Source organism: Pseudomonas sp. PME37.24/006, from assembly GCF_055556635.1.
Map to the genome: position 1 here is coordinate 1 of NZ_JBVHNL010000004.1, position 56,678 is coordinate 56,678.

General features: G+C 61.9%; 52 protein-coding genes (1 of these 52 running past the window's edge). 19 read left to right on the top strand and 33 right to left on the bottom strand.

Annotated elements, in window-relative coordinates; translation table 11 throughout:
• Positions 1–92 precede the first annotated feature (92 nt).
• Positions 93–1,292 carry a tyrosine--tRNA ligase gene (gene tyrS / locus ACZ3GY_RS16150; protein WP_463562385.1) on the bottom strand — a complete coding sequence of 400 codons (1,200 nt, stop codon included), beginning with the start codon at positions 1,290–1,292 and terminating at the stop codon, positions 93–95.
• A gap of 209 nt (positions 1,293–1,501) precedes the next feature.
• On the opposite strand from tyrS, the gene ACZ3GY_RS16155 reads away from it, so the two are divergent.
• Together ACZ3GY_RS16155 and ACZ3GY_RS16160 are read left to right on the top strand one after the other, a co-directional pair.
• On the top strand, positions 1,502–2,920 hold the full coding sequence (locus ACZ3GY_RS16155; protein WP_463562386.1) for a peptidoglycan DD-metalloendopeptidase family protein: 1,419 nt from the start codon (positions 1,502–1,504) through the stop codon (positions 2,918–2,920).
• A 4-nt stretch (positions 2,921–2,924) separates the two neighbouring features.
• Positions 2,925–4,013 carry an anhydro-N-acetylmuramic acid kinase gene (locus ACZ3GY_RS16160; protein ID WP_465911063.1) on the top strand — a complete coding sequence of 363 codons (1,089 nt, stop codon included), beginning with the start codon at positions 2,925–2,927 and terminating at the stop codon, positions 4,011–4,013.
• A gap of 60 nt (positions 4,014–4,073) precedes the next feature.
• Here ACZ3GY_RS16160 and erpA read toward each other — a convergent pair whose 3' ends face one another.
• From erpA to ACZ3GY_RS16175, 3 genes are all read right to left on the bottom strand, one after another.
• Positions 4,074–4,427 (bottom strand): iron-sulfur cluster insertion protein ErpA, encoded by a 354-nt coding sequence (erpA, locus tag ACZ3GY_RS16165; protein ID WP_463562388.1) that lies wholly within the window; start codon positions 4,425–4,427, stop codon positions 4,074–4,076.
• A 74-nt stretch (positions 4,428–4,501) separates the two neighbouring features.
• Entirely contained in the window at positions 4,502–4,912 is a 411-nt protein-coding gene (locus tag ACZ3GY_RS16170; RefSeq protein ID WP_465911064.1) for a bactofilin family protein, read from the bottom strand.
• A gap of 16 nt (positions 4,913–4,928) precedes the next feature.
• The gene (locus tag ACZ3GY_RS16175; protein ID WP_463562390.1) at positions 4,929–5,654 is read right to left on the bottom strand and encodes a DUF6776 family protein; all 726 of its coding nucleotides are present in this window, start codon (positions 5,652–5,654) and stop codon (positions 4,929–4,931) included.
• Positions 5,655–5,850: 196 nt separating this feature from the next.
• Between ACZ3GY_RS16175 and hemJ the strand changes: the two genes are divergently transcribed.
• From hemJ to ACZ3GY_RS16195, 4 genes are all read left to right on the top strand, one after another.
• Positions 5,851–6,276 (top strand): protoporphyrinogen oxidase HemJ, encoded by a 426-nt coding sequence (hemJ, locus tag ACZ3GY_RS16180; RefSeq protein ID WP_225838127.1) that lies wholly within the window; start codon positions 5,851–5,853, stop codon positions 6,274–6,276.
• 24 nt (positions 6,277–6,300) lie between these two features.
• On the top strand, positions 6,301–7,239 hold the full coding sequence (locus ACZ3GY_RS16185) for an NAD(P)H-dependent flavin oxidoreductase (protein WP_465911066.1): 939 nt from the start codon (positions 6,301–6,303) through the stop codon (positions 7,237–7,239).
• Positions 7,240–7,345: 106 nt separating this feature from the next.
• Entirely contained in the window at positions 7,346–8,335 is a 990-nt protein-coding gene (locus ACZ3GY_RS16190) for a DUF805 domain-containing protein (RefSeq protein ID WP_465911067.1), read from the top strand.
• Between the two features lie 106 nt (positions 8,336–8,441).
• Positions 8,442–9,230 carry an SDR family NAD(P)-dependent oxidoreductase gene (locus tag ACZ3GY_RS16195; RefSeq protein ID WP_465911068.1) on the top strand — a complete coding sequence of 263 codons (789 nt, stop codon included), beginning with the start codon at positions 8,442–8,444 and terminating at the stop codon, positions 9,228–9,230.
• A gap of 9 nt (positions 9,231–9,239) precedes the next feature.
• Here ACZ3GY_RS16195 and ACZ3GY_RS16200 read toward each other — a convergent pair whose 3' ends face one another.
• Positions 9,240–10,721: an AAA family ATPase gene (locus tag ACZ3GY_RS16200; RefSeq protein WP_465911070.1), complete on the bottom strand. Its 1,482-nt coding sequence runs from the start codon at positions 10,719–10,721 to the stop codon at positions 9,240–9,242.
• A 180-nt stretch (positions 10,722–10,901) separates the two neighbouring features.
• On the opposite strand from ACZ3GY_RS16200, the gene coq7 reads away from it, so the two are divergent.
• Positions 10,902–11,549 carry a 2-polyprenyl-3-methyl-6-methoxy-1,4-benzoquinone monooxygenase gene (gene coq7 / locus ACZ3GY_RS16205; protein WP_465911071.1) on the top strand — a complete coding sequence of 216 codons (648 nt, stop codon included), beginning with the start codon at positions 10,902–10,904 and terminating at the stop codon, positions 11,547–11,549.
• A 39-nt stretch (positions 11,550–11,588) separates the two neighbouring features.
• Here the strand turns inward: coq7 and ACZ3GY_RS16210 are convergent, their stop codons facing one another.
• Positions 11,589–12,014 (bottom strand): OsmC family protein, encoded by a 426-nt coding sequence (locus ACZ3GY_RS16210; protein ID WP_465911072.1) that lies wholly within the window; start codon positions 12,012–12,014, stop codon positions 11,589–11,591.
• A gap of 427 nt (positions 12,015–12,441) precedes the next feature.
• On the opposite strand from ACZ3GY_RS16210, the gene crp reads away from it, so the two are divergent.
• The gene (crp, locus tag ACZ3GY_RS16215) at positions 12,442–13,086 is read left to right on the top strand and encodes a cAMP-activated global transcriptional regulator CRP (protein ID WP_225838111.1); all 645 of its coding nucleotides are present in this window, start codon (positions 12,442–12,444) and stop codon (positions 13,084–13,086) included.
• Between the two features lie 38 nt (positions 13,087–13,124).
• Here the strand turns inward: crp and ACZ3GY_RS16220 are convergent, their stop codons facing one another.
• From ACZ3GY_RS16220 to ptsP, 3 genes are read right to left on the bottom strand one after another with little or no spacing between them, the layout of a single operon-like run.
• Positions 13,125–14,864 carry a PTS fructose-like transporter subunit IIB gene (locus ACZ3GY_RS16220; RefSeq protein WP_465911073.1) on the bottom strand — a complete coding sequence of 580 codons (1,740 nt, stop codon included), beginning with the start codon at positions 14,862–14,864 and terminating at the stop codon, positions 13,125–13,127.
• 15 nt (positions 14,865–14,879) lie between these two features.
• Entirely contained in the window at positions 14,880–15,815 is a 936-nt protein-coding gene (gene pfkB, locus ACZ3GY_RS16225) for a 1-phosphofructokinase (protein ID WP_465911074.1), read from the bottom strand.
• Positions 15,815–18,691, bottom strand: coding sequence for a phosphoenolpyruvate--protein phosphotransferase (gene ptsP, locus ACZ3GY_RS16230; RefSeq protein ID WP_465911076.1), 2,877 nt, complete (start codon positions 18,689–18,691; stop codon positions 15,815–15,817). The genes pfkB and ptsP overlap by 1 nt, the downstream gene beginning before the upstream one ends.
• A 151-nt stretch (positions 18,692–18,842) precedes the next feature.
• Between ptsP and cra the strand changes: the two genes are divergently transcribed.
• Positions 18,843–19,832, top strand: a complete 990-nt coding sequence (gene cra / locus ACZ3GY_RS16235) for a catabolite repressor/activator (protein ID WP_465911077.1) — start codon at positions 18,843–18,845, stop codon at positions 19,830–19,832.
• Here the strand turns inward: cra and ACZ3GY_RS16240 are convergent.
• Positions 19,822–21,879 (bottom strand): AsmA family protein, encoded by a 2,058-nt coding sequence (locus ACZ3GY_RS16240; RefSeq protein WP_465911079.1) that lies wholly within the window; start codon positions 21,877–21,879, stop codon positions 19,822–19,824. The two genes, cra and ACZ3GY_RS16240, sit on opposite strands and share 11 nt — an antisense overlap.
• Positions 21,880–22,026: 147 nt before the next feature.
• On the opposite strand from ACZ3GY_RS16240, the gene ACZ3GY_RS16245 reads away from it, so the two are divergent.
• Positions 22,027–22,809, top strand: a complete 783-nt coding sequence (locus tag ACZ3GY_RS16245) for a TatD family hydrolase (protein ID WP_465911081.1) — start codon at positions 22,027–22,029, stop codon at positions 22,807–22,809.
• Here the strand turns inward: ACZ3GY_RS16245 and ampE are convergent.
• From ampE to ACZ3GY_RS16260, 3 genes are all read right to left on the bottom strand, one after another.
• Positions 22,806–23,642 (bottom strand): regulatory signaling modulator protein AmpE, encoded by an 837-nt coding sequence (ampE, locus tag ACZ3GY_RS16250; RefSeq protein WP_225838092.1) that lies wholly within the window; start codon positions 23,640–23,642, stop codon positions 22,806–22,808. The two genes, ACZ3GY_RS16245 and ampE, sit on opposite strands and share 4 nt — an antisense overlap.
• Positions 23,639–24,202 (bottom strand): 1,6-anhydro-N-acetylmuramyl-L-alanine amidase AmpD, encoded by a 564-nt coding sequence (gene ampD / locus ACZ3GY_RS16255; protein WP_465911083.1) that lies wholly within the window; start codon positions 24,200–24,202, stop codon positions 23,639–23,641. The genes ampE and ampD overlap by 4 nt, the downstream gene beginning before the upstream one ends.
• A gap of 146 nt (positions 24,203–24,348) precedes the next feature.
• Positions 24,349–26,646 (bottom strand): DUF1631 domain-containing protein, encoded by a 2,298-nt coding sequence (locus ACZ3GY_RS16260; RefSeq protein ID WP_465911085.1) that lies wholly within the window; start codon positions 26,644–26,646, stop codon positions 24,349–24,351.
• Between the two features lie 292 nt (positions 26,647–26,938).
• Between ACZ3GY_RS16260 and nadC the strand changes: the two genes are divergently transcribed.
• Positions 26,939–27,787: a carboxylating nicotinate-nucleotide diphosphorylase gene (nadC, locus tag ACZ3GY_RS16265; RefSeq protein WP_225838087.1), complete on the top strand. Its 849-nt coding sequence runs from the start codon at positions 26,939–26,941 to the stop codon at positions 27,785–27,787.
• Positions 27,788–27,838: 51 nt separating this feature from the next.
• Here nadC and trpC read toward each other — a convergent pair whose 3' ends face one another.
• Genes trpC through ACZ3GY_RS16280 form a run of 3 tightly spaced genes read right to left on the bottom strand, consistent with a single transcriptional unit; the run spans position 27,839 to position 30,311 of the window.
• Positions 27,839–28,675 carry an indole-3-glycerol phosphate synthase TrpC gene (gene trpC, locus ACZ3GY_RS16270; RefSeq protein ID WP_465911087.1) on the bottom strand — a complete coding sequence of 279 codons (837 nt, stop codon included), beginning with the start codon at positions 28,673–28,675 and terminating at the stop codon, positions 27,839–27,841.
• Positions 28,672–29,718, bottom strand: a complete 1,047-nt coding sequence (gene trpD / locus ACZ3GY_RS16275; protein WP_463562404.1) for an anthranilate phosphoribosyltransferase — start codon at positions 29,716–29,718, stop codon at positions 28,672–28,674. Before trpD ends, trpC begins: the two co-directional genes overlap by 4 nt.
• Positions 29,715–30,311, bottom strand: coding sequence for an aminodeoxychorismate/anthranilate synthase component II (locus ACZ3GY_RS16280; protein WP_465911088.1), 597 nt, complete (start codon positions 30,309–30,311; stop codon positions 29,715–29,717). Before ACZ3GY_RS16280 ends, trpD begins: the two co-directional genes overlap by 4 nt.
• A gap of 384 nt (positions 30,312–30,695) precedes the next feature.
• Between ACZ3GY_RS16280 and ACZ3GY_RS16285 the strand changes: the two genes are divergently transcribed.
• Entirely contained in the window at positions 30,696–31,937 is a 1,242-nt protein-coding gene (locus ACZ3GY_RS16285; RefSeq protein ID WP_465911089.1) for a GAF domain-containing sensor histidine kinase, read from the top strand.
• Positions 31,938–31,953: 16 nt separating this feature from the next.
• Here the strand turns inward: ACZ3GY_RS16285 and ACZ3GY_RS16290 are convergent, their stop codons facing one another.
• From ACZ3GY_RS16290 to ACZ3GY_RS16315, 6 genes are all read right to left on the bottom strand, one after another.
• Positions 31,954–32,535 (bottom strand): lysis protein, encoded by a 582-nt coding sequence (locus ACZ3GY_RS16290; RefSeq protein ID WP_465911090.1) that lies wholly within the window; start codon positions 32,533–32,535, stop codon positions 31,954–31,956.
• The gene (locus tag ACZ3GY_RS16295; protein ID WP_465911091.1) at positions 32,532–33,071 is read right to left on the bottom strand and encodes a glycoside hydrolase family 24 protein; all 540 of its coding nucleotides are present in this window, start codon (positions 33,069–33,071) and stop codon (positions 32,532–32,534) included. Before ACZ3GY_RS16295 ends, ACZ3GY_RS16290 begins: the two co-directional genes overlap by 4 nt.
• A gap of 51 nt (positions 33,072–33,122) precedes the next feature.
• Complete coding sequence (locus ACZ3GY_RS16300) at positions 33,123–34,259, bottom strand: glycoside hydrolase family 5 protein (protein WP_465911093.1); 1,137 nt, start codon at positions 34,257–34,259, stop codon at positions 33,123–33,125.
• Between the two features lie 177 nt (positions 34,260–34,436).
• Positions 34,437–34,754: a phage holin family protein gene (locus ACZ3GY_RS16305; protein WP_463562410.1), complete on the bottom strand. Its 318-nt coding sequence runs from the start codon at positions 34,752–34,754 to the stop codon at positions 34,437–34,439.
• On the bottom strand, positions 34,747–35,106 hold the full coding sequence (locus ACZ3GY_RS16310) for a putative holin (protein ID WP_463562411.1): 360 nt from the start codon (positions 35,104–35,106) through the stop codon (positions 34,747–34,749). Before ACZ3GY_RS16310 ends, ACZ3GY_RS16305 begins: the two co-directional genes overlap by 8 nt.
• Positions 35,107–35,615: 509 nt before the next feature.
• Positions 35,616–35,978 (bottom strand): PA0613 family protein, encoded by a 363-nt coding sequence (locus tag ACZ3GY_RS16315; RefSeq protein ID WP_463562412.1) that lies wholly within the window; start codon positions 35,976–35,978, stop codon positions 35,616–35,618.
• A gap of 187 nt (positions 35,979–36,165) precedes the next feature.
• Between ACZ3GY_RS16315 and ACZ3GY_RS16320 the strand changes: the two genes are divergently transcribed.
• Together ACZ3GY_RS16320 and ACZ3GY_RS16325 are read left to right on the top strand one after the other, a co-directional pair.
• Positions 36,166–36,828, top strand: a complete 663-nt coding sequence (locus ACZ3GY_RS16320) for an XRE family transcriptional regulator (protein WP_463562413.1) — start codon at positions 36,166–36,168, stop codon at positions 36,826–36,828.
• Positions 36,829–36,871: 43 nt separating this feature from the next.
• A complete protein-coding gene (locus ACZ3GY_RS16325; protein WP_463562414.1) occupies positions 36,872–37,204 on the top strand; it encodes a pyocin activator PrtN family protein in 333 nt (110 codons plus the stop codon).
• On the opposite strand, the gene ACZ3GY_RS16330 is transcribed toward ACZ3GY_RS16325, so the two are convergent.
• A complete protein-coding gene (locus ACZ3GY_RS16330) occupies positions 37,186–37,845 on the bottom strand; it encodes a GntR family transcriptional regulator (protein WP_465911096.1) in 660 nt (219 codons plus the stop codon). The genes ACZ3GY_RS16325 and ACZ3GY_RS16330 overlap by 19 nt on opposite strands.
• Before the next feature lie 293 nt (positions 37,846–38,138).
• On the opposite strand from ACZ3GY_RS16330, the gene ACZ3GY_RS16335 reads away from it, so the two are divergent.
• The 5 genes from ACZ3GY_RS16335 to ACZ3GY_RS16355 are packed head-to-tail and all read left to right on the top strand — an operon-like array spanning position 38,139 to position 44,316.
• Positions 38,139–39,374: an NRAMP family divalent metal transporter gene (locus tag ACZ3GY_RS16335; RefSeq protein ID WP_463562416.1), complete on the top strand. Its 1,236-nt coding sequence runs from the start codon at positions 38,139–38,141 to the stop codon at positions 39,372–39,374.
• Between the two features lie 15 nt (positions 39,375–39,389).
• On the top strand, positions 39,390–40,160 hold the full coding sequence (locus ACZ3GY_RS16340) for a LamB/YcsF family protein (RefSeq protein ID WP_465911098.1): 771 nt from the start codon (positions 39,390–39,392) through the stop codon (positions 40,158–40,160).
• Positions 40,157–40,963: a putative hydro-lyase gene (locus ACZ3GY_RS16345; RefSeq protein ID WP_463562418.1), complete on the top strand. Its 807-nt coding sequence runs from the start codon at positions 40,157–40,159 to the stop codon at positions 40,961–40,963. The genes ACZ3GY_RS16340 and ACZ3GY_RS16345 overlap by 4 nt, the downstream gene beginning before the upstream one ends.
• Positions 40,964–40,972: 9 nt before the next feature.
• The gene (locus ACZ3GY_RS16350; protein WP_465911099.1) at positions 40,973–42,586 is read left to right on the top strand and encodes a 5-oxoprolinase subunit B/C family protein; all 1,614 of its coding nucleotides are present in this window, start codon (positions 40,973–40,975) and stop codon (positions 42,584–42,586) included.
• A complete protein-coding gene (locus ACZ3GY_RS16355) occupies positions 42,583–44,316 on the top strand; it encodes an acetyl/propionyl/methylcrotonyl-CoA carboxylase subunit alpha (RefSeq protein WP_463562420.1) in 1,734 nt (577 codons plus the stop codon). The genes ACZ3GY_RS16350 and ACZ3GY_RS16355 overlap by 4 nt, the downstream gene beginning before the upstream one ends.
• Positions 44,317–44,463: 147 nt before the next feature.
• Here ACZ3GY_RS16355 and trpE read toward each other — a convergent pair whose 3' ends face one another.
• The 10 genes from trpE to ACZ3GY_RS16405 all read right to left on the bottom strand — a co-directional run.
• The gene (trpE, locus tag ACZ3GY_RS16360; protein ID WP_465911100.1) at positions 44,464–45,942 is read right to left on the bottom strand and encodes an anthranilate synthase component I; all 1,479 of its coding nucleotides are present in this window, start codon (positions 45,940–45,942) and stop codon (positions 44,464–44,466) included.
• A 207-nt stretch (positions 45,943–46,149) separates the two neighbouring features.
• A complete protein-coding gene (locus ACZ3GY_RS16365) occupies positions 46,150–46,830 on the bottom strand; it encodes a phosphoglycolate phosphatase (protein WP_465911101.1) in 681 nt (226 codons plus the stop codon).
• Positions 46,827–47,501 carry a ribulose-phosphate 3-epimerase gene (rpe, locus tag ACZ3GY_RS16370; protein ID WP_465911102.1) on the bottom strand — a complete coding sequence of 225 codons (675 nt, stop codon included), beginning with the start codon at positions 47,499–47,501 and terminating at the stop codon, positions 46,827–46,829. The genes ACZ3GY_RS16365 and rpe overlap by 4 nt, the downstream gene beginning before the upstream one ends.
• Before the next feature lie 195 nt (positions 47,502–47,696).
• Entirely contained in the window at positions 47,697–49,148 is a 1,452-nt protein-coding gene (gabD, locus tag ACZ3GY_RS16375; protein WP_465911103.1) for an NADP-dependent succinate-semialdehyde dehydrogenase, read from the bottom strand.
• A gap of 47 nt (positions 49,149–49,195) precedes the next feature.
• Positions 49,196–50,602 (bottom strand): hypothetical protein, encoded by a 1,407-nt coding sequence (locus ACZ3GY_RS16380; protein WP_465911104.1) that lies wholly within the window; start codon positions 50,600–50,602, stop codon positions 49,196–49,198.
• A 79-nt stretch (positions 50,603–50,681) separates the two neighbouring features.
• Complete coding sequence (locus ACZ3GY_RS16385; RefSeq protein ID WP_465911105.1) at positions 50,682–51,830, bottom strand: iron-containing alcohol dehydrogenase; 1,149 nt, start codon at positions 51,828–51,830, stop codon at positions 50,682–50,684.
• A gap of 177 nt (positions 51,831–52,007) precedes the next feature.
• On the bottom strand, positions 52,008–53,378 hold the full coding sequence (locus ACZ3GY_RS16390) for a sigma-54 interaction domain-containing protein (RefSeq protein ID WP_465911107.1): 1,371 nt from the start codon (positions 53,376–53,378) through the stop codon (positions 52,008–52,010).
• A gap of 159 nt (positions 53,379–53,537) precedes the next feature.
• Positions 53,538–54,362, bottom strand: coding sequence for an ABC transporter permease (locus ACZ3GY_RS16395; protein ID WP_463562427.1), 825 nt, complete (start codon positions 54,360–54,362; stop codon positions 53,538–53,540).
• Positions 54,363–54,521: 159 nt separating this feature from the next.
• On the bottom strand, positions 54,522–55,769 hold the full coding sequence (locus tag ACZ3GY_RS16400) for an ABC transporter permease (RefSeq protein ID WP_463562428.1): 1,248 nt from the start codon (positions 55,767–55,769) through the stop codon (positions 54,522–54,524).
• A gap of 104 nt (positions 55,770–55,873) precedes the next feature.
• A protein-coding gene (locus ACZ3GY_RS16405) for an ABC transporter substrate-binding protein (RefSeq protein ID WP_465911108.1) crosses the window boundary here: on the bottom strand, positions 55,874–56,678 show its 3' portion. The gene runs 230 nt beyond the window's last position; 805 of the gene's 1,035 nt are visible here — the last part of the coding sequence; its start codon lies off the right edge, out of view; the stop codon is at positions 55,874–55,876.

Genomic DNA, 56,678 nt, shown 5'->3' on the forward strand with positions numbered 1-56,678 from the left:
CCTGATTAACAAGGAGTTTTCAGATCAGGCTGCGCCGGAAGTGGTGCGCATTATAGGCAGCCAGAATCTCAGGTCAATGGTTTATTTCAGATTTATTCGGATTTTAGTGAAACCCGAGCAAAGGCCTTCTTCCCGGCCTGACAAACATGGGTCGCGCCCAGCTTGAATACGAAAGCACGGTCAACTACCTCGCCATCTACCCGCACACCGCCGGATCCCAGTAAATCGCGAGCGACTGCAGCATTCTTTACCAACCCTACCTTATTAAGAAGAGCTGCAATCGGCATGTCCTCGGCAGAGGCAAGCTCGAGCTCAGGCAGATCCTCCGGCAACTCACCATCCTTCATTCGGTTACCGGCAGAACGGTGCGCACTGGCAGCAGCCTCCTCACCATGGAAACGCGCCACGATCTCTTCGGCCAATTTGATCTTGATGTCGCGAGGGTTGGCGCCGCTCTCGACATCCTTCTTGAACTGCTCGATCTCATCCATGGAACGGAAGCTCAGCAATTCGAAGTAACGCCACATCAGCGCATCCGGCATAGACACCAGCTTGTTGTACATGACGCCGGGCGCTTCCTGGATACCTATATAGTTGCCCAGAGACTTGGACATCTTTTTCACACCATCCAGACCTTCGAGCAGCGGCATGGTGACCACGCACTGAGACGCCTGACCATAAGCGCGCTGCAGCTCACGCCCCATCAGCAGGTTGAATTTCTGATCGGTGCCGCCCAACTCGACATCGGCACGCAACGCAACGGAGTCATAGCCCTGCACCAGCGGGTAAAGGAACTCATGGATGGCGATAGGCTGATTGCCGGAGTAGCGTTTGTCGAAGTCATCGCGCTCGAGCATCCGCGCCACGGTGTACTGGGAAGCCAGGCGAATGAAGTCGGCAGGCGTCAGCTCATTGATCCAAGTGGAGTTGAAGGCAACCTCGGTCTTTGCAGGGTCGAGGATCTTGAACACCTGCTGCTTATAGGTTTCGGCGTTATCCAGAACCTGCTCGCGAGTAAGCGGCGGACGGGTAGCGCTCTTGCCGCTAGGATCGCCGATCATTCCGGTGAAGTCGCCAATCAGGAAGATCACCTGGTGCCCCAGCTCCTGAAACTGGCGCAGCTTATTAATAAGCACGGTATGGCCCAGATGCAGATCTGGCGCAGTCGGGTCGAAGCCAGCCTTGATACGCAGCGGCTCGCCACGCTTGAGCTTCTCAATCAGCTCTGCTTCAACCAGGACTTCTTCCGCACCGCGCTTGATCAGCGCGAGCTGCTCTTCAACCGACTTCATAGGGACTCACAATCACCGAATTCAAAAGGGAACCAACCATACAAGATCACGGACAAATGACAAGTTTTGCCCAGAGTAAAACCAGAGGCGTGCCAGCCATCACTTTCAGGGTTGCCTCAAGGTGGATTTGGTTATATTTTATACAGTTACTGCATATTCATCAGTTTCTTCTTTTTCCTCTTCATCTTTTCACTTCAAAAAGCAGCCCTATGACCTCGACAACTAAAGCGCCGCCGCTCTACCCCAAAACCCACATCATCGCAGCGAGCGGCGTAGCCGCGCTGCTCAGCCTAGCTCTCTTGGTCTTCCCTTCCCGGGAAGTAGAAGCGAAAAAGACCTTTCTCAATCTCGACATGGACAACGGCTCGGAGCAGGTTCAGCAAAACCTGCCGACGCCTCCGGCGGACGTGGCACAAGAGCAACCCGCCGATGAGTCGCCTTTCGCACAAATTGAAGGTAGCGAAGACACCCAGAACGCCGAGCTGGAGGCCGAGCCTCAGGTAGCCGAACAGCCACCCGAGGATCCGCTCAGCAAAACCGTTGCAGTGGCCAATGGCGATACGCTTTCCACGGTATTCAGCAAGGTCGGCTTGTCCGCAAACACCCTGCATGACGTGATCAACAGCAGCAAGGAAGCCAAGCAACTGAGCCGCCTTAAGGTCGGCCAGGAGTTGCAGTTCAAACTCACCGAAGACGGCCAGCTGGAAAGCCTGCACAGCAAGCTCAGCGACCTGGAAAGCGTCAGCCTGAGCAAGACGGAAAAGGGCTATGACTTCAAGCGCGAGCTGGTCAAGCCGGATGTTCGTGACGCTTACGCTCACGGCGTGATCAACAGTTCGCTGTTCGTATCCGCGAAGCGCGCCGGTCTGTCGCACAACCTGACCATGGATCTGGCCAACATCTTTGGCTATGACATCGACTTCGCTATGGATATTCGCCAAGGCGACGAGTTTGAAGTCATCTACCAAGATAAGGTCGTTGCCGACAAGTCGGTCGGTACAGGTAACATTCTCTCAGCACGCTTCACCAACCGGGGCAAGACCTATACCGCCGTGCGTTATACCGACAAGCAGGGCAACGTCAGCTATTACGATGCCGACGGCAACAGCATGCGCAAGGCCTTCATCCGTACCCCAGTAGACTTCGCCCGCATCAGCTCGCGTTTCTCCAACGGTCGCAAGCATCCGATCCTCAACAAGATTCGCGCCCATAAAGGTGTGGATTACGCGGCGCCACGCGGCACGCCTATCAAGGCGGCAGGTGATGGCAAGGTCATTCTGGCCGGGCGTAAAGGCGGTTATGGCAATACCATCGTGCTGCAACACGGCAGCCGCTATCGCACGCTCTACGCTCATATGCAGGGCTTCGCCAAAGGCGTACGCACAGGCGGTAGCGTCAAGCAGGGCCAAATCATCGGTTATATCGGGACTACCGGTTTGTCCACAGGGCCACACCTGCACTACGAGTTCCAGGTCAACGGCACTCACGTAGATCCGCTGAGCCAAAAACTCCCAATGTCCGATCCGATCGCCCGTCAGGACAAACAGCGCTTCCTGCAGATGAGCAAGCCACTGATGGCACGCATGGATCAGGAAAAAGCCACAACGCTCGCGCTGAACAAGCGTTAAGCCGATGCTCTACCTTGGCGTGATGTCCGGCACCAGTCTCGACGGGCTGGACATCGCCCTTATCGAGCAAGGCGAGCACACCAAGCTGCTCGCCCATCATTACCAGCCCCTCCCCGACTCGCTCCGTGAACAGTTGCTGGCACTCTGCAGCTCTGGCCCGGACGAGCTCGCGCGCGCGGCCATCGCCGAACAGCAATGGGCACAGCTGGTCGCCGAAGGCGTGCATAGCCTGCTGGCCAAACAGAACCTCCAACCACAGACCATCCGCGCCATTGGCAGCCATGGCCAGACCGTGCGCCACGAGCCAGCGCGGGGTTTCACCATCCAGATCAGCAATGCCGCCCTGCTTGCCGAACTCACTGGCATCAGCGTGGTTGCCGATTTCCGTCGCCGTGATGTCGCGGCGGGCGGCCAGGGTGCACCACTGGTGCCGGCATTTCACGAGGCACTGTTCGCCAGCCCCGATTCGGCACGGGCAATCCTGAATGTGGGCGGCTTCAGCAACCTGAGCCTACTCGAAGAAGGCAAGCCGGCACTGGGTTTCGATTGTGGCCCAGGCAACGTATTGATGGACGCCTGGATTCACCATCATCAAGGGCACGCCTACGACCGCGATGGGTCCTGGGCTGCGAGCGGACAGGTACAGGACGCGCTGCTCAGGGCACTTCTCAGCGATCCCTTCTTCCAGGCAACCGGCCCGAAAAGCACCGGTCGCGAATTGTTCAACCTGCCATGGCTGATGGAGCAGTTGGAAAAGCAGCCGGGGTACAAGGCGACAGATGTGCAGGCCACGCTGCTCGAGCTGACGGCAACCAGCATCGTCTTCTCGCTACAACAGGCCCAACCGCATTGCAGCGAATTGCTGGTCTGTGGCGGCGGTGCGCACAACAAGACATTGATCGCCCGCTTGCAGGTGCTACTACCTAGCGCGAAGGTCAGCAGCACGGACGATCATGGCGTACCGGCCGACTGGGTGGAGGCCATGGCATTTGCCTGGCTTGCCCACTGCTGCCTCAATGGCATTCCCGGTAACCGTCCGGAAGTTACCGGGGCACGCGGGTTACGAGTACTAGGTGCGATCTACCCAGCCTGATTACAGCAAACAGAACGAAAAACGCCGCGCAAATGCGCGGCGTTTTTATGAATGGCAAACTCAAATCGAGAACGATGAACCGCAACCACAGGTGGTGGTGGCGTTAGGGTTTTTGATCACGAAACGCGACCCCTCCAGGCCCTCCTGATAATCCACCTCGGAGCCCACCAGATACTGGAAACTCATCGGGTCGACCACCAGAGCGACACCTTCACGCTCAATGATGGTGTCATCATCGGCAACGTCTTCATCGAAGGTAAAACCGTATTGGAAACCGGAGCAGCCGCCGCCGGTGACGAACACGCGCAGCTTCAGACGCGGGTTGCCTTCTTCATCAACCAGGTTCTTAACCTTGCTTGCCGCCCCTTGCGTGAACTGCATCGCTGCGGTGGGGGTGAAGGTTTCGACGCTCATGTTTCTCTCCCGGCGCCAGGCGCCATACTGCGTTGTAGCGCTACATTATCCGCTTACCCGAGAAAAGCGGTCAACTATTCTACGTCGTCCACGCTCTCGGGTAGCTCCAACGGTCTGCCCTGCTCCTTGATAGGCCGCAAACCACCCTCGACCTGCGCACCCATGGCCATTTCCATCAGCCCGTAATAAAGGTTGCCGCGCACCCGAGCCCGCGGCCCTAGCTCAACGTGCTGGCTGGCGTAGACATCACCGATGATCTCGCCATCGATCACTATATGGGGGGCCCGCACCTCACCTTCAACCTGCCCGTCAACGCTGACCCGCACCAGCCCTTCCTCGGTGCGGATATCGCCGAGCACCTTGCCATCGATCTGCACGGCGCCCTGAAACTCTAGGTCACCGCGAAATGCCGCGCCCGCTGCAATCAGGCTGGTTTTACCAGTGAAGCGCTGCATGTCTGCCTTGCCTTTGCCTTTATTCCACATCGCGAACCATCACTTATCAGTCAGTCCATTCGATTTGACGTTCGACGGGCTTGCTACCCTCGACATCCGCCTTGATACGTATCTGCTGCGGTTCGAACCCTTCGGGGAGCTGCAGCTCCCCGAGGCGCCCGCCTTCCGGAATCGCTTGCAGGTGCTTGAAGGCGAACGGAATCGACTGTTCGGTCGAACCGTCCGGCAAATCACCACTCAATTGCGCCAGTTGCAGGCTTTTCGCCTTGCCGGCCTGGCGCCCCTCCACCTGCACATGCAAACGCCCCTGCATGGGTTTGTCATCCTTGCCTACCCGACTGAGCATGATCTTGAAACGGAACAGACCCGGCTGCTCGGTGGGGTGGATGTCAAAGCTGCGGATAAGCAGCCCATCGACCCGGCTATCTGGAGCCAAGACACCCTTATAGAAGGCTAGCTCCTGCTGCTGCTTGAAGTTCTGTTCTTCCAACAGCTTGATGGTCTGGCGACTCTGCTCGTTGGACTGCTGGGCCAATTGCTCGCCACTGCTGAGTACCGCCATGCGCTGACGCAGCTCGTCCAACTCCCGCACCTGCTCGTCGAGTCGAGCCTGCATTGCCTGTGATTCGACGCCCTGATCCTGCATAGCTCGGGTCTGCCACCAACTTCCCAGATAGAAAGCGCTGGGTACGGCCATCAACAGAAGGATCAGCGCAACACGAAGGCGCCGCTCATGGGCGCGATTGCTGGGGCGGACTTCCCAACCCGACATCAGACCAGCCACCCGCGCGCGCGGTGACAGCGAGCAGGCAGTGGTGACGACGTGACGGCGGATGCGGGCATCGGGTGCCTCAAGGCTGGTAAGAAACGACGATCATAAAGGCGCATCCGCCTGCGGCCAACCGTCTTGATGACTATTGAGACCATGGGCACTAGTATCGAGGCACATATCATCGAGAGGAATGGCAATGCTCTACCTGTGGATCAAAGCTCTGCATATCGTCGCCATGGTCTGCTGGTTTGCCGGGCTGTTCTATCTGCCACGCCTGTTCGTGTATCACGCAATGAGCGAGGACGCGCCAAGCCGCGAGCGCTTCAGCGTCATGCAGCGCAAGCTGTACCGCGGCATCATGACCCCGGCCATGATAGCCACTCTGGTATTCGGCATTGGCTTGTTGGTGATGGTACCGGGCTGGATGAGTCAGGGCTGGATGCACGCCAAGCTGACACTGGTGTTGCTGCTGGTGGGCTACCACCATGTCTGCGGCGCCATGTACAAGCGCCTGGCCCGAGGCGAGAACAAACGTAGCCACGTGTTCTATCGCTGGTTCAATGAAGTACCGGTATTGCTACTGATCGCCATCGTCATTCTGGTGGTGGTCAAACCGTTCTGACCAAGATCTGCCAAGGAGCCATCCATGTCCCTGCCTGCTCTGCTGGAAAACCGTCTGCGCCTTCCGCTGGTCGCCGCGCCGATGTTCCTGGTCTCCAACCCTGCACTGGTAACCGCCTGTTGCAACAACGGCATCGTTGGCAGTTTCCCCGCCCTGAACCAGCGTGACAGCACAGGCTTCGAGACCTGGCTCGATGAAATCGAAGCAGGCCTGCAAGAAGGCAGCGCGCCCTACGCCGTCAACCTGATCGTGCATGCCAGTAACCCGCGCCTGGAGCAGGATCTGGCCATCTGCGCAGCCCACCGGGTGCCGATCATCATCACCAGCCTTGGTGCAGTGAAGGAAGTCGTCGACGCCGTGCATGCCTACGGTGGCTTGGTGTTCCATGACGTCACCACTCGCCGGCATTCGGAAAAGGCCGCCGAGGCGGGTGTCGACGGGCTGATCGCCGTAGCAGCGGGCGCCGGGGGCCATGCGGGAACCTGGAGCCCGTTCGCGCTGATCGCGGAGATCCGCCAGTTCTTCGACAAGACCGTACTGCTGGCAGGTGCTCTCAACAGCGGCCATGAAATGCTTGCAGCACAAATACTTGGAGCCGACCTGGCGTACATGGGCACTCGTTTCGTCGCCACTCAGGAGAGTACTGCGGGCCAGGACTACAAGCAGATGATCATCGAGGCCCGTGCCAGCGACATCATCCACACACCAGCGGTCTCCGGCGTCCCTGCCAGCTTCATGCGCCAGAGCCTGGAACGAGCAGGTTTCGACATGCAGACCCTACAAGGCGCTCACCCTGGCGCCAAGCTCAAGCCACTCGATGAGGAAGCCAAGGCTTGGAAGAACGTCTGGTCGGCGGGTCAGGGCGTAGGCGGAATTGCTGATGTGCCCTCGGTCAGCGAGCTGATTACCCGCCTGGATCGCGAGTATCAGTTGGCCCTAACGTCGAAGCTGCCAGCAAGCTGAGAACCAACACTCAGCCGTGTTCGAAAGTCTCCCATGGTCACTTGTCGAAGGCATGATGGAACGATAGGGTCTGCCAACTCTCTCCCGTGCAGACAAGGACGCGCGCATGAGCCAGCTCCGCTACAAAATCGTCTTCGATGGCAGCCTGATGCCCGACACCTCGATGGACACAGTCAAGGCCAATCTGGCCAGCCTGTTCAAGAGTGACCGCGCGCGCATCGACACTCTGTTCGGTCGGGGGCCCATCGCCCTGAAGCGCGACCTGGCAGAAGACGAAGCCAACCAGTATCTGACCGTGCTGCAGCGTGCCGGCGCCCAAGCACGCAAGGAGCCCGACCTTTCAGCTGCGCTGAGTCTCGTGGAAACGGACGAGGAGAAGACCGTCAGCGCTGCGCCTACCGAACAATCTCAACAGACGATGGACTGCCCGAAATGCGGTCATCAGCAAACGATCGCGGCTGAATGCTCGGCCTGTGGCGTGATCATCGAGAAGTATCTGGCCCGTCAGGCGGTGCTCGCTGAAAGCCACCTGCCGCAGCCGGCTCCGACTGCCTCGCCAGTACAGCACACGCCCTACACCCCACCCCGTGCCAATATCGACACTCAGGCCGGCCAAGTCGGCGAACTGAAAGTCGCCTCGTTCAATGGCCGTATCGGCCGCATGCGCTACCTGGCGTGGTCGCTGGTACTGATGTTCGCCTTCGCCATGGTCGTTGCCGCACTGTCTGCCGTGGCGCTGCTCTCGGAAACCCTGAGCGGCATTCTCGTCATCGGCGCCAGTATCGGCATGCTGGTAATCAGTGTGCAGATCGGCGTGCAGCGGCTGCACGACATGGGCTGGACGGGCTGGCTGTGGCTGCTCAACCTGGTGCCGATCGTCAACAGTGTGTTCTGGATCATCATGCTGGTAGTACCAGGCACCGTCGGCAGCAATCGCTTCGGCCCGGAACCGCCGCCCAACAGCCTGGCAGTCAACCTGCTGGCCGGCCTGTTTATCGTTCTGATGGTCGGCGGGTTGCTGACGCTGTTCCTCAGCGGTTTTGCCATCCTGGCCGTGCTCAGCATGTTCTTCGACCAGATGGTGAGCGGATCCTGATCGATCCCGCTGCATTTATTTTCCCTATCGGCGTTGCCACTGCAGCGCTGACAGGCCTGTTGCGGATAGGCTATACGCCCGTCACGGACAGCATCAGGAGAACGCCATGCCCCGCTATGCCCTGGTCACCGGTGCTTCCAGTGGTATCGGCCTTGCCCTGGCCGAAGCATTGGCACGCCGCGGGCGTAACCTGATCCTCATCGCACGCCATCGTGACGCACTGGAAAGCATCGCCTACGAGCTGACGCAGCGCTTTTCCGTCGAAGTCCTGTTCCGTGTTTGCGACCTCAGTGAACCCCTGCAGTTATCCGGACTGATGCACGAGCTCGAGCAGAACGGTCTGGTCATCGAGCTGCTGGTAAACAATGCGGGGCTCGGCAGCGCCGGCGCATTCGTTGCCCAGGACTGGAGCCGTGAACAGGAGTTGCTGGAAGTCAACGTGCTGGCCCTGGCGCGCCTGTGCCACTCCATCGGCACGGTAATGGCCGGGCGTGGCAGCGGGCAGATCCTCAACGTGGCGTCGATAGCTGCTTTCCAGCCAGGGCCATGGATGAGCAATTACTACGCGAGCAAGGCTTACGTCCTGCATTTCTCCGAAGGCCTGCGCGAAGAGCTGCGACCTTACGGCGTCAAGGTGTCGGTGCTCTGCCCCGGGCCGACGCGCAGCGCGTTCTTCCGCAACGCCCAACTCGATGCCAGCGCGCTGGAGAAAGGCAAACTGATGCTCAGCGCCGAGGAAGTTGCACTGATCGCGGTGCGTGGTCTGGACAAGAACCGCGCGATCATCATTCCCGGCTGGCGTAATCGCCTGCTGAGCCTGGCGCCACGGTTCTTCCCACGGCTGTTGGTGCGCCGATTCGCGGCGCGGCTCAACCGGCGTTTTGGCCGGGCTTGATCGACCACTTCAATTTGCGCTGACCGTCCGCCCCCGCGCCCAATCCCGCAACTCGGCCAGTGGCTCAGCCATGATCACCGACAAAGGCGACGTGGCCTGGATACCACGCAGCAGCATGCCATGGTCGACGGACTGCTGCTGCGCCTGAGAGGCGTACAGCGCGCTGACCACCACCTGCTCGATCTCGGCACCGGAAAAACCGCTGCTTGCCGCCGCCAACTGCGGCAGGTCGTAGGCCGTGGCATCCAGCTCGCGGCGTTGCAGATGGATACGGAAGATCTCGGCGCGGGTTTCCACGTCCGGCAGGTCGACGAAGAACAACTCGTCGAAGCGACCCTTGCGCACCAGCTCGGGCGGCAGGCGACCAATGACGTTGGCCGTGGCGACCATGAACACCGATGATTTTCGCTCGGCCATCCAGGTCAGCAGCGTACCGAGCACGCGCTGGCTAACGCCGCCGTCCTGATCGCCGCTTGCCAGGCCCTTCTCGATCTCGTCGACCCACAGCACGCAGGGCGACATCTGCTCGGCCAGCTTCAGTGCCTCGCGCAGGTTGCGTTCGGTTTCCCCGAAGAACTTGTTGTACAGGCAGGCGAAATCCAGGCGCAGCAGCGGCAAGCCCCACAGCCCGGCTACCGCCTTGGCCGCCAAGCTCTTGCCCGAGCCTTGTACGCCGACCAGCAGCACGCCCTTTGGCAGGTCGACACCTGTGCCGTCGAAGAAGATTCGTTGGCGCTCGCCGAGCCAGCGCTTGAGGTTGCTCAGGCCACCGACATCGGCGAAACGCGCAGTGTCGTACTCGTAACTGAGTACGCCATCGAGGTCGAGCAGCTCGAACTTGGCCTTGTTGAGCTCAGGCAGATCTTCCTGGGTGATAGCACCGTCGTCGCAGATCAGGTTGCGCGCCAGCAGCCGTGCTTCTGCGTGGCTCATACCACGCAAGTTCTTCACCACCTGCTGCAAGGTGCGGTTGTCGGTGCGGACACGGCGATTGCGGTTGCGCTCGCTCCAGCGCGTGGCCTCATCGCGGACGATCCCCAGCAGTTCGTCCTCCCCAGGCAACGCCAGGTTGAAACGCGCCGCATAGCGCTGCACTTCAGGCGGTAACTTGCAGGCGTGGGACACCAGCACCACCGTAGGCGCCTGGCTGCCATCAGCCATGGCGATCTCCTTGAGCAGGCGCACCAGCTTAGGGTTATCGACCATAAAGGGATGCAGGTCGCACAACACGTAGAGGTTTGCCTGAGGGTCGGCCTTGATCAGCCGCAACGCAGCTTCCGGTTCGCTGCTGCCGCTTTCGGCAAACGCCTCTCCGGCAAAGCCGGCACGCTGCAGCCCTTCGGTGACCGACCAAGTGAGCAGACCCAGGCCACGGCGTACCGCCAAACCGGTAAGCGTCTCCAGTACCCGCCGTTCATCCCATGATTCGATGAGCACCAGCTTGACCTTGGAATCGAGTACCAATCCCAGGTCGTGAATATCGTTCTTCACAGCAACTCCTTATGCCCTAGAGGCAGCGCCATACTCCCGCCAACCGACAGCGCCGGGCAAGTGCCGAATGCACAACTGGAGAGGCAGCACACGTTTGCGGCTCAATGCCGCTGCCGCCCGCCGAACACGGCAGACCTTTTGCGGTAAACTGCCCGCTCATGTCCTCGCCGGAGAACCCTCATGGCCAACGACCGCCATTATTCGCCCGTCGACCGCCTGCTGCTGCAAGCCGACATGGCGCTGCGCACGCTGCTACCTTTCAGTGGCCAGCCGAGCCGTCCATCGCCAGCCATAGTCGAACCCGAGGCGCAGCTCGACGCGAAACAGACTCGCCACATCGCTGGTCTGATGCGCATCAATCACACTGGGGAAGTCTGCGCGCAGGCGCTGTATCAGGGTCAGGCACTGACCGCCAAGCTGCCACGCGTGCGTGCGGCGATGGAGCATGCGGCAGATGAAGAAATCGATCACCTGGCGTGGTGCGAACAACGCATTCGCCAGCTGGGCAGCCACCCGAGCGTGCTGAATCCGCTGTTCTATGGATTGTCGTTCGGTGTTGGCGCCGTAGCCGGCCTGGTCAGCGACCGAGTCAGCCTGGGTTTCGTCGCGGCAACGGAAGACCAGGTGGTCAAGCACCTGGATGAACACCTCGAACAGATTCCCGAAGAAGATGGCAAATCCAGAGCCATCCTCGAACAGATGCGCCGCGACGAGCAGGAACACGCCAACAGCGCGCTGGATGCCGGCGGTGCGCGCTTCCCGGCACCAGTCAAACTGGGCATGACGCTACTCTCGAAGTTCATGACCAAGACCACCTACCGGATCTGACCAATAGAAGAAGGGCGATCAATGGATCGCCCTTTTGCTTCAAGCACCCAGTTCGACGATTTCGTAATCGTGGGTGATTTCCACACCGGCACGGCCGAGCATGATCGAGGCGGAGCAGTATTTCTCGGCAGACAGCTCAACCGCACGCTTGACCTGGGCCTCTTTCAAACCACGGCCTTTCACCACGAAATGCAGATGGATCTTGGTGAAAACCTTGGGATCCTCAGTGGCGCGCTCGGCTTCAAGAAAGGCTTCGCAGCTTTCAACTGGCTGGCGGGATTTCTTGAGGATGCTCACCACATCGAAATTGCTGCAGCCACCCAGGCCGATCAGCAACATCTCCATCGGGCGCACGCCCAGATTGCGGCCGCCATTTTCCGGCGGGCCGTCCATCACCACCGCATGGCCACTACCCGACTCGCCTAGAAACAGCGCTTCGCCTGCCCATTGAACGCGAGCTTTCATCGTTGCGGCCCCTCCTTTTAAAAGACCAAAAGCTTATCACAGGGCGACTTTTACGACGGGTGCCACAGATGCTGCTAGAGTTCACAAGCGGAACGTGCAATACCTCACAAAACAGTTCCTCTGGAAGTATCACTGTTCATGATGATGCCGTTTTAGTGGCACAATCACTGATATCGAAGCGCGACACATCGTTATCAGTCGATAAGAACAAGATATCCGCCAGGGCGCTATCGATCACAACGCATTGCATGCAACGTCATATTCCGCTGCAAAAATGTGGGCATCTGCTGTGTTAAAGGCGCTTTCAGATATCGCTATACACACCAGAGAGCCGGCATCTGCCTTGCGAGATAGTCAAGCACTTGGGTCTAGGCGGCGTCACTTACCGCGTCTGTCAGGCTTATCTTTCTATATTCGGGACTCAGGCATGGTCGCAATCACCCTTACACCGAAAGTCAAAAACTTCGACAAACTCCTCGCGAATTGTCATCGCCGTCGCTATACAGCCAAAAGCACCATCATTTATGCAGGCGATCGCAGCGAAACGCTGTATTTCATCGTCAAGGGCTCAGTCACCATCCTGATCGAAGACGATGATGGCCGTGAGATGATCATTGCCTACCTCAATCCCGGGGATTTCTTCGGCGAGATGGGGCTATTTGGCAAGGAAGGTGTAGAGAAAGAGCGTAGCGCCTGGGTTCGTGCGAAGACTGAATGTGAAGTCGGCGAACTGAGCTACACCAAGTTCCGCGAACTGACTCAGCAAGATCCGGACATCCTCTTCGCGCTGGGCACACAGATGGCCGAGCGACTGCGCAACACGACTCGCAAGGTAGGCGACCTGGCGTTTCTCGACGTTACCGGTCGCGTTGCCCGCACCCTCCTCGACCTCTGCAAACAGCCGGATGCGATGACTCATCCGGATGGCATGCAGATCAAGATCACCCGTCAGGAAATCGGTCGTATTGTCGGTTGTTCTCGGGAGATGGTCGGGCGCGTACTCAAGGCTCTGGAAGAACAGGGCCTGGTGCACGTCAAAGGCAAGACCATGGTGGTCTTCGGCACTCGCTGAACCACTGGCAGGGCATCCGTGGATGCCCTGCCCTACTTTCAAGCCTTGGCAGCGACCGTCAGGGCTTCGACTTCAGGGCGCTTGATCAGCGCATAGACCACGCCGGTCACCAGACTGCCCGCCACGATTGCCAGCAGATACAGCAACGCATGGTTGATCGCGTTGGGGATCAGCAGCACGAACAAGCCACCGTGCGGCGCCATCAGCTTGCAGCCGAAGTACATCGACAGCGCACCCGTCAGCGCGCCACCGGCGATGCTGGCTGGAATGACCCGCAGCGGATCCTTCGCGGCGAAGGGAATCGCCCCTTCGGAAATGAAGCACAACCCCAGCACACCCGCCGCCTTGCCAGCTTCGCGCTCTGTCTGGCTGAACTTGCGGCGCGCCAGCACAGTGGCGATGGCCATGCCGATGGGCGGCACCATCCCGGCGGCCATGGTCGCGGCCATCGGTGCGTAACTCTGCGATGCCAGCAGGCCAACGGAAAACGCGTAGGCTGCCTTGTTGATCGGCCCACCGAGATCCACACACATCATGCCGCCGAGCAGCAGCCCGAGCAGAATTGCATTGGTAGTGCCCATGTTCTGCAGGAACACTTCCAGCGCCGCCATGATCCCGGCGACTGGCGTACCGATCACGTAGATCATCGCCAGGCCGGTGACCAGGCTGGCCAGCAGCGGTATCAGCAGGATCGGTTTCAACGCCTCAATGCTCTGCGGCAGGCGCAACCAGCGATTCAGCGCCAAGGCTAGATAACCCGCAAGGAAGCCGGCGATGATGCCCCCCAGGAAACCGGTACCCAGGGCACTGGCCAACATGCCACCAATCATCCCTGGCGCCAGCCCCGGGCGGTCCGCGATCGAATAGGCGATGTAACCTGCCAACACGGGAATCATCAGCGCGAAGGCTGCTTCGCCACCGATCTTCATCAGCGCGGCAGGCAACGTGCCCTCCTGCTTGAACGCCTCGATACCGAACACGAAGGACAGGGCGATCAACAGACCACCCGCCACCACCATCGGCAACATGAACGACACGCCGGTCAGCAGATGCTTGTATGGGCCGCTCTTGCTGCCCGACTTGCCGGCATCGGCGCTCTGCGACTGCCCAGCCCCCTGCTGCGCAACGCCCTCGGCCAGCGCCTTCTGCAGCGTTTGCTTGGGCTGTTTCAAGGCAACGCCGGTGCCGCAGCGATAGACTTTCTTGCCGGCAAAACGCTCGGTCTCGACCTCAATATCCGTGGCCAGCAGCACCACATCAGCGGCGGCGATGCTGGCGTCGTCGAGCAGATTGCGCGCACCAACCGAACCGCGGGTTTCAACTTTCAGCTCAAAGCCCAACTGTTCGGCAGCCTGTTGCAGCGCTTCGGCAGCCATGAAGGTGTGGGCGACACCGGTTGGGCAGGCGGTAATCGCCACCAGCTTCGGCTTGCCACCAGACGAGGCAGCCGCCACCGGCGCGGCCTTTTCAAGCACCTGCGCCTGCTCGGCAGCGACCAGCAGAAACTGCTTCGGGTCGGCCAGCGCTTCGGACGGCGTGGATTGCACCACGCGCTTGCCAACGAAGCGTTGCAGATCCAGCTCGCCGGTTTTCACCACCAGCACCAGTTCGGCCGCGGCGATATCGGTTTCGCTCAAGGGCGAGCCGATCGCCTTGGGATCATGCACTTCGACCTGAGTGAACCAACCCAGACGCTCGGCGGCGGCCTGCAACAGGCGCGAACACAGAACGCTGGTGACCTGGCCGTTGGGGCAGGCGGTAATGATCAGCACATTCATTGCAACGACCTCTTGTTATTGTTTCGACGTCACAGCCACCGCCGCTTCCAGGCGGGCCAGCTGTTGCCGATCGTGAATTCCGAATCCGATTTGCGTGACCGCCTGGGCGGCCACCGCCGTCGCCAGGCGCAGCGTGCGCTCGGCAGGCCAGTCACTGAGCAGGCCATGCAAGGTAGCGGCGAGCAGCGAGTCGCCAGCACCAACGGTGCTGACCACCTCGACCTGTGGCGGCTGCGCGTGGAGCACGCCATGGGGGCCGAACCAGTCAGCGCCCTGTGCACCGCGCGACAGCAGCACATGCTTGATGCCGGCTTGCTGCAACTGGCGGATGGCGTCATCCAGGCGCTCGGGAGATGCCGACGCCAGGTCGCAAGCCTCGGCCAGTTCCTCTTCATTGGGTTTGATCAGCCAGGGTTCCGCCGTCAAGCCGGCACGCAAGGCTGCACCACTGGTGTCCAGCGCCAGCGGCAAGCCGAGGCTAACCAGGCGACGCAGCAGTGCGCCGAACCACTCGATCGTCACACCGCGCGGCAGACTGCCGGCGACGACGACAGCATCATGCCCCACGGCGATCTGTTCCAGCTGATCCAGCAGTTGCTGTTGATGCGCCGCATCGACTTCCGGCCCGGGGCCGTTGAGATCGGTGACGCAGCCGTCACGCTCGGCGAGTTTGATGTTGCTGCGGGTCTCGCCTGGCACTCGGACGAACGCGTCGATAAAGCCACGACGCTGGAACAACTGCTCGAACGGCGCGGCATTGGCCTGGCCGAGAAAGCCGCTGACGGTGACTTTGTGGCCGAGATCGGCGAGCACCTGGGAGACGTTGAGACCCTTGCCCGCGGCATGACTGGTCATCCCCAGGCTGCGGTTGACCGCCCCGGGCTGCAGGGTATCGAGGCTGACGGTGAGATCCAGCGCCGGGTTCAAGGTCAGGGTGAGAATGCGCGCCATCAGTGTGTCTCCTCGACCAGCGCCCGCACCGCAGCGGCGCTGCCCAAGGTCAGCGCCTGCTGCGCCTGCACCTGGCTGTGATGAAGATCTAGCTCGCGGACTCGCGCCTTGACCAGCGGGATGCTGCGCGCGGCGACACTCAGTTCGTCGACACCCAGCCCGACCAACAGCGGGATGGCGAGCATGTCGGCCGCCAGCTCACCGCAGACGCCGACCCACTTACCTTCGGCATGGGCAGCCTCGACGGTCATGCCGATCAGGCGCAGCACCGATGGGTGCAAGCCGTCCGCCTGGGCCGACAGGGTGGGATGGCCGCGGTCGATGGCCAGGGTGTACTGGGTCAGGTCGTTGGTGCCGATACTGAAGAAGTCCACCTCGCGCGCCAGCACCGGCGCCATCAGGGCGGCGGATGGCACTTCGATCATGATCCCCAGTTGCAGGTCGTCCAGCGGAATTTCCTGACGCAGCTTCTCGACCATCGCGCGCGCTGCGCGCCATTCTTCGATCTGTCCGACCATCGGGAACATGATGCGCAAGGGACGACCATCGGCTGCCTGCAGCAAGGCACGCAGCTGGGTTTCCATGATGTCCGGGCGTTGCAGGGTCAGGCGTATGCCGCGCACACCGAGGAAGGGGTTTTCCTCCTCCGGCATCGGCCAGTAGGGCAAGGGCTTGTCGCCCCCCACATCCAGCGTGCGCACTACCAGCGGCCGGCCTTGCAGGGCATCGAGCACACGTCGGTACTCGGCCTCCTGAGTCGCTACGTCCGGCGCCTGGGAGTGATCCATGAACACCAGCTCGGTACGCAGCAGGCCCACAGCCTCGGCGCCCAGCTCGACCGCAGCGGCAGCTTCACCGCTGGCGCCAATGTTCACGGCGACTTCGACTGCATGCCCATCACGGGTACGCGCCGGATGCATGCGCTCGCCATGGGCACGTTCGCGACGCTGCTCGCTGGCCTGCCGTTCACGCTCGGCCTGAGCCAGGGTGGCATCGTCCGGCGCGACCCAGACCTGACCGCGGTCACCGTCGAGCAGCAGTCGAGTGCCCTGCTGCAAGGCCAGCAGGCCTTCGCCGGCGCCGACCACACTGGGAATCCCCAGAGCGCGGGCGATGATCGCGCTGTGCGCGGTGGCACCACCACGAGCGGTGACGATACCGGCGACCCGTTGACGGTCGAGGCTGGCGACGTCCGAAGGGCCGACCTCGCCCATCACCAGAATGTAGGGTTCTGCGGGTTCCTGAGGCGCCTCGACGCCACAGAGATGCGCCAGCACACGGCGACCGATATCACGCAGGTCGGCGGCGCGCTCGGCCAACAATGCATCGTGGAGCGATTCCTGCTGAGTCGCGGCAGCCTCGATCTCGCCGATCCACGCGGCCTGCGCACTGGCGCCCGCAGCCAGGCGCGCATCGACGTCTTCACGCAGGGCAGGATCGCGCAGCATCGCCTGGTGGGTGACGAAAATGTCGCGCACGCTGGCTTCCTGGCTACGCTCGACCAGCCGGTGAATCTCGCCATCGATATGCTGCAGAGCGGCATCCAGGCGCTCCCGTTCTACGCCGACGCCCTCACCCTCGGCGGGATAATCAAGGCGCGGCACACGGCGTACGAAGGCCGGGCCGCTGGCAATACCCGGCGATGCGGCGACTGCCTGCAAACGGGTGCCGGCAGATGGCGCGCTGGGCGCTGCGTCCACTTCAGGCGGGGGCGGCGAATCGACTACCTGCTCGGCTGACTCCGGCGGCAGCGGCTCGACCTCTTCACCCAGACCGGCACGAACAGCCGCTTCGATAGCCGGCAATGCGTCGTCAGCGATCGTGGGCTCGGCACTGAACTCCAGTACCTGACCACGTCGTGCGCCCAGCGCCAGCAGCTTGCTCAAGCTCTTCGCCGAAACGCCGGCCGCAGCCCCCTCGGCCAGACGCACGCGGATGTCACCACTGAAACTTTGCGCGAGCTCGCTCAGTGTTTTGGCCGGACGGGCGTGCAGCCCGTGAGCATTGGCCAGAGTGATGCGCAACGCTGGCCAATCAGGAGGCAGCTCGGCGCCCAGGGCTTCGAGCACGCCGCGGCTGGTGGTGGCGTGTGCCAGGGCGTCACCCTGCCCGGCGATCAGCAGATCGCAGAGACGCTCGAGCACTTTACGATGCCCTTCCCCCAGACAGGCGAGGCAGAACAGCCCGGCAACCGGCTGACCAGCCTGCTGCAGCGGCTGCGACGGGGTCACGAAAGCAAGGCCCGGGCGTTCGACGCCCTGCTCGCTGCTCAGCCACCACAGCCCGTTACCCAACGGCAACGGCTCGCCCTGAACCAGGCTGCCGGAAAAGCCGGAGGCTGTGCAGCCGGCCTTCTTCAGCAGGCGGGCGCCTTGCCAGGCCAGTTCGTCCAGATCCTCAGCGTTGACGCTCAGCCCCACCAGTTGGCTATCCAGAGCCAACTCCTGAGGTGCGCCCTGCAGCAGAGCAAGAATGGCATCTGCATCCTGAGCCTCGCGCAACGCCTGACTCAGGTCACCTTCGCCAAGCGCACGAGTGAGCAGTTGCAGCAAACGCAGATGTTCGTCGGAGCGTGCGGCAATCGCGATGGCCAGGTACACACGCTGGCCGTCGCCCCAGTCCACACCCTGCGGGTACTGGATCAGGCGCATGCCGGTCTGGAACACCTGATCGCGGGTTTCCGGCGTGCCATGCGGAATGGCGATGCCCTGCCCCAGGTAGGTCGAGCCCTGCCGTTCGCGGGCCTGCATGCCATCCAGATAGCCGGACGCGACCAGGCCGTCGGCGACCAGGCTGTCGGCCAGATCGGCCAGCGCCTGCTGCTTGTCCGCGGCCTGTCGGCCCATCTGGATCTGCGAAGGGTGTAGTTCGAGCATGACGTTTCTCCTCGAGCAAGACCGGCGCGTTGCACGGACTTGGCGGACATTCTTGTTAGCTTAGTCGACTCGTTTGCTGAATCGTTTCATCTAGCGCTGGCACGTTACCTGATAATCGGTAATCCTTGAAGTACGCCAGAGGAGACGCACCTTGAAACTGACCGACATCGCCCGCCTGGCTGGCGTATCGCTGACCACCGCCAGCTATGTGATCAACGGCCAGGCTGCCAAGCGCCGGATCAGTGCGGCTACCGTGCAGCGGGTACTGGAAGTGGTGGAGAAGCACGACTACCGCCCCAACTCACAGGCCGCCGGCCTGCGACGTGGAGAAAGCCGCTGCCTCGGCTTCATCCTCCCGGATCTGGAAAACCCCAGTTACGCGCGCCTGGCCAAGCTGCTCGAACAGCGCGCCAGGGAAGCGGGTTATCAGTTACTGATCGCCAGTTCCGATGACCGGCCGGACAGCGAGCGGCAACTGCTCGAGCTGTTCCGCTCGCGCCGCTGCGATGCGCTGATCGTCGCCAGTTGCTTGCCTCAGGACGCCCCCGAATACCGTCAACTGATTGCGGCCGGCACTCCGGTGATCGCGGTGGACCGCGCCCTGGATCCCAGCCACCTGTACTCGGTGATCAGCGATGATCGCCAGGCCGGCGAGTTGCTGACCAGAAGCCTGCTGCAGCCGCTGCCACGCCAGGCCGCCCTGATCGGCGCCCGCCCGGAACTGCCGATCAGCCAGGCTCGCGAACAGGGCTTTCGCGACGCCCTGGCGGATTTCGATGGCCTGATCAGCGTCAGTCATGGTGAACAGTTCAGCCGTCAATGGGGCCATCGGCAGATGCGTGAGCTGATGGCTCAGGGCAGCTTACCTGACGTACTGGTGACCACCGCGTACGTGCTGCTCGAGGGTGTATTGGATGCGCTGTACGAGCACCCGGAAATGGATACCAGCCGCCTGCGCCTCGGCACTTTCGGGGATGCCCAGCTACTGGATTTCCTGCCCATGCGCGTCAACGCCATTTCACAGCAGCATGAGCGCATCGCCGATAGGGTGTTCCAGCGCCTGCTCGATGCCCTGGATGGAACCTACCAGCCCGGCCTGGACGCCATCGAGCGGCACCTGAAAATCCGTTTCAACGATTAGCGCCCTGGCGCATCTGTTCCAATAGCGGCGCGCATTCATTCGGTTGGTCGCCGCTCGGCGCGACCAGCGCGACCAGTCCCGCAGCGGGCGCCACCAGCGCGCCCAGCGCCAGCATGCCGGCGCCACGCAGCAGCAGAGGGCCGGCCTTCACGCCCGGGCGAGGCTCCTTAAAGGTACCGCGCACGTACAGCGGCGAGCGCAGCGAGAAGACCCGGAAGCCCTTGGACTCGGGGGTGATGGTCAGGTCGAGCTGCTCGTTAGCGAAATTCACCGTGCCATCGATGCCGATCAATGCATTTTCGGTGTCGATCACCATCAACTCCGGCTTCAACACGCCTTGCCTGATATTCAGGTTGGCGGCTGCGCAGTTGATCTCCACATCGTCGTCACCGAACAGGCGACCGACCACATAGTTACCGACGTTCAGGCCGGCGATCTCCATCAGGTTGCGACTGACCCGGCCATCGTTGATCAGCAGTTTGATGCGGCCATTGGAGCTGCCCAGCAGGGTCGCCACCGAATTGCCGGTGCCACTGATCGTCGCGTCGCCATTAAGAGCTCCCAGGCTGCTCTGCATCACTTCCACACTGGGGAACAACTGGCGCAGGCGGAAATTGCGGGCGCGCAACTGCGCCTCCGCCTTGAGCGGCGTACCGCGGCCATCCAGGCGCAGGGTTGAATCCAGACGCCCACCGGCCACGCCGAAACGCAGGGGCTCGAGACTGAGCATGCCTTCGTTGAGTACCACGTGGGTAAATAGGTCGGTGAATGGCAACTCCTCGCTGTGTACGATGCGTTTACCGGTGAAGCTGACGTCGGCATCCATGTCGCGCCAGCGCTCGGTCTGGAACTCTTCGACCGGCAATACCTTATTGCCCGGCTGAACGCTGGCGGCGCCGCGCTCTTTTTTATCGGCATTCGAGTCGGCACCGATCAGTGGCGCCAGATCGGTGAAACGCAGCTGATTGGAGACCAACGCACCGGACAGCTTGGGACGCGGCTCGCGGGCCACGAACGTCAGGTCACCATGGATGTCGCTGTCGCCGATACGTCCATTGAATTTCTCGTAGCGGAACAGCGGCCCGTCGGCGTCCTGCAACTGCGCGATCAAGCGGCCATCGGTGGAATAGGCTGGAGTGTCCGGCAGCGTCACGCCGGTCAGCGGGTAGAGATTACCAAGGCTGGCGCCCGAGAGCCGCAAGCGCAGATCGAGAGCTCCGAGGTTCTTCGGATCGGTCAAGGTGCCGGCGACCTGCACGCGGGTGGTTCCAGCCCGCACATCAGCCTGCACCGGGAATGGCTGGCGAGCATCCTGCAGGGCCAGCAGGCCGCCGATCTTACCGTTGCCGGTCAGCGCCTGGCCCTTGTAACGGCCCTTGGCCTGCCAGGCGAAGGCGTAATCCTGCGGCGTCACTGCGGTGTCGTCTTGTTGACTGGCGGTCTTGCCGACGATTTCGTTGAAGGCGATAGGTGCGCCAAGCGGCTCCACCAGTAGACTCACGCTGGCTTGCAGGGTCTGGTCATCGTAGCGCACCTGCGCCTTGTCGAAACCGATGGTGCCGATATCCATCACCCAGGGTGCTGCCGGCTCCTCGTCCGGCTGCTCCTGTGCACCGAGATCGAAGGTCCAGTTGTCACGGCCATCGGCGAGCCGCTCCAGCGCCGCGTCGGCGCCGGTCAGGTGAATGCGCGGGATGGAAACGGTTTTCCACAAAAGCGGCAGCGGTGACAGACTGGCCTCGACACGTTGCAGGCTGACGAAGTGATCGCCCTTGGCCCACTCGGGATTACCCAGGCTAAGCTGCTCGGCAGACACATGCGGCCAGGGTATCCAGGCACTCAGACCGGGCTCTTCGCGTTCGCGCTGCCAGGTCACGGCCAAGTTGCCTTCGATGGCGAAGGGACGGTTGAGCGCTTCGGACACTCGCGAATTGATCGTTGGCTTGAGCAGGTTCCAGTCGAACAGCACCAGAAACAACATCAGCGCTGCGATCAACAACAACAGACTGGCAAGGCACCAGCCAAGTATCTTGCGAAGACGCATCATGCGGCCGCCCTTTGTTTTCGACGATCCCCACAACCGCCGTCCCTTTGAGGTTCGACTGGCCAACGGCGGGAATGACTCACAGAATGTTGCACCCCATTTGTACGCAGGCACTGCTCAACCCACTCTTCACCTGCCCGGCAGAACACTATGCAACTGATCGACACCCACACCCATCTCGACTTTCCCGACTTCGATAACGACCGCAACGAGGTACTGGCGCAAGCCCGCACGCTCGGCGTAGAGCGGCTCGTGGTACTGGGTGTCGAGCACGGTAACTGGCAACGCCTGTGGGATCAGGTGCAGGTGCACGAGGGACTGTACGCGGCTTTCGGCCTGCATCCGGTTTACCTGAATGAGCACCGTGCCGAAGATCTTCAGTTGCTGCAGGACTGGCTGGAGCGCCTACACGGTCACAAGAAACTCTGCGCCATCGGCGAGTTCGGCCTGGATTACTACTTGGAAGAACTCGATCGAGACCGCCAACAACCACTCTTCGAGGCGCAACTGGCGCTGGCGGAACGCTTCGAGTTGCCGGCTCTGCTGCACGTGCGCCGAGCCCATGCGCCGGTGATCGCCGCATTAAAGCGCTTCAAATTGCCGCGCGCCGGCATCATCCACGCCTTTGCTGGCAGCTACGAGGAAGCCAGAGAATACCTGAAGCTAGGGTTCAAGCTCGGACTCGGCGGGGCACCGACCTGGCCCCAGGCCAAACGCCTGCGGCAAGTGATTGCAAAGCTACCGCTGGATGCCATCGTGCTTGAGACCGACTCACCGGACATGGCGCCGGCCATGCATCCTAATCTGCGCAACAGCCCCGCTCACCTGCCAGACATCTGCCGTGCACTGGCACCGCTGCTCGGGGTTGCCCCAGAAGCGCTGGCGGCGGCCAGCAGCCGCAACGCCATGCAGCTGTTCGGCTGGCAGGACTAGAACAACAGCGTCCACAGGGCAATGGCGGCGAACCAGAGGATGGCAGTGCGCACCAGCAATTGCCACAGGCTGTCCAGCGTGGCCACGCCGGCTTCGCCTAGCAGCGGCTCCGGTGTCTCGGCTGCGGCGCGGGCGGCCCCGGAGGCCAGTTGGGCAGCAGAAATGTCCCAGCTGAGGGCTTCGTGGAGCAGAGCACGACTCACAGCGATGAAATTGCCGACCAGCGCAAAGCTGGCAGCCAGCACACGCACCGGCAACCAGTCGAAGGCATGACGCAACTGACCAGCACGCTCACGCAGGGCATCGGACTGAGTGTGCTCGACGAGCAACGCCAGCAACCGATAAGCCAGCGCAGCCAGAGGCCCGAGCAGGACATACCAGAAGATCACCGCGAAAAAGCTCTGGTACGCCTGCCAGACCATGAAGGTCTGTACGTTGGGCAGCAGCGTCGCTTCACCCTCGCCGTCGACACCCAGATCACGCTGCGCCACCAGGTAGGCCGCCTCGCCATCACCGCGCCGCCAGCTGTCACGAAAAGGCCCGAGGGCGGCCAGCAGGTCGCCACGGCCAAGGCTGTAGGTCACCACCAGCAGGTGTAACGGCAAAAGCAGCCAGCCATAGGCCAGCGGCGCGAGCAGCTTCAGGATCAACGCCAGTATCAACAGCGGCACACCAACCAGCAGGATGATCGCCAGCCACGGCGAATCGCTGGTCGTGCCGCTACGCTCCAGGCGCCCGAGCGCACGCAGCCAGGGCTCGTCATGTTGAACACGCTGGCGCCAGGAGGAGAACTTTTCGATCCACAGCACCAGCAGCAACACCAGGAAACTCATGATGCCTCCTTATCAGTCATCAATGCGCGGCGCAGCCGCGTCCAGTCGAATGCAGGCCCCGGATCGGTCTTGCGCCCAGGCGCGATATCGCTATGCCCGCAGATACGTTCGACGCTAATCGCCGGATACGCGCTCTGCAGCACGCGGGTCAATTCGGTCAACGCAGCGTACTGCGCGTCCGTGAACGGCAGGTGATCGGTTCCTTCGAGCTCGATTCCCAGAGAGAAGTCGTTGCAGTTCTCCCTGCCATCAAAACAGGAAACACCGGCATGCCAGGCACGATCCAGGCACGATACGAACTGGATAACGGTACCGTCACGCTCGATCAGAAAGTGCGCTGACACCGTCATGCTGGCGATACCGGCAAAGTACGGATGCGCATCAGCTTGCAGACAGTTACTGAAGAACGCCTGCACCTGTCCGGTGCCGAACTGGCCAGGCGGCAGGCTGATGTTATGAATCACCAGCAAGGAAATCTCAGTCTGCGGGCGCTCATTGAAATTGGGCGAAGGACAGTGCTGAATCCCTTGATACCAGCCGTCTTCGAGTTGCTTGTGCATACTTGCTCCCCGAACGAGCGCACACTCTAGGTGCTGTTCAGGCTGCAGCGCAAGTTGCGGCGAGGTGAAAGCGTTTACAGGCGGCTGAAACGACTTGCGGCCTAATTAGGCCGCAAGGGGAGGAACGGGTTGCGCAGAGAGCGGGCTCAGGCGTTCTTTAGACGGCGCAAATTGCCGATTACCGACTCCAACGCACGGTCGAACAGCAACGCATCGTCCAGCAGGCGCACGGCATTGCGATGAAACTCGATTGCCAGGCCAGCGCGGGACTTCTCCAATACCTTCATCCCCGTACGATTGACGAAGATGAATTTACCGGTTGGCTTGATGATCGCGGCCAATTTACAGCGCAACTTGTGTTCTTCGTCTTCCTGAAACTCTACCCAGCTACCGACGCGCAGTGCATCTACATGCTGCAGCGCCTCGTCATCGCTGGCGAGTACCGGCTCTTCTTCTTCGACACGCGTCTGCCCTGGCGCCAGCAAGACGATCTCTTCGAGCACCTCGACCATGGCCGAAACGCTCTCTTCATCTTCAGGAGGCAATTCAAGCAAAGGCAACTCAATGCCGACGGCAGAGAGCGCCGTACGCTGAACATCATCCGACTCGATTGGAGAACTGCGCTCGACATCAGGCATGGATCGCTTGAAGCGCTGGAATGCCTGCACGTGTAAAGCTTCGAGCTGTGCAAAGAATTCACTGGTGGAGAAAGGATCGAACGCCGCACTGGCCATACCTTCACGCAGTGCCTTGAGCAACCCGGGCACCAGTTCAAGCAGATGCAGGCGCGCCTCGGGGTTCTCATGGAGCTCCACACTCCAGATCAACTCGTCCATGGTGGCCAGCGATGCCTGCCATTGTTCGGAATCGGTGCCGTGCTTGAGGCACGTCAGCATCATCACCTTGCTCCACGCCTCACGCAGCAGGCGCACGACCACTTCCGGCATTGTCTTGCCCAGCAGCCGCTCGTTCAGCGCCTGCTCAACTTCCCGGCGCGCCAACTCGGCACGGGCACTGCCCTCTTCTGCATCGCGGGTACGCTGTTCGAGCAGTTCGCTGCGCCGACGCTCATCGCCAGTGAAGGCCAGGAAATCCGCCAACAACTCGGAGAAGATCGCAGGATCGTCGGTAAAGTCGTTGAGCAACCGCTGCACCACCTGTTCGATCTTCTGATACAGGCTGTCGCGCTGGCTGTGGTCATGCTCGCCCCAACCCAACGCCGCAGTCGCGATTTCATTGAGCAAGCGGCGCGCTGGGTGGCTACCACGACTGAAAAAGGTCTTGTCGAGAACGGCGACCTTGAGCATGGGAATCTGTAGACGCGCGATCAGCGCTTTCAGCGAATCCGGCAGGCTGCGATCATCAAGAATGAATTCGAACAGCATCGACACCAAGTTGATGACATCTTCATCGACTTCGCCAACCACCCGCACCCGACCACTCTTGGCACTGGCGCGGGTCAGCAGATGTTCCAGTTGCCCGCGCAGATCGACATCCATTGAAGCCTGAATGGGCGCACGCTGTTGCATGTGCGACAGCAAACGCATCAGGTCGTTGGTGGAAATCGGCATCGCATTGGCCGGGGCCTGGCGCCGCGCGAATTCGCCATCACGGGACTGCGAAAGCAGCTCCTGCAATGCACTGAAGACCTCACGCACCTCGTCATCCCCATAGCCGGCGGAGGACAAGTCGACGCTTTCTGCCTGCTCATGGCGAGCCGGACGATTGGAGTTCGTACTACGGCGAGCCGGCGCGGACTTCAACTCGGGTAGCACTCCAGCCTCGACCAGAATGCTGTTGGCATCGCCATACAACTGCTCGAGACCACTCAGTACGTATTTCTCGAACAACTTGAGGATGATCAGTTTGACTTTGATCTCGACGCCCAAACCGCTGCACGAATCGAGGAACAGCTCGCTAAGCGAAACCGGCCCAAGCGGGTTGGATTTGTCATCGAGTTTCTTGCTGACCACGGCATTGAGGCGAGTGGTCAAGTGGGTGAGCGCCACTTGGTCGCGGCTCATCACCTTGGCAATCATGGAATCCAGTGCGACGGTTTCTTCAAGCTCATCATTCTGCACAAGCGACAGACTGTCGAAGGAAACCGCATCGAGTGTCGGCGCTTTGCCAACCACATATTGATTCAGACTGGCGAAGGACTCGAAAACCTTCTGCAGAAAGCCACGCTCAATACCTTTGCGTTTGAGGCGCAGGTCGCGCATGGCTTCGAAAAACGCATTCTGCTCGGCGTTGCTCGTGGCGCGATCGGCCATGTCGAACAGGGTGTCATCAGCATTGTCGAATAATGCTTGCAGAGCCTGCTTGAGCTGCGTGGCAGCCCGATCGCGAACCAGAACGATAGACGCAGGTAGCCTTACAGCCGCCGTATGAGCCGTGTCAGAAACCATTTTGTTCAGATGCACCACGTTGGCATCGGTTTTCATCACGATCTCCTGCGCACGGCGCTGACGGAGCAAGCTGGATCAGGAAGGCAAAAGTCATCTTAACGTCAACGATGTGACGTCAATACTTCCATAGCAGAACAATATAGGAATGCTGCTGGAGATACCAAAGCAAATACTTACAGATATGACCTGCGTCACAGGTGCCTGGGGCTGTCTTCACCAAGTACGCGCATGTGACCGAGTGTTACCGCCAGGGTTCATTTTTAGCCGATGAACGTAGCACCGCTGGCGACTCCCTCTATAATTGCCGCCTCAGCCAATCGGAGGCCACATGCCGAATCTACTGCTCACCGAGCTCCGCGCCGAAATCGAGGCCAACGTCCGTCGCAGCTTGCGCGAAGATATTGGCAGTGGCGACATCACCGCTCAACTGATCCCCGAATCACGCCTGGCCCATGCCACGGTGATCACCCGGGAAGATGCCGTGGTCTGCGGCACTGCCTGGGTGGACGAAGTATTCCGTCAGCTCGACCCGCGCGTAGCGGTGCACTGGCAGGTGCAGGATGGCCAGCGGGTAACGCCGAACCAGGCGCTGTTCCACCTCGAAGGCCCGGCACGGGCGCTGCTTAGCGGCGAACGCAGCGCGCTGAACTTCCTACAGACCCTGTCGGCCGTGGCGACCCGCTGCCAACATTACGCCGCGCTGGTGCAAGGCACCGAGGTCAAACTGCTCGATACCCGCAAGACCCTGCCCGGCCTGCGCCTGGCGCAGAAGTATGCAGTGACCCAGGGCGGCTGCCACAACCACCGCATCGGGCTGTTCGACGCCTTCCTTATAAAGGAGAACCACATCGCCGCGTGTGGAGGTATCGAAGCCGCAGTGGCTGCTGCACGCCACATCGCACCCGGCAAACCGGTCGAAGTGGAAGTGGAAAGCCTGGAAGAACTCGAACAGGCCCTGGCTGCTGGCGCCGATATCGTCATGCTTGATGAGCTGTCGCTCGAGGATATGCGCCGCGCCGTGAGTATCAATGCCGGCCGCGCCAAACTCGAAGCCTCTGGCGGCGTGAACGAAAGCACGTTGCGCAGCATTGCCGAGACGGGCGTGGATTACGTATCCATCGGCACCCTGACCAAGGACGTCAAGGCGGTAGACCTGTCCATGCGCCTGTCGCTCTAAGCGGCCGCCAGATACGACAACGGCGCCCTCGGGCGCCGTTGTCGTATTCAGTCAGTCAACATCAGGACTGACGATAAAGCGCTTACGCTCGGGGAAGAACAAACGCTCAAGTTCAGCACCCGGATTATCCGCACGCATGAACGCTTCACCGACCAGGAAGGCATACACGTCGCTGATTTCCATCAGCTCCACGTCGGCACGGTTGAGGATGCCGCTTTCGGTAACCACCAGGCGGTCGCGGGGAATGCGCGGCAGCAGATCCAGGGTGGTTTCCAGGTTGACCTCGAAGGTATGCAGGTTACGGTTGTTGACACCGACCAGCGGCGTATCCAGCACGTTCAGTGCGCGCTCGAGCTCGTCGCCGTCATGCACCTCCACCAGCACATCAAGATCGAAGGCCTTGGCCGTTGCAGCCAGCTCGCCCATCTGCGCATCGGACAGTGCCGAGACGATCAGCAGCACGCAGTCGGCACCCAATGCCCGCGCCTCGACGATCTGGTACGGGTCGATCATGAAATCCTTGCGGATCACCGGCAGCGAACACGCCGCACGACCTTCCAGCAGGTAGCGGTCAGCGCCCTGGAAGAAGTCGATATCGGTGAGGATCGACAGGCAGGTCGCGCCGCCATCCTGATAGCTCAGGGCAATTTCCGCCGGCACGAAGTTTTCACGGAGCACACCCTTGCTGGGCGATGCCTTCTTGATCTCGGCGATCACCGCCGGCTGCCTGCTTTTGGCCTTTTCGATCAATGCGGCGGCAAAGCCACGTGGTGCATCGGCCGCGCGGGCTTCGCGCTCGACCTCGGCCAAGCTGACGATCGCACGTCGGGCCGCGACTTCCTCGGCTTTGCGGGCGAGGATCTTCTCCAGAACGGTGGGAATGCTCACCCTTCATTCTCCTGTTTGAATACCGCGGTAAAGGACACCAATTCTTCCATTTTCTCTCGGGCCAGGCCGGTGTGCAGCGCGTCATGGGCCAGGCTCATTCCATCGCTCAGGTTGTCGGCATGGTCTGCAGCATAGAGTGCAGCACCAGCATTGAGCACGATGATGTCGGCAGCCTTCTGGCCGACTTCGCTCTTGCGGCGGCCCAGCGCATCGCGGATCAGTTCCAGCGACTGCCCGGCGCCGTCGACGGTCAGGCCGATCAGACTCTGGCTCTTGATACCAAAATCCTCGGGCTGGATGCGGTATTCGCTGACCACACCGTTCTTCAGTTCGGCAACGAAGGTCGGAGCGGCCAGGCTGATCTCATCGAGGCCATCCTGAGCATGCACCACCAGTACGTGCTCACTGCCAAGCCGTTGCAGCACTTCAGCCATCGGCCGGCACAGCGCCTGACTGAATACGCCAACCACCTGGTGCTTGGCGCCAGCCGGATTGGTCATCGGGCCAAGCATGTTGAACAGCGTGCGCAGACCGAGCTCACGCCGCGGGCCGATGGCGTGCTTCATCGCGCCATGGTGCGAGGGGGCAAACATGAAGCCAACGCCGACGGTCTCGACGCAGCGCGCCACTTGCACCGGCGTGAGACCCAGGTAAATGCCAGCGGCCTCGAGCAGGTCGGCACTTCCGCTTTTGCCCGAGACTGCGCGGTTGCCGTGCTTGGCCACCTTGCCGCCCGCCGCTGCGACGACGAAGGCTGCCGCGGTGGAGACGTTGAAGATGTTCATGCCGTCGCCACCAGTGCCGCAGGTGTCGACCAGCCGTTCGGCGGCGATCTCCACTGGCGCGGCCAGCTCACGCATCACGCTGGCGGCACCGACGATCTCATCGATGGTCTCGCTCTTCATGCGCATGCCCATGAGAAAAGCGCCGATCTGCGCGTCGGTGCACTGCCCGGTCATGATCTCGCGCATCACGTCGCGCATTTCTTCGGTGGATAGATCCAGCTGGGTGACGATGCGGTTGAGGGCTTCCTTGATGTTCATGCGCGCATGCCTCCGGTCTGCTTGAGGAAGTTGGCGAACAGTTCGTGGCCCTGCTCGGTAAGAATCGACTCGGGGTGAAACTGCACGCCCTCAACGTTCAGGGTCTTGTGGCGCAGGCCCATGATCTCGTCGACGGAGCCGTCTTCATTGGCCGTCCAGGCGGTGATTTCCAGGCAGTCCGGCAGGCTGTCGCGCTTGACCACCAGGGAGTGATAGCGGGTCACGGTGAGCGGATTGTTGAGGCCGGCGAACACGCCTTTGTCCTCATGGAACACCGGGCTGGTCTTGCCGTGCATCACCTGACGGGCGCGCACCACATCACCGCCGTAGGCCTGACCAATGCTCTGGTGGCCCAGGCAGACGCCGAGAATCGGCAGCTTGCCAGCGAAATGCAAAATGGCCTCGATGGACACTCCAGCTTCGGTGGGCGTACACGGGCCCGGAGAAACGACGATGCGCTCGGGCTGCAGGGCCTCGATCTGGGCAATGCTCAGTTCGTCGTTACGGATAACGTGGACATCGGCACCCAGCTCGCCCAGGTACTGCACCACGTTGTAGGTAAAGGAATCGTAGTTGTCGATCATCAGCAGCATTTTAGATTTAACCCTTTGATTTACTGCTCTTCAGCCAATCGCCTTGTTATCAACACCCTCATTGGCACCCGCATTATTTCATGCTGGGAACACTGACTGTCTGGGGCTGGAGCAAGGCAGAGAGAATCTTCCGGCATGGCCGGAGAAAAAGAGATCAGGCGCGCCAACGCCAACGGGCGTGGGCTTTGATGATTTGCATCAGAAGGGTGCTGCTGGCATTCACGGGGAAGGTCTCGCGTTTATCTGCCCGCACAGTAGCCCAGCGCGTTACAGCGTGCAATATCACACTGCTCGTCATGCAACGGAGCTAGGGCCACTGTAAAGTTCGGTGAGCGGTAAAAGCGACTGCTGTACTCTGTGCTCTTTGCAATCGGAACGGCCAAAATGTCGACGATAAATTTTGGCCCCGACCTTCGCGCCGTTGCGAAGATCGAGGCAATTCCGATGATCCTGCGCATGGTCAAGCATGTGACCGGCCTGCGCTTCGCGGCCGTTGCCCGGGTCACCGACAAACAGTGGGTCACCTGCGCGGTCGATGACTCGATCGAATTCGGGCTCCAGCCCGGCGACGAGCTCGCACTGGAAACCACCATCTGCGACGAGATCCGCCAACACCGTACGCCGGTGCTGTTCGGTCACGCCAGTGAACATCCCGTGTTCTCCCTGCACCACACGCCCAAATTCTATGGGCTGGAGAGCTACGTCTCGATCCCGATCATCCGCGCCAATGGAGAGTTTTTCGGCACGCTCTGCGCTATCGACCCGGCGCCAGCCAACCTTGATATAGATGTGATTACCGAAACGCTCACGCTTTTCGCACAGCTGATCGCGGCTAATCTGGATATGCAGGCCTCCGTGGAGCGAAGCCAGCGAGAGCTGGAGGTCGAGAAAGAGACCGGGCATCTGCGTGAACAGTTGATCGCAGTGCTCGGCCACGACCTGCGTACGCCATTGAGCGCGGTCAGGATGGGTGCCGACATTCTCGAATCCAAGCTGTTGGATCGCCCAGAACGTCGACTCGCCACGGCGATTCAAAGCAGTGCCAAACGTATGGGCTCGCTGATCGAGAACATCCTCGACTTCGCTCGCGGGCGGCTTGGCAGCGGTATTCCGGTCGAGCCCAAAATGGTTGCCAACCTGCAGGACGACTTCGAGCGCGTCATCAACGAAATTGCTGAGGCCTATCCTGCCGCGGTCATCGAGCACTCGGTGAACGTGCCACGGGCGAACCTGTGCGATCCGGTGCGCCTCTGCCAGTTGCTTTCCAACCTGCTGGCCAACGCCGTCACCCACGGTCGCCACGGCACCCCGATCAAGGTGAATGTCGGCGTGGAAGACGGCCATCTGGTGCTCTGTGTGTGGAATGAGGGCGTGCCGATCGATCCCGAATTGATGCCCAAGCTTTTTCAGCCCTACACACGCTCGGAACTGGGGCAGCGCGAAGGCTTGGGATTGGGTCTGTATATCGCCGCAGAGATCATCAGGGGCCACAACGGCACGGTTTGCGTCGTCTCGAATGAAGCGGACGGCACCTCCTTCACCGCCCGGCTGCCCACTCTGGTCGCCGGCGATCAGCAGACGCTGCTGGCCAAGGCCGAGCCGCCCTCGACGGATCTCCACCCATAGCGAGCGGCTGGCAGCGCTAGTGATCCAGGCTTATCGCTCGCGCATAGGCCTGACACATTCCTAGGGCGATGATCGCCCGGTCTCCTCGCTCGACGATGCCGACAATTCGTTGAGCAGATCCTGCGTCAATGTCGGCTCGGTGGATTCCATCCACCAAACGTCCGGCAGCGGCGGTGGAAGACATTGCGTCACCACCGGCATCGGTGGCGTCAGAACTGGCGAGGAGGACTGACAACCGTAGCTCAGCAGTAGCGAGACGATCACGCAGGCGCGCAGCAGTTTTTCCGGCATCGGTAAGTCTCCTGTGTTGGTTCTGGGATATGGCCTGCAGCTGCTGTTCCAGCGTCAGGCGTTTTTCATGCCCGCGTCGGGCCTCGCTGGCTGCGGCGCTCTGGGCCATGGCCAGCGTGTCGGCATGCCATTTGTCGAGTGCGGCGATCTGCTGTTCGAACTCGCGGCCCTGCTCGGCCATCCGTTCACCCAGTCTCCAGCCCTGGGCAAGCCAGCCAAGGCCGGCGGCGCCAACCAGCAGCGTCAAAGCCAGACATGCGCTCGCGAGTACGCGATAGTTGAGCGGGATCAGCGATAGCCAGCTCATGCGGCCACCTGTCCGCCGCATGCGCTGTACCTGGCCAGCAGTTCGTGCTGGTCGCAGGCCTCAGCAGCGCGCTCTTGTTCGTAGTTGCACAACAGAGCACTCAACTTATGTTCACGCTGACCGTAGCCCGCGCCAGGCAGGCTGGCCCAGATTGGCGCGGCAGCGGTGATGGCGCGCTCGATGCGCCCGCCGCGGATATGTGCAAGCGCGCCGCACTCATCGAGCAGTTTCACCGCAGCCAGGTCTTGAGCCTCTGGCGTGAAACGGCCATGGAAGTGGTAAAGGCTGACGATCGAGTCCCAGGTGCGGGCCAGAAACTGGTAGCGCCCGGCCGCCGTGGACTTGATGCGATAGCGCGGCAGGTCGATCAGCTTTCGCGGGTGCGCGCGGTAATCACCGAACAGCGTACCGCCCACGAGCACGTTGTAACCGTCATCACTGTGGGTAATGGTCGAGGTGCCTTCGCTCCAGGCGAGCATGTCGAGAAATGCGAGCACGTTGGTGCCGCCCGCCTGGGCAGCAGTAATACGAGCCATGAGAATTCTCCTATCAGGAAAGGCCCGCCGAAGCGGGCCATGTCGATGGGTTTAACGAGGCCCGTAGGCGGTGGTGGTGTTGCCGATGCGCGCCATCAGCGAGCGCGTGTTCGGCTTCAGGGTGCCGTCGTTGCGATCCATGCCATTGGGCGCGTCGTCGGCATCACCCGGGCCTGCCAGCCATTGGAAGCGCAAGATGTGGTTGGCATCGAAGTACTTGTGCAGCTCGGTGAAGTAGCTACGCATGCCAGGCACATGATCCGGCCCACCGAACTCCCCGGCGATACCCCGCTTGCCGTTGGCCTTGAGCCAATCGACATACGGACGCCAGTCCGCAACACGATCGCGATAGCTGATCGACTCGCTGGCAGTCGTCCACTTACCGCCGCCGGCACCGTCCTTGTCCGGGTACTGGTGCGCCTCGTAAAGCAGGCGACCAGCAGGGTCAGTGAGGTTCTTGAGCACATCCGAGCGAGCCGGCCAGTGCAGTGCCGAACTGAAGGCATTGCCCGCCACGGTGATGAAATGCCGCGAGTCCTCGGCACGAACCGCGCTGATGAGGCGCTGTGCATTGGCACTCCACAAGGCTTCGACGTTCACCCCGCCATCGGCTTGAGTGCCCGCATTGTGCGGCTCGTTCATCAGCCCGTAGCCGAGCATGCCGGGCTCGTCCTTGAACGTCTGCGCAATGGCCGCCCAGATGCGTGCCAGCAGTGGGTAATCAACCGGGCAGTCAGACGCGCCGATCGATGTCCACAGCGCATAGCCGCCGCCCCAGGACTGTACCGTTCGCCCGGCTACCGGGCCGGAGGCACGGACATACCAGCGAGCGTAGTTGTGCATGTCGAGCAGGCAATACCCGCCCCAGCTATGCACATGGCGGATGGCCTTGCGAATTTCCTCGATGTAGCCCTGGCGCAAGGTGAAATTCCCCCCAGCGCCGAGAATCGCGATTCGTTCACCAGCGAATGGCAGGCGAACGGCGAATGGCTTGCCATTCAAACCGCCCGCATAGGACTTGATGTAGTCGGGTTGATGGCCTCGCGGTGCGATGGTGCGGTAGTGCGTGTCGAGGGAAGCCGTGGTGATGGGATCCACGTAGGGGTTGTTACCCAACCCTGCAGCGTTGAAACCGATAAGCGGAAACTCACCGGCTGCGGCCATTTGATCAAAGGTTTTAATGCTCATGGTATTTCCTCCAGACGAAAAAAAGCCCGCATGCTGCGGGCTTGATGAAGTGGAACGGTTGAATGAAAGGGCCAGCCAGCGGCCCCAAGGGGTGATGCCACGCAATCGCAGACAGGCTGCGCCGCATGCTCGTTACAGGCCGACGTCAGCGCAGCAACGCGCCAGCCTGGTAAATCTTTACGTCCGATCCTCGGCGGGCGCGTCCGAACAGCCGGGGTGGCTTTCACGGATGACGCCTGCCAGGTTGCCGCCCGAGCGAAACACCGCCACGGCGAACACCGCCAGTAACAGCACCAGCGACCATGCCTGGGCCGGCAACCACAGGTCGCCCAGGGCGATCTGCAACATTGCCGATCCCGAGCTGCCCATCAGCAACATCGCCATGCAACTCATACCGCGTCTGAAACGTGCCCCCTGCCGGCGGTAGGTGAACAAGCGCACGAATACAGCGCCACACAGGCAGAACGTCGCATGCGTGAGTACGAGACTAATCATCGTTGCCTCCTCGCGCCTCGGCTCCAGGCGGAGCCCCTCGACGCTTGATTGCCGCCAGCATGATCGTTACCACCAGTCCCGCACCGGCAAAACCTGCCGGTCCGGAATAGGCGAAAGGACGCATCCCGTAGAATTCGAAATCGACGATCGCCGGGGTGAACAGATACCCCATCACGAACGACGTCATGAAGAACGTCAGGCGATTCCATAACGGCAGCTCTTGTGTCGTGGTGAAGTAAACCAGTGCTCCAAACAAGGCCCCGACCGCAGCCTCTCCGTTGATGCTATTCAAGATCGCGGGCAGATTGACTCCCAAGGTGCCAGCCATTAACACGCTACCGGGCTCGCTCACTTTCAAAATCCTCCCCGTGGCCAGCGGCCACGACGATGTCCCCCTATGCTGCGGAGGTTGTTATTAGAGGCCGCAGCAACGAGCGGCGGCTTGCCTGGTAGCGAGCCCCTGCGCCTCGTTGAGCGGCGGACATAAAAAAGCCCCGCACGTCTGCAGGGCCCTTGGTCATCGCTTGCCAGGCGACGACAGAAACAAAAAGCCCGGCGCTGACAGGCCGGGCTTTACGAGGCTGCCTACTGGCCCACCTCGTTGACGTTGATCAATTTATATCCCCCGATTCCCAGGGTCACAAGGCACCTGCGGCCATCAGCGGAAACGCGTTGAGAAAAAGCGGATACGACCAGGTTTGGTACACGCAACGCCTCGATAAATCAGACGCGCACGCCTCCACCGACACGCTGATCGAAACCGTGTCGGTGAAGAGTCGGGCGTATTGGAAGGATTTGACGCAAGCCGAGCCTGGGGTTTCCAGCGGTCAAACTCGCTAGGGAGGGATGTGAAAAGCGCGCTCAGGCGGCGCGCTTCAGGAGGTGCAACTGGATGGCCTTATGCGCCTGCCCAAGGCGCCGATAGAACTGTGAGCGACTGCAACCGCACGCCACCCATTTTTCGCTCTGTGAATTGGCCTGGCCACAGTATTGCTCGTTGACGACCAGCCGCTGTTCGGATGACAGGTGCTTGCTGACGATCCATTCGATCTCGGCGGTTCTGTCTAGCAACACCCGGCTCCCCCGCTCGCCGCGAATCAACACGCCTTGTGTAGCCATCAGCGAAGCGATGACATTGCCCCCGAAGCCGGAAGAAAGATCGCGCGCCATGCCCAGCCTTTTGTCAGCCCAGATCTGTAGCGCGTCGTCGATATAGGAAATCATGATACTCCTCCTGCCGCCCTACTGACGGCGATAGCGGGTAAGCCCCTCGCGCTCGCTGCGCATGCCAGGCCAAAACTCGTCGAGCCCTACCGGAGATCGACAAAACAAAAATAATCACGAAACGTGTTTTATTCAAGGCGCAAATTGCGCTATAAATATTTCACACCGTGATTAATGGAGCGTCATCATGGAAACCCTCGGCAAACGCATCAAGCGCCTACGCAAGAGCAGAGGCTTTAGTCAACAGTTGCTGGCCGAGGCCTGTGGCTGGTCGTCCCAATCGCGAATCGGTAATTACGAAAGTGATTTGCGCGAGCCCAGCCTGGCCGATCTGCTGCTGCTTGCACCGGCGCTTGGCGTCAGCATCGCCGAGCTCGCTGGCAGCGAGGCACTGCCCGAGCCTGCCAATGCGGCAAATGACACGCTGGATGTGGGCCATGCCCGCGGCGGCGCAGTGCCGGTGGTCGGGCATGCGCAGCTGGGCACCCATGGGTATTTCGAAGAAATCGACTTTCCCGTCGGCCATGGAGACGGCTACCTGCGCATCCACAGTGACGACCCGAACGCCTACGGCCTGCGGGTGAGTGGCGACAGCATGCATCCACGGATCAAGAACGGTGAGTACGTGCTGATCGAACCGAACAAGGCCTTCCATGCCGGCGATGAAGTGATGGTGCGCACCCTCGATGGCCAGGCGATGATCAAGGAATACATCTACCTGCGTGATGGCATGTACCGCTTCGACAGCGTCAACCAGAACCATCCGCCCATTCACATCACGCAGGATAACGTCAGCAAAATTCACCTGGTGGGCGGCATCCTCAAATCGTCGCGCTTTGCCGAAGATTGACCACACCTATCAACCGGGAGTCACCCGATACCGAGCCCTTGCCATGAACACTCAGCCTGAGCCGCCTCTGCCGCTCCAGACGCTGGAGCTACTTTTCCGCACCCACGGCGACGTGCTGGTGCCCATCGACCGAGTGCGTACGGTGTACTTTCGTCACCTGAGCCCGGACAACTTCATTCGCGCCATCGCGTCCGGGCGCCTGAACCTGCCGATCACCACCCTGGACAGCAGCGCCAAGGCGCCCAAATTCATCGAATTGCATCACCTGGCTGCCTACATCGACAGCCGAGCCAGCACAGCTGGCAACACTGACAGGCTATGCGCCGAGGAGCCAGGCGCTTACGCGCTTAGCGACGCTCAGCCGCGCCGCGCATAAGCCGCCAGGATGGTGCGTTCGGATTGCACCAGGTAGGCATCCAGCGCTTTGGCCGCCTCGTCCGGGCGCCCAGCTTCCAGATGTTCGAGAATCGCCGCGTTCATGTCGATGTACGGCGCGTGCAGGAACTCAGGGTCGTTGAGCAGCCCGAACACCAGGCGCAGCTCTGCAGACAGGTGCCCATAAAAGGTGTTCAGTCGCTGGCTGTCGGCGAGTTCAACGATGGCGGCATGGAAGGCCATGTTGGCCGTACCCACAGCGCCCCAGTGCGCCTGCTCAGCGCTAAGTTGCGCCGCGCTTACCGCTTCGCGCATGCGCTTGACCGCAGGGTGCTTGGGATAAGCCTGCACCAGCGCCTGGCACTCGACGAAACGCCGCGCCCGGTAAATTTCGATGATCGACGCCATGTCAGGCACCGCGACGAACACCCCGCGATTGGGCTCGTGCTTGAGCAGGCCTTCCTGGGTCAGCACTCGAAAGGCCTCGCGCAGGGTATTGCGGGAAATATCCAGGCTTTCACTCAACGCCGCCTCGGACAACCGCTGCCCAGGTACCAACTCGCCGTCGACCAGCTTGCGGCGGATTTCCGCAGTCACGGTCTCGCCAAGGGTTCGTGGGCTGTCAGGCACGTCTTTGTTCATCACCAATCCACCAAGCAAACGCTGGGCTCCGCACACACGGGCAAGAGCCGAAGGGGGCTGATGGTCTCCGAGCCGGCCGCTGCAAGCAAGCGCCATGCATTGTCACCGCGCGCACCATACTGCAACACAGCTGAGTAACGAGGTAACAAAACGGTGCAAATAGATCATCAATACAAATGGTATTGTTGAACAATAAAGCCACGTAAAATCAACAACTGAGCGTTATTCCTGGGCAGATGGCACGGTGCTTGCCTTACACCCTGCACACGTTACCCAGCCCTCAGGAGTGTTCCATGCAGGCCAAGACCACCGGCGAATTCGCCCGCTCACGTCGTTCCTCCTTGCTTGCAGCCGTCTTTTTGATGGCGACCTCGGCCATCGGCCCGGGCTTCATCACCCAAACTGCGACCTTCACGGCGAACATGGGCGCGGCGTTCGCGTTCGGCATCCTGGCGTCGATCCTCATCGACTTCGTGGTGCAACTGAACGTCTGGCGCATCGTCACCCTGACTCGCATGCGCGCCTCGGAGGTCGCCAACGCGGCGATTCCCGGCAGCGGCTACCTGCTCGCCTTACTGGTGATCTTCGGCGGCCTGGTCTTCAACGTCGGCAACATCGCCGGGGCTGGTTTAGGCCTCAATGCACTGATGGGCCTTGATCCGAAATGGGGCGGTGCACTGAGCGCCCTGGTGGCGATTGGCATCTTCATGTCGCATCGCGCGGGCCTGGCCATCGACCGCATGATCGTCGTGCTCGGCGTGGTGATGATTCTCCTGACCCTGTTCGTCGCCTTCGCCTCCAACCCACCGTTGGGCGAAGCACTGCGCCAGACGGTGTGGCCGGACACCATCAACTTCGCCACCATCACCACCATCGTCGGCGGTACGGTGGGCGGTTACATCACCTACGCCGGCGCTCATCGCCTGCTCGATCGTGGCCTGACCGGCGTGGAAAACATCAAGGAGGTCACGCGCGCAGCCTTGAGCGGCATTCTGGTCACCGGAGTGATGCGTTACGTGCTGTTCCTGGCCATCCTCGGCGTGGTCGCCAGCGGCGTGGTCATCGACACCTCAGGCCAGGGCGCCAACCCTGCCGCACAGGCCTTCCAGGCGGCCGCGGGAAATATTGGTTTGCGCGCCTTCGGGTTGATCATGTGGGCGGCCGCCATCACCAGCGTGATCGGCGCGGCCTACACTTCGATGTCGTTCATTACCGTGTTCCGCGACTCCATCGACGAGCGCGGCCGTAACCGCGCGACGGTGGTGTTCATCGCCATTTCGTTAACGATTTACCTGATGCTGGGCACCGCGCCAGCCGCCCTGCTGCTGTTCGCAGGCGGCTTCAACGGCCTGATTCTGCCCATCGGCCTGAGCATTTTCACCTACGTGGGCTGGCGCCGAAGCGACCTCATGGGTGATTACCACTACCCACGCTGGCTGCTGGTGCTCGGCGCCATCGTCTGCGCACTGACCTGGTACATGGCCGCCAAATCGGTCGGCCCGATCTTCGCCTTCATCAACGTGACCTGATTCAGGAGACCCACCATGCCGAACATCGACCTCAACAGCGACCTGGGCGAAAGCTTTGGCCAGTGGCGCATGGGCGACGATGCCGCCATGCTCGACATCGTGACCAGTGCTAACGTCGCCTGCGGCTTCCACGCCGGCGACCCGGCTGGCATCCTGCGCACCCTGAAAGCTGCCACAGCCAAGGGCGTGACCATCGGCGCCCACGTTGCCTACCCGGATCTGGTCGGCTTTGGCCGCCGCAACATGGACGTGGCCAGCGACGAACTAACCGCCGACGTGATCTACCAGATCGGTGCGCTGCAGGCGCTGGCCCATACGGCCGGCACGTCGGTGCGCTACGTCAAACCCCACGGCGCGCTGTACAACACCATTGCCCACGACAAGCGCCAAGCCCTGGCGGTGATCGAGGCCATTCGCGCCGTCGATCCGAGCCTGGTGCTGGTCGCCCTGGCCGGCTCCAGCCTGATCGAACTGGCCCGCGGCGAAGGCCTAAGCTGCGTGGCCGAAGCCTTCGCCGACCGTGCCTACACCCCGCAAGGCACCCTGGTGTCACGCCGTGAGCCAGGCGCCGTGCTGCACGACGCCGAGCAGGTCGCGCAACGCATGCTGCGCCTGGTGGAGAGCGGCACGCTAGAAGCCATCGACGGCAGCCTGACGCGCATCAATGCAGATTCGATCTGCGTGCACGGCGACAGCCCCGGCGCCATCGAGATGGCCCGCCAGGTGCGCCAGCTACTGGAACAAGCCGGCGTGTCCCTGCAATCCTTTGCCGGTGCGGCCCGATGAACGCCCTGCAGCGTGCCCAACAAGCCGCCATTGCCGCCGCGCGCGACGCCCGTGCGCAATACCGTAACGGCCTGGTCGCCCCGTCCGCCGGCATCGCGCCAGGCATGACCCAGGCCAACCTGATCGCCCTGCCCCGCGACTGGGCCTACGATTTTTTGCTCTACGCGCAACGCAACCCGAAGGCCTGCCCAGTGCTGGACGTCAGCGACGCCGGCAGCCCACACACGGTATTGGCCCAAGGCGCCGACCTGCGTAGCGACCTGCCGCTGTACCGCATCTGGCGCGACGGCAAACTGGCCGAGGAAGTCAGCGATGCGAGTGCGGCCTGGGCTGAACACCCGGATCTGGTGGCCTTTCTGATCGGCTGCAGCTTCACCTTCGAGACCGGGCTGCAGGAAGCCGGCATCGACGTGCGACACATCACCGATGGCTGCAACGTACCGATGTACCGCAGCAACCGCGCCTGCCGCCCGGCGGGCCGTCTGCATGGTGAGATGGTCGTATCGATGCGGCCGATTCCTGCGGATCGCGTCGCCGAAGCAGCGGGGATTTCCGCGCGCTACCCGTCGGTGCATGGCGCCCCGGTGCATATCGGCGAGCCGCAACGCCTGGGCATCGCCGACCTGCAGCGCCCCGATTTCGGCGACGCGGTGCGCATCGAGCCTGGTGAAATCCCGGTGTTCTGGGCCTGCGGCGTGACCCCCCAGGCAGCCGTCATGGCCTCCGGTGTGCCCTTCGCCATCACCCATTCGCCGGGCCATATGTTCATCACCGACGTGCCTGACAGCACGTACCATGTGTAGGAGCTTCCAGTGCGTTTTCTCCCCGTCAATCTGGATGCGCTGCTGGTGGAACTGGCCGATCTGGACGAAACACTGGCGTTGTTTGACTCGCTGCAAGCCGAGCCCATCGCCGGCATCGATGAAATCATCCCCGCTGCACGTACCCTGCTGATCCAGTACCGTCCCAGCACTATCGACCGGCAGGTGCTGATCAACGGCATAGCCCGCCGCGACCTGAGCAAGCGCAGCACGCGGGACAGCCGCAGGGTCGAGATCCCCGTGCATTACAACGGCGAGGATCTAGACGAGGTCGCCGGTTTGCTGGGCATCAGCCGTGAAGAAGTAATCAGCCGCCATACCAGCGCGGACTACGAGGTCGCCTTCTGCGGCTTCGCACCGGGCTTCGGCTATCTCAACGGCGGCGCGGGCTTTCAGGTGCCGCGCCGACAAACCCCACGCACGCGCATCCCGGCTGGAGCCGTGGCGCTGGCGGGCAACTTCAGCGGCATCTACCCCAAGGCCAGCCCCGGCGGCTGGCAGATCATCGGCGTCACGCCGCTGCAGATGTGGGATCTGAGCCGCGACGAACCGGCCCTGCTCCGCCCTGGCTACAAAGTGCGTTTCAAGGATGCCGGGCCATTGCCAGCCGGCGGTCTTCCTGCCCACGAACAGCCTGCAGCCCGCGAAGCGCCCAGTGGCGCCCATCTGGAAATTCTCACCCCCGGCCTGCAAAGCGTGCTGCAGGACCTCGGCCGTGCCGGCCATACCGATCAGGGTGTATCGATGTCCGGCGCACTGGACCGTGGCGCGCTGCGAGCGGCCAACCGTGCAGTGGGAAACCCGTCGTCCAGCGCGTGCCTGGAGGTGGTGCTCGGCGGCCTGAGCTTCGTTTGCCATGGCCGTACGTTGATCGCCGTCACCGGCGCGCAGACACCACTTACCGTGACCACCACCAGCGGCCTGCAATGGCAGCCCGGCAATTACCAGCCCATCGAATTGGAAGACGGCGACCAGGTCAGCCTCGGCGCCCCTAAAGCCGGGCTGCGCAGCTACCTGGCAATTCGCGGCGGCTTCGCTGTTGCGCCCGTATTGGGCAGCCTGGCCACCGACACCTTGGCCCAGGTTGGCCCACCGGCTCTGGCAGCAGGCGACCAGCTGGGCTTCAACGAAACCATCGGTGGCAGCAGCGTATCGGTGAGCGAAACACCAGCCTTTGCCCTGCCCAGCGCCACCGATATCGTCACCCTCGATGTGGTGATGGGCCCGCGCAGCGACTGGTTTACCAGCGCCGCCATCGAACGGCTGAGCAGCCAGCTGTGGCGCGTCACTGCGCAATCCAATCGGGTAGGCATTCGCCTGGCCGGTGAGGTGCCTCTGGAGCGCTGCAATCATGACGAGTTGCCCAGCGAAGGCACCTCACTCGGCGCCATTCAGGTGCCTGCCAGTGGCCAGCCGGTGCTGTTCCTTGCCGACCACCCGCTGACTGGCGGCTACCCGGTGATTGCCGCCGTGGCCAGCCATCACCTGGACCTGGCCGGGCAAATACCGATCAATGCGCAGATCCGCTTCAACCCGATCGATGCGTTCGCCGAGCTGCAGGCCGACGCCCTCCTTTCCACTGCCGACGCGAAAGAGATCCCATGAAAAAAGTACTGATCGCCAACCGTGGTGAAATCGCCGTGCGCATCGCCCGTGCCTGCCGCGACCATGGCGTTGGCTCGGTGGCCGTGTACGCCAACGCCGACATCGACGCCCTGCACGTCCGCCAGGCCGACGAAGCTTACGCCCTGGACGGCGAGCGCCCCGCCGACACCTACCTCGACATCGGCAAACTGCTGGCCATCGCCAAGCGCGCCGGTGCCGATGCTGTACACCCCGGCTACGGTTTTCTCTCCGAGCGTGCCGACTTCGCCCGTGCCGTGCAGGATGCGGGTCTGATCTGGATCGGCCCCAATCCGGAAACCATCGACGTGCTCGGCGACAAGGTCGAGGCCCGCAAGCTCGCCCAGCAGGTCGGCGCGCCTCTGGTGGCCGGTACTCCCGGCCCGGTACAAAGCGCTGCCGAAGTGGTGGCCTTCGCCGAGCAGCATGGTCTGCCAATCGCCATCAAGGCCGCATTCGGCGGCGGCGGTCGCGGCATGAAAGTCGCCTGGCGCATGGACGAAGTCGCCGAGCTGTACGCCTCGGCGGTACGCGAAGCCGAGGCGGCGTTCGGCCGCGGTGAGTGCTTCGTCGAACAGTTCCTCGACCGCCCACGGCACATCGAGGCACAAATTCTCGGCGACACCCACGGCAACGTGGTGGTGGTCGGCACCCGCGATTGCTCACTGCAACGCCGTAACCAGAAGTTGGTGGAAGAAGCGCCAGCGCCGTTCATCAGCGACGAACAGCGCCAGCGCATTCACCAGGCCGCCCACGACATTTGCGCCAAGGCTGGCTACGTCGGCGCCGGTACCGTGGAGTTTCTGCTCAGCGGCGACGGCACCCTGTCGTTCCTGGAAGTGAACACCCGCCTGCAGGTCGAGCACCCGGTGACCGAAGAAACCAGCGGCGTCGACCTGGTGATCGAGCAACTGCGCATTGCCGACGGCTTGCCGCTGTCATTCAGCGAAACGCCGACACCTCGTGGCCACAGCTTCGAATTCCGCATCAATGCCGAAGATGCAGGCAAGGGCTTCCTGCCCACCCCTGGGCAGATCGATGCATTCCGCCCCCCGAGCGGCCCCGGCGTGCGCCTGGACAGCGGCGTGGAAAGCGGCTCGAAAGTGCCCGGCACTTTCGACTCGATGATGGCCAAGCTGATCGTCACCGGCGCCACCCGCGAACAGGCCATCGCTCGCGCCCGCCGAGCACTGGCTGAATTCCAAATCGAAGGCATCGCTTCGGTTCTGCCGTTCCACCAGGCGGTCATGGCCCACGACGACTTCACCGGCCCCGAGCGCTTCGCCGTGCACACGCGCTGGATCGAGACCGACTTCGCCGAGCAGATCACCCTGGCGCCGCGCACCCTGCCGGACGCTGGCGCAGCGGTGCTGCGCACCTTTATCGAGATCGATGGCAAACGCCATGAGCTGGGCCTGCCCAGCGCCTTGCTACAAGGCCTAGCGCCGCTGGCCGGTGGCACGCAAGCGGCGCCCCAGGCAGCGCCCCCCGCAGCGGAAGAAGGCCTGGTGACCGCGCCGATTTCCGGCAACCTGCATGCCTGGCTTGTCGAGGACGGTGCCCAGATAGCCGCCGGCGAGGTGATCGCGGTGATGGAGGCGATGAAGATGGAAACGCAAATCACCGCACCCGCCAGCGGCAAGCTGGCCATCCGCGAACAGGCCGGCGCGTACCTGGATGCAGGCGCCGCGCTGGCCAAGCTGGAGGGCTGAGATCGGCCCTGGGTATCGCTGCGCTCAACGCCAGGCTACGCAGACCGAAATGTAGCCCGGCGTCGAGCGCAGCGACACCCGGGAACCGTCCTCGTGACCCATAAAAAAACGGGTAGCCTAGGCCACCCGTTTTTTATGGGCATCGGCTTAAAGCGAGCCTTGCTCCGCCAAAGCAACGGCCTTGAACATGGCGCGGCGTTTGTTGAGGGTTTCTTCCCACTCCAGCGCAGGAACCGAGTCGGCGACAATGCCGGCACCGGCCTGGACGTGCAGTTCGCCGTCCTTGATTACCGCGGTGCGGATGGCGATGGCGGTGTCCATGTTGCCGTTCCAGGCGTAGTAACCGACTGCACCTCCGTAAATACCACGCTTGACCGGTTCGAGTTCGTCGATGATTTCCATGGCGCGGATCTTAGGTGCGCCAGACAGGGTGCCGGCCGGCAGGATGGCGCGCAGGGCATCCATCGACGTCAGCCCCTTTTTCAGCTCGCCGGTGACGTTGGAGACGATGTGCATGACGTTGGAATAACGCTCGATGACCATCTTCTCGGTCAGCTTCACCGAGCCGATTTCGGAGACGCGCCCAGTGTCGTTGCGGCCCAGGTCGATCAGCATCAGGTGCTCGGCGACTTCCTTGGCATCGGAGAGCAGATCCTCTTCCAGCGCCAGATCTGCCTCTTCGGTGGCGCCCCGCGGACGAGTACCGGCGATGGGGCGCACGGTGACCAGGTTGTCTTCCACGCGCACCAGCACTTCCGGCGACGAGCCGACGACGTGGAAGTCGCCGAAATTGAAGAAGTACATGTACGGCGTCGGGTTGATGCAACGCAGCGCCCGGTACAGATCGATAGGGGCCGCCTTGAACGGAATCGACATGCGCTGGGAGATCACCACCTGCATGCAGTCACCGGCGAGGATGTAATCCTTGATGGTATTCACCGAGCGCTCGTAGTCGTCGCGGCTGAAGCTGGAGCGGAAAGACGGTTCCTCACCCGACGCCTTGTTCAGATCCACACCGAGACGGGGGGTGAACGGCTGCCGCAGTTTGTGCAGGATGGCCTGCAGTTGCTCCTGGCCACGGGCGAAGGCGTCGGGCTCGGCTGGGTCGACCAGCACGATGGCGTGCATCTTGCCGGCCAGGTTGTCGAACACCACCACCGCGTCGGAGACCATCAGCAAGATGTCCGGGGTACCCAGTGCATCAGGGTTGGCGCCGCCGGCCAACTTCGGTTCCACGTAGCGCACGCTGTCGTAAGCGAAGTAGCCGACTAGGCCGCCGTTGAAGCGCGGCAGACCGGCAATGGTCGGTACGTTGTAGCGCGCCTTGAAGGTCTCGACGAAATCCAGCGGGTCAGCGCATTGGTGGCGCTCGACTTCGATGCCATCGGTGCTGACCACCACCTCGTGGTCGTGCACACGCATCACGGTACGCGCCGGCAGGCCGATGATCGAATAACGGCCCCATTTCTCGCCGCCCTGCACCGACTCGAGCAGGTAGGAATTGGGCGCGTCGGCCAGCTTCAGGTAGATCGACAGTGGCGTGTCGAAGTCGGCGATGGTTTCGCAGGCAAGCGGAATGCGGTTGTAGCCTTCAGCGGCTAAACGCAGGAATTCTTCATGGATCATGATCAGCCTCGTGGCTTGGAAAATCGGTCGGAGCGAACGGGCCGCCTGTCGCGGCAGATGAATGTCAGGCGCGCCAGCGCCAACGGGCCAGAGCCTTGATGACTTTCATCCAGAGTTTGCCGGTGACCACCACAGGAGCATCTCGAAGAGGGGGAATAACGAGCGGCCAAGGTAGCGCAGCCGCTCGGTTCAGGCAACTACATGCCGTTAGAGCAGTTCGGCGAGGCTATCGACGACCACTGTTGGCTCTTCTTCGGCCACCGGCCGACCGTGGTTGTAGCCGTAGCTCACCGCCACACAGGGCACACCAGCGGCGCGGGCAGCCAACACATCGCTGCGCGAATCACCGACGAACAGCGACTGTGCGGCCGTGACACCGGCCAGGTGCATCACCTGCAGCAACGCAGCCGGGTCGGGCTTCTGCTGTGGCAGGGTGTCGCCGCCGATGATCCAGCGGAAATAACCGCCCAGGCCAACCTGCTCGAGCAGCGGCGCGACGAAACGCTCCGGTTTGTTGGTGACCACGGCCAGCTCGACGGCCTCAGTGCTCAGGGCCTCCAGCAGTTCGTGGACACCTGGATAGAGGGTAATCAGCTCATGGCAATCGGTATAGATATCGAGAAAGCGCGCCAGGGCGACATCCGTCTCGGCATCGCTGACAGCAGCGTGCTCGATGCCGCCGGCCAGGGCGCGGCGAACCAGCACCCGCACACCATTGCCGACCCATGTGCGCACCTGTTCGACGCCAGCCGGCTCACGACCCAGCTCGGTCAGCATGCGGTCGACGGCGGTGGCCAGATCCGGCACCGAATCGACCAGCGTACCGTCCAGGTCGAACATCACCAGACGCGGCAGCTCACCGGCGCACAGCGCGCGCAGCGGTTTCATCCACGCACCTGGGCCAGCTCGGCACGCATGGCGTCGATCACGGTTTTGTAGTTCGGCTGATTGAAGATCGCCGAGCCGGCGACGAAGGTATCGGCGCCAGCTTCGGCTATCTCGCGGATGTTCTTGGCGCTGACACCACCATCGATTTCCAGGCGGATATCACGGCCGCTGGCATCGATCAGGGCGCGGGCTTCACGCAGCTTGTCGAGGGTGCCGGGAATGAACTTCTGACCACCAAAACCGGGGTTGACGCTCATCAGCAGGATCATGTCGACCTTGTCCATCACGTACTTCAGTGATTCCAGCGAGGTCGCCGGGTTGAACACCAGGCCGCACTTGGCGCCGCCGTCCTTGATCAACTGCAGGGAACGGTCGATGTGCAGAGTGGCTTCGGGGTGGAAGGTGATGTAGCTGGCACCGGCTTCGAGGAAGTCACCGATGATGCGATCGACCGGGCTGACCATCAGGTGCACGTCGATCGGCGCAGTCACGCCGTGTTTGCGCAGCGCCGTGCAGACCATCGGGCCAATGGTCAGGTTGGGCACGTAGTGGTTGTCCATCACATCGAAGTGAACGATATCGGCGCCGGCAGCGAGCACGTTATCCACTTCCTCACCCAGGCGGGCGAAGTTGGCGGAAAGGATCGACGGGGCGATGGCGAAGGGTTGCATGGCGCACCTCTTGGGGGGCATGGGTCACGGTGGCGCGCATTGTAACGACTGGCACGCCGTTGATCGACAGGCACACGGCTGGCGGCTGGATCGCACGTAGCCTGTGGTTGAGCGCAGCGATACCCAGGGGCGTTCCCGGATTGTCAGCGCGCTCGATCCATGCTGGCTTTCCTAGTAACGCCTCGGCAGAGCCGCTCAGATACCGATGCAGAGGTACTTGATCTCCAGATACTCATCGAGGCCGTACTTGGAGCCCTCGCGGCCCAGGCCGGAAGCTTTCATGCCGCCGAACGGCGCCACTTCGTTGGAGATCAGCCCGGTATTGATGCCAACCATGCCGTACTCCAGCGCCTCGGCCACCCGGAAGGTGCGGCCCAGGTCGCGGGTGTAGAAGTAACAGGCCAGGCCGAACTCGGTGTCGTTGGCCTGGCGTACCACGTCCGCTTCGTCGCTGAAGCGGAACAGCGGCGCCAGCGGGCCGAAGGTCTCCTCGCGAGCCACGCGCATCTCGGTGGTTACGTCTGCCAGCACGGTCGGCTCGAAAAAGTTGCCGCCCAGCGCCTTGCCGCCCTGCACGACCCTGGCACCCTTCTCCAGCGCATCGGCCAGGTGCGCTTGCACCTTGGCCACGGCGTTGCCGTCGATCAGCGGACCGGTGGTCACACCCGCCTCGGAGCCCTGACCGACCTTGAGCTTGCCAACCGCTGCCGCGAGCTTCTCGGCGAAGGCGTCGTACACCGCATCGTGGACATAGATGCGATTGGCGCAGACGCAGGTCTGCCCGGCGTTGCGGTACTTGGCGACCATGGCGCCCTCGACCGCAGCATCCAGATCGGCATCGGCGAAGACGATGAAGGGCGCGTTGCCGCCCAGTTCCAGGGACAGCTTCTTGAGCGTCGGCGCGCACTGCTCCATGAGTTTGATGCCGACACCGGTAGAGCCGGTGAACGACAGCTTGCGCACGATGGGGTTGGCACACAGCTCAAAGCCCACTTCACGGGAGCGCTCGGCGTCGGCCGGTATTACGCTGAACAGCCCGGCCGGGATGCCGGCACGCTCCGCCAGCACGGCCAGAGCCAGGGCACTGAACGGCGTTTGCGGCGCAGGCTTGAGCACCATGGCGCAGCCGGCCGCCAGGGCCGGGCCAGCCTTGCGGGTGATCATCGCCGCCGGGAAATTCCAGGGCGTGATCGCAGCGGTCACGCCGACCGGCTCCTTGGTCACCAGCAGACGCTTGTCGGCCTGATGACCAGGAATGGTATCGCCATAGACACGCTTGGCTTCTTCGGCGAACCACTCGATGAACGAGGCGGCGTAGAGCACTTCGCCGCGCGCTTCGCTCAGTGGCTTGCCCTGCTCGGCCGTCATGATCTGCGCCAGGTCTTCCTGGTTGGCGAGCATCAGCTCGTACCAGTTGCGCAGCCGCGCAGCGCGTTCTTTGGCAGTCAGCGCGCGCCAGGCCGGCTGGGCATCACGGGCCGCCTCAATGGCGGCGCGGGTCTGGGCGGCGCTCAGATTCGGCACACGGCCCAGGGATTCACCGTTGGCCGGGTTGAAGATTTCCGTGGTGGCGCCATCGCTGGCATCGCTCCACTGACCATTGATGTAGGCCTGGTGGCGCAGCAGTTGGGGGGCATTCAGTTGCATGCAATCTCTCCTGTACAGCGGGAGCAGCAGCTCCCGCCACTATGGTTTCAGTCTGGCTGAGTGGCCTTGGCGGCTGGCTCGGCAGGTGGAAGATCCTTGCTGAAGGTCTGGTCATTCTCGCCGCGGAAGAAGCGCGCGCCATAGATCAGCAGGCACAGGCCAAGACCGATGGCGAAGGCCCAGCCGGCGCCCTTGATTGCCAATATCGCGCCGATCACCCCGGCAATACCCAGGTCGCGCTGACTGCGTGCTTCCATGATGCCCAGGCGCACGCTGACATAGCCCTGAATCAGCAGGGTCAACGCCAGGGCCACACCAAGAATTGGCTGCACCAGGGTCACCACCGGCAACAGCAGCAGCCCGGTGTTGGTGCCCCAGCGGAACGAACCAACGCCGCCGTAGATGGATTTCATCGCCTTGGGGCCGCCTTTGAAGCGCTCGGTGATCACCACCTGCATGGCCGACCACTGCGGCCCGCACATGGCGACATCCGGCCCGAAGAAACTCATGAAGGCATTGCGCCCGCCAAAGATCAGGTGGGAACGGTTGGGATCGAAATCGACTTTCTCGTCTCGGCGAATGTCGTCCGCCTCGGAGAGAATCGCCTTGGCACCCAGCACATCGCCGAACACCACCAGGTAAGCGGCAAACACCGTAGGCAGCGCGGTAACGAACATCATCGGTGGTGGCATGCCCAGACCGAAGACCGTGTACTCGTTCCACAGGGTGACGAAGTCCGGCTTGCTGAACCCCCACTCGATGCTCGGCCAGGCCGCTTCACCGAACAGCGGTGCGACGATCACCGCCAGCAGGATGATCGGAAAAATGCCCAGTTTGGCGAAATTCCACCAGAAGCGATTGCGCTGCTTCAGCTCTTGGAAATGGATGGAAAACACCAGGTAGAAGGCGATGCCGATGGCAATCGAGATCGTCCAGGGGAAGGCGTCGAAGCGACCGCCTTCCTTGAATACGGTGACCACCGCACTGAGGCCCGCCCCCATGATGATCCCGGCCTTGAGCGCCGAGGGCACCAGCGACACCACCTTGCGCGCCATGCCGGTCATGCCCAGGCCGATGGAAAACACCCCCAGCATCAACTGGAAGGCGATCAGCGCATGCACCCGCTCCGGGCCCTCCGGGAACTGACTGCAGTACGCCATCAACAAAGGAATCGCCGGAGTGATCCAGCCCGGCACCACCGGATCGCCCAACAGATGATGGGTCAGGTACAACAGGCCGTTGAGCATGACCACCGCCAGCGCCACCTCGAACGGCATGCCGAGAAATTCGGTCATCAGCGGGATCGCCGCCAGATCCACCGCACACATCAGCAGGCCCTGCATGTAGTCGGAGACTTCGAAGCGGTAATGGATGAAAGGCAGTCGCACCTTGAATGGCCCCACCGGCCAGTAGGGGGCTTCTACACCAAGTTCGTGTTGATGCAGTTCGGACATTTGAGTTACCCATTTTATTAGACTTGTAAGCAGCAAGCCCCGGCGCTGCCGGGGCTTTTCATCGGTTGTTGCAGATGACTCAGTAGGCGGCGCGGTAGATCTGCTCGATATCGCCGGCAGTCAGGCGACGCGGGTTGTTGCGCATCAGGCGGTCGATCTTGCTGGCCTCCTCGGCCATGGCCGGGATGGCGTCTTCCGGCACGCCGAAACTGCGCATGCCCTTGGGGATATCGACGCTGGCGCACAGCTCGGCCATGGCCTCGACCGCTAGGTCGGCAGCGGCCTTGTCGCTCAGACCAAAGGTCTGCACGCCCATGGCGGTAGCGATCTCGGCCATGCGCTCGACGCAGGCCAGCTTGTTCCACGCCATCACGTAGGGCAGCAACAGCGCGTTGCTGACGCCATGGGCGATGTTGAAACGCCCGCCCAACGGATAGGCCAGGGCATGCACCGCACCGACGCCAGCGTTGCCGAATGCCATGCCGGCCATCAGGCTGGCGGTGGCCATGTCTTCACGCGCGGCGAGGTCGGCCGGGTTGGCGTAGGCCTTGGGCAGCGCCTTAGTGATCAGCTTGATCGCGCCAATGGCCAGCGCATCGGTGATCGGCGAGGCATTCACCGAAAGGTACGACTCCACGGCATGCACCAGAGCATCGACGCCACTGGCCGCCGTCACGCTGCGCGGGCAGGTCAGGGTCATCAGCGGGCTGACGAGGGCGACGTCGGGCAACAGGTAGTCACTGACGATGCCTTTTTTCAGTTGCGCCTTCTTGTCCGACAGGATGGACACGTTGGTCACTTCCGAACCGGTACCGGCCGTGGTTGGGATGGCGATCAGCGGAGGGCCCTTGCGCTTGACCTGATCGACACCGAACAGCTCCTCCAGCGCGCCGTCATGACCGACGTAACCAGCTACCGCCTTGGCGATATCGATGGCGCTGCCGCCACCAACGCCGATCAGGCCATCATGGCCACCCGCGCGGTACACCTTGGCGCAGGCCTCGACGATGGCAATCTCCGGTTCCGGCTCGACGCCATCGAAGATGCCGTAGGCGCGCTCGCCCAGTTGCTTGAGGACGTGCTCGACGGTGCCTGACTTGATCAGGATGGCGTCGGTAACGATCAGCGGGTTCTCTATTTTCAGACGGGGCAGTTCGCTCGCCAGTTGCTCGACAGCACCCTGGCCAGTCAGCAGCTTATTGGCGATCTTGAATGCGGCAATACTCATCATCAGGCCCTTTTGTATGGTGTTCAGCTGTACGGGTTCGGGCCTGTCATAGCGATTCCTGTGCCAGCCTGACGAAACCCCTGCCGTAGACGGGTTGCGTCGATTTGCCACAGGCTATCTGGGTGCCGAAGCGATCAGAAAATGGATCAGAAATGTGTCACTTGATCCATTTCTCAATCAACCTTGCTCCCAGCGCTTCATCTTCTGCACCAGGGTGGCCTGGCTCAGGCCGAGCACACGGGCTGCTTCACGGGTGGTCTTGTGCTGCACCAGGGCCTTGCGAATCAAGCGCCGCTCGAGCTGTTCGACCTGCTTGCGCAACGGCAGCAGGCTGTCGTCACCGGCGTCTCGATCACTGCTGCGCATCTCTTCGGGCAGATCGAAGAGTTCGACGGCAGCCCCGCTGCAGGTGACCACCTGGCGTTCGACCAGATTGATCAGTTCGCGAATGTTGCCCGGCCAGGAATAGTCGGTCAGCGCATCCAGAGCCTCCAGCCCCCACTCGAGCTCGCGCCCGTAGCGCTGATTGAATTCGGCCAGGTAGAAGTCGAGCAGCGGCTGGATTTCCTCGGGCCGCTCACGCAGTGCCGGAATGTGGATCGGTACCACGTTGAGCCGATAATAGAGATCGGCGCGGAAACGCCCTTCACCGACCATGGCGCGCAGGTCATGGTGGGTGGCGGTGATGATGCGCACGTCCACTTCCTTCAGCTCCAGGCCGCCGACCGGAATGAAGCGGCTTTCCTCGATGACCTTGAGCAACTTCACCTGCAACGCCAGCGGCAGGTCACCGATCTCGTCGAGAAACACCGTGCCATGGTGCGCCAGCTCCAGCAGACCACGCTTGCCCTTGCTGCCGGCGCCGGTGAAAGCACCCGCGACGTAACCGAACAGCTCGGCTTCGATCAGGTTTTCCGGCAAGGCGCCGCAATTCAGCGCCAGAAAGGGCTGCGCGGCCCGCGGGCTGCTCTTGTGGATGTACTGGGCGATCAGCGTCTTGCCGACACCGGTCTCGCCCTGCAGCAGCACCTTCACATCACTGGCAGCGACCTGGCGGGCCTGAGCGAACACCCGCCCGGAAGCCGGGTGATCGGCCACCGGTGAGGCGTCGAGCAGATCGTCACGCTGGCCGGCATGCAGCCGCGCGGTGCTGTTGCGCAGCTGCTTGAGCTGTTGCAACTCGTCGCGCTCGTGCTTCATGCGCAGCAGCTCGGTCATGTCGCGCACGGTGCTTACCACGTAACACACCTGGCCTTCGGCGGTGAAAATCGGCGTGCCACTGACCAGCAACCGCTTGCCCTGGCTGACGCTCTGCATCAGCGACAGCGCCCTGCCCTCCTTGAGCACCCGCAGCGACACGGACTGGGAAATCACCCCCTGCTCGACCAGCGCCTGCATGTGCTGACCGACCACATCCTCGCTGCGCAGCCCGGTGAGGCGCTCGTAGGCGCTGTTGACCTTGAGGGTGATGCCATCGGCATCGGTGATATAGACGCCATCGTGCAGCGCATCGAGCAGCTCGCGAAAACTGGGATCGTCGAAATCCATGGGGTTTTCCGGGAAACGCGGGAGAGCGCAGCAGTTTACCCGCATGCACTCACCAGGCATAAAAAATGGCCGGGAGCCATTTTTAACGTCGCGTGCGATGGGCCATAAAAAACCGCCGCAACTGAGGGGGTGCGGCGGTTACGGCTGGGCCGTGAAGACTTATTCGGCTTGAGTGCGCAACTTCTCGCTACGCCCGCGCAGCCACTCCAGAGTCAGCAATAGCAGGATCGAGAAGCCGATAAGCAGGGTCGCCGCAGCGGCGATGGTCGGGCTGAGGTTTTCGCGGATGCCGCTGAACATCTGCCGTGGCAGAGTGACCTGCTCAGGGCCGGCGAGGAACAGGGTCACCACCACTTCATCGAAGGAGGTGGCAAAGGCGAACAGGGCACCACTGATCACGCCTGGGGCGATCAACGGTAGGGTCACCCGGCGGAACGCGGTGATCGGCGATGCGCCGAGGCTGGCCGCGGCACGCACCAGATTGTAGTTGAACCCCTGCAACGTGGCCGACACGGTGATGATCACGAACGGTACGCCAAGCACCGCATGCACTACGATCAGCGACAAGTAGCCGTTGGCCAGGCCGAGCGGCGCGAAGAACAGGTAGCTGGCGACACCGACGATCACCACCGGCACCACCATCGGCGAAATCAGCAAGCTCATCACCAACGCTTTGCCGCGGAACTCCGAGCGGGTCAGGCCAATGGCTGCCAGGGTACCCAGAACCATGGCCAGCACGGTCGCCGCGGGGGCGATGATCATGCTGTTCTTCAGCGCACGCATCCAGCCAGCCGAGCCGAAGAAGTCCTCGTACCAGCGCATAGAGAACCCCTGCATCGGATAGATCAGGAAGGTGCCGGAGTTGAACGACAGCGGCACGATCACCAGGATCGGCAGTACCAGGAACAACAGCACCAGACCGCAGAGCAGGCGCAGGCCGTAGTACCAGGCGCGCTCGACGGGAGACATGTAGGGGCTCAGCATTTTCTATTCTCCATTCCATAAGCAGGTCGCTGAAAAACTACCTGCGTTGCCGCTACTTCGTTAAAACATCCTCAAAATGCTCATGTACAAAAGTACACTCCGCTTTTTCGTCTGTTTTGCCTAATAGCGGCTGCCTCGCTAACGTTTTTCAACAGACTGCTAACCCAGACGCAGACGACCAGCGCCCACCAGCCAGCTGTACACCACATAAAGCAGCAGCGTGGCGACCAGCAGCAAGCCGCCCAACGCGGTGGCCATGCCCCAGTTGATGGTGGTGTTGGTGTAGAAGGCGACGAAGTAGCTGACCATCTGATCGCTCGGACTGCCGAGCAGCGCCGGGGTGATGTAGTAGCCGATGGACAGGATGAACACCAGCAAACAGCCCGCGCCGACACCGGCCAGGGTCTGCGGGAAATACACCCGCCAGAAGCTGGCGAACGGATGACAGCCGAGGGAGATCGCCGCACGCATGTAGCTGGGCGAGATGCCCTTCATCACGCTGTAGATCGGCAGAATCATGAACGGCAACATGATGTGCACCATGGAGATGTACACTCCGGCGCGGTTGAACACCAGTTCAAGGGGCTGGTCGATAATGCCGATTTTTATAAGCGCGGAGTTGATCAAACCGCCGGACTGCAACAGCACGATCCAGGCGGCGACGCGCACCAGAATCGACGTCCAGAACGGCAGCAGCACCATGATCATCAGCAGATTGCCCTGGCGAGTCGGCAGGTTGGCCAGCAGGTAAGCCAGCGGATAGGCCAATGCCAGGCAAATGGCGGTGATCACCGCACCCATCCAGAAGGTACGGACGAAGATGTCCAGGTAGATGGCCTGATCCGGGGTGGTCTTGACCACGGCGCCGCTGTCGTCGACGCGATGATCAAGCGAGGCCAGCAGGTAGTAAGGTGTCCAGGAGCTGGTATTGCGACGGATCACCTGCCAGTAGGCGGGGTCACCCCAGCGCTCATCGAAGGACTCCAGCGCATCCTTGTAGGATGCCGGCTCGACCTCAAACGGCAAGGCACGTCCCGTCTTGGCCAGCAGGCTGCGATAGCCAGCCAGCTCCATGTTCAGGCGCTTGGACAGATCACCAATGCTCTGCTTCTCGCGGGCCTCGGCCAGATCCAGCGCCAGTGCCTGGTAGACCGGTTCGGCGGGCAGACCACGACCGTCCCACGACTCAATGGCGGTAACGGTTCTCGGCATCGAGCCGATCACGTCCGGGTTATCCACACTGCGGTTGAGCAGTGCCACGATAGGCACCAGAAAGGTGAAGACGAGAAACAGCACCAGCGGCAGGATCAGCGCCTGGGACTTGAGGCGATTCATCCGCTCGGCGCGCGCCAGACGCTGCTTGAGCGAGGGGCCGGCGACCTCGGCATGGGGCACTGCTAGGGCCATGGGGCTAACTCCGGTGAAGCGAATAATGAATTCAGGGGTGAAGCCAGAGCGCCTGCATGCAGGCGCTCCTCACAACCTTGCTCGTGTAACGACTTACTCAGGCGTTACTTCGCAGCCCAGGAGTTGAACCGCTGCTCCAGCACTTCACCGAAGTCAGCCCAAAAGGTCACGTCCATGGCGACCTGATTGGCGATGTTCTGCGGTGCGGTCGGCAGGTCGGCAGCGACCTTGGCGTCCAGCAGATCGACCGCTTTCGGGTTGACCGGCCCGTAGGCGATGTTTTCCGAATAGGTCTTCTGATTTTCCGCCTGCAGGGTGTAGGCGATGAACTTCAGGGCTTCGTCCTTGTTCTTCGCACCTTTCGGAATGGCCCAGGCGTCGAAGTCATAGATGCCACCGTCCCACACCACTTTCAGGCTGCTGCCCTCTTTCTGGGTGGCGGCGATGCGCCCGTTGTAGGCCGAGCTCATGACCACGTCACCGGAAGCGAGATACTGCGGCGGCTGAGCGCCAGCTTCCCACCACTGGATATAGGGTTTGAGCTCGTCCAGTTTCTTGAACGCGCGCTCTTGGCCGTCCTTGCTCGCCAGCACCTTGTAGACGTCTTTCGGCGCGACGCCGTCGGCCATCAGAGCGAACTCGAGGGTGTACTTGGCCCCCTTGCGCAGGCCACGCTTGCCCGGGAATTTCTTCACGTCCCAGAAGTCGGCCCAACTGGTCGGTGCGGTGGTCAGCTTGTCGGCGTTGTAGGCCATGACGGTCGACCAGACGAAGAAACCGACACCACACAGCGATGCTGCGCCAGGTACCAGGGCGTTCTTGTCGCCGACCACCGAGTAGTCGATCTCTTCGAACAAATCTTCGTCGCAACCGCGAGCCAGCTCAGGCGACTCCACTTCGACCAGATCC

Coding starts and splice junctions, on each gene's coding strand:
- pfkB (WP_465911074.1), bottom strand. CDS start 15,815: ATGGCGCGCATTCTCACCCTGACCTTGAACCCGGCGCTGGATCTCACC.
- ptsP (WP_465911076.1), bottom strand. CDS start 18,691: ATGCTCGAACTACACCCTTCGCAGATCCAGATGGGCCGACAGGCCGCG.
- hemJ (WP_225838127.1), top strand. CDS start 5,851: ATGCTCTACCTGTGGATCAAAGCTCTGCATATCGTCGCCATGGTCTGC.
- ACZ3GY_RS16290 (WP_465911090.1), bottom strand. CDS start 32,535: ATGAGCTGGCTATCGCTGATCCCGCTCAACTATCGCGTACTCGCGAGC.
- ACZ3GY_RS16380 (WP_465911104.1), bottom strand. CDS start 50,602: ATGTCCGAACTGCATCAACACGAACTTGGTGTAGAAGCCCCCTACTGG.
- ampD (WP_465911083.1), bottom strand. CDS start 24,202: ATGCACAAGCAACTCGAAGACGGCTGGTATCAAGGGATTCAGCACTGT.
- ACZ3GY_RS16330 (WP_465911096.1), bottom strand. CDS start 37,845: ATGAACAAAGACGTGCCTGACAGCCCACGAACCCTTGGCGAGACCGTG.
- ACZ3GY_RS16340 (WP_465911098.1), top strand. CDS start 39,390: ATGCCGAACATCGACCTCAACAGCGACCTGGGCGAAAGCTTTGGCCAG.
- trpD (WP_463562404.1), bottom strand. CDS start 29,718: ATGAACATCAAGGAAGCCCTCAACCGCATCGTCACCCAGCTGGATCTA.
- ACZ3GY_RS16295 (WP_465911091.1), bottom strand. CDS start 33,071: ATGGCTCGTATTACTGCTGCCCAGGCGGGCGGCACCAACGTGCTCGCA.
- coq7 (WP_465911071.1), top strand. CDS start 10,902: ATGGCCAACGACCGCCATTATTCGCCCGTCGACCGCCTGCTGCTGCAA.
- tyrS (WP_463562385.1), bottom strand. CDS start 1,292: ATGAAGTCGGTTGAAGAGCAGCTCGCGCTGATCAAGCGCGGTGCGGAA.
- ACZ3GY_RS16190 (WP_465911067.1), top strand. CDS start 7,346: ATGAGCCAGCTCCGCTACAAAATCGTCTTCGATGGCAGCCTGATGCCC.
- ACZ3GY_RS16210 (WP_465911072.1), bottom strand. CDS start 12,014: ATGAAAGCTCGCGTTCAATGGGCAGGCGAAGCGCTGTTTCTAGGCGAG.
- gabD (WP_465911103.1), bottom strand. CDS start 49,148: ATGCAACTGAATGCCCCCCAACTGCTGCGCCACCAGGCCTACATCAAT.
- ACZ3GY_RS16385 (WP_465911105.1), bottom strand. CDS start 51,830: ATGAGTATTGCCGCATTCAAGATCGCCAATAAGCTGCTGACTGGCCAG.
- ampE (WP_225838092.1), bottom strand. CDS start 23,642: ATGAGTTTCCTGGTGTTGCTGCTGGTGCTGTGGATCGAAAAGTTCTCC.
- ACZ3GY_RS16195 (WP_465911068.1), top strand. CDS start 8,442: ATGCCCCGCTATGCCCTGGTCACCGGTGCTTCCAGTGGTATCGGCCTT.
- ACZ3GY_RS16390 (WP_465911107.1), bottom strand. CDS start 53,378: ATGGATTTCGACGATCCCAGTTTTCGCGAGCTGCTCGATGCGCTGCAC.
- ACZ3GY_RS16325 (WP_463562414.1), top strand. CDS start 36,872: ATGAACACTCAGCCTGAGCCGCCTCTGCCGCTCCAGACGCTGGAGCTA.
- ACZ3GY_RS16220 (WP_465911073.1), bottom strand. CDS start 14,864: ATGAATGTGCTGATCATTACCGCCTGCCCCAACGGCCAGGTCACCAGC.
- ACZ3GY_RS16175 (WP_463562390.1), bottom strand. CDS start 5,654: ATGTCGGGTTGGGAAGTCCGCCCCAGCAATCGCGCCCATGAGCGGCGC.
- erpA (WP_463562388.1), bottom strand. CDS start 4,427: ATGAGCGTCGAAACCTTCACCCCCACCGCAGCGATGCAGTTCACGCAA.
- ACZ3GY_RS16300 (WP_465911093.1), bottom strand. CDS start 34,259: ATGAGCATTAAAACCTTTGATCAAATGGCCGCAGCCGGTGAGTTTCCG.
- ACZ3GY_RS16315 (WP_463562412.1), bottom strand. CDS start 35,978: ATGATTTCCTATATCGACGACGCGCTACAGATCTGGGCTGACAAAAGG.
- ACZ3GY_RS16365 (WP_465911101.1), bottom strand. CDS start 46,830: ATGAAACCGCTGCGCGCGCTGTGCGCCGGTGAGCTGCCGCGTCTGGTG.
- ACZ3GY_RS16355 (WP_463562420.1), top strand. CDS start 42,583: ATGAAAAAAGTACTGATCGCCAACCGTGGTGAAATCGCCGTGCGCATC.
- ACZ3GY_RS16335 (WP_463562416.1), top strand. CDS start 38,139: ATGCAGGCCAAGACCACCGGCGAATTCGCCCGCTCACGTCGTTCCTCC.
- ACZ3GY_RS16160 (WP_465911063.1), top strand. CDS start 2,925: ATGCTCTACCTTGGCGTGATGTCCGGCACCAGTCTCGACGGGCTGGAC.
- ACZ3GY_RS16245 (WP_465911081.1), top strand. CDS start 22,027: ATGCAACTGATCGACACCCACACCCATCTCGACTTTCCCGACTTCGAT.
- ACZ3GY_RS16285 (WP_465911089.1), top strand. CDS start 30,696: ATGTCGACGATAAATTTTGGCCCCGACCTTCGCGCCGTTGCGAAGATC.
- ACZ3GY_RS16400 (WP_463562428.1), bottom strand. CDS start 55,769: ATGGCCCTAGCAGTGCCCCATGCCGAGGTCGCCGGCCCCTCGCTCAAG.
- ACZ3GY_RS16280 (WP_465911088.1), bottom strand. CDS start 30,311: ATGCTGCTGATGATCGACAACTACGATTCCTTTACCTACAACGTGGTG.
- trpE (WP_465911100.1), bottom strand. CDS start 45,942: ATGATCCATGAAGAATTCCTGCGTTTAGCCGCTGAAGGCTACAACCGC.
- ACZ3GY_RS16395 (WP_463562427.1), bottom strand. CDS start 54,362: ATGCTGAGCCCCTACATGTCTCCCGTCGAGCGCGCCTGGTACTACGGC.
- ACZ3GY_RS16320 (WP_463562413.1), top strand. CDS start 36,166: ATGGAAACCCTCGGCAAACGCATCAAGCGCCTACGCAAGAGCAGAGGC.
- nadC (WP_225838087.1), top strand. CDS start 26,939: ATGCCGAATCTACTGCTCACCGAGCTCCGCGCCGAAATCGAGGCCAAC.
- ACZ3GY_RS16240 (WP_465911079.1), bottom strand. CDS start 21,879: ATGATGCGTCTTCGCAAGATACTTGGCTGGTGCCTTGCCAGTCTGTTG.
- ACZ3GY_RS16185 (WP_465911066.1), top strand. CDS start 6,301: ATGTCCCTGCCTGCTCTGCTGGAAAACCGTCTGCGCCTTCCGCTGGTC.
- rpe (WP_465911102.1), bottom strand. CDS start 47,501: ATGCAACCCTTCGCCATCGCCCCGTCGATCCTTTCCGCCAACTTCGCC.
- crp (WP_225838111.1), top strand. CDS start 12,442: ATGGTCGCAATCACCCTTACACCGAAAGTCAAAAACTTCGACAAACTC.
- ACZ3GY_RS16155 (WP_463562386.1), top strand. CDS start 1,502: ATGACCTCGACAACTAAAGCGCCGCCGCTCTACCCCAAAACCCACATC.
- ACZ3GY_RS16170 (WP_465911064.1), bottom strand. CDS start 4,912: ATGTGGAATAAAGGCAAAGGCAAGGCAGACATGCAGCGCTTCACTGGT.
- ACZ3GY_RS16260 (WP_465911085.1), bottom strand. CDS start 26,646: ATGAAAACCGATGCCAACGTGGTGCATCTGAACAAAATGGTTTCTGAC.
- ACZ3GY_RS16345 (WP_463562418.1), top strand. CDS start 40,157: ATGAACGCCCTGCAGCGTGCCCAACAAGCCGCCATTGCCGCCGCGCGC.
- ACZ3GY_RS16305 (WP_463562410.1), bottom strand. CDS start 34,754: ATGATTAGTCTCGTACTCACGCATGCGACGTTCTGCCTGTGTGGCGCT.